The 44,736-nt window shown below is 61.4% G+C and carries 45 protein-coding genes, 1 tRNA gene and 4 pseudogenes (1 of these 50 running past the window's edge); 29 read left to right on the top strand and 21 right to left on the bottom strand.

The window, feature by feature from the left end; all coding sequences use genetic code 11:
• Positions 1-848 precede the first annotated feature (848 nt).
• The 5 genes and pseudogenes from AC0L2M_RS09465 to AC0L2M_RS09445 all read left to right on the top strand — a co-directional run bounded on the left by AC0L2M_RS09465 (position 849) and on the right by AC0L2M_RS09445 (position 4,376).
• Entirely contained in the window at positions 849-1,346 is a 498-nt protein-coding gene (locus AC0L2M_RS09465; protein WP_027153941.1) for a YciE/YciF ferroxidase family protein, read from the top strand.
• Between the two features lie 162 nt (positions 1,347-1,508).
• Positions 1,509-2,435 (top strand): annotated as a pseudogene (locus tag AC0L2M_RS09460) (hypothetical protein).
• A 150-nt stretch (positions 2,436-2,585) separates the two neighbouring features.
• Entirely contained in the window at positions 2,586-3,731 is a 1,146-nt protein-coding gene (locus AC0L2M_RS09455; protein ID WP_473534653.1) for an extracellular catalytic domain type 1 short-chain-length polyhydroxyalkanoate depolymerase, read from the top strand.
• A gap of 121 nt (positions 3,732-3,852) precedes the next feature.
• Complete coding sequence (locus tag AC0L2M_RS09450) at positions 3,853-4,116, top strand: hypothetical protein (protein WP_128170750.1); 264 nt, start codon at positions 3,853-3,855, stop codon at positions 4,114-4,116.
• Between the two features lie 53 nt (positions 4,117-4,169).
• Entirely contained in the window at positions 4,170-4,376 is a 207-nt protein-coding gene (locus AC0L2M_RS09445) for a KTSC domain-containing protein (protein WP_287066081.1), read from the top strand.
• A 24-nt stretch (positions 4,377-4,400) separates the two neighbouring features.
• Here the strand turns inward: AC0L2M_RS09445 and AC0L2M_RS09440 are convergent, their stop codons facing one another.
• The 5 genes from AC0L2M_RS09440 to katE form a co-directional block, all read right to left on the bottom strand.
• A complete protein-coding gene (locus AC0L2M_RS09440; RefSeq protein WP_128170748.1) occupies positions 4,401-5,039 on the bottom strand; it encodes a DUF6766 family protein in 639 nt (212 codons plus the stop codon).
• Between the two features lie 24 nt (positions 5,040-5,063).
• Positions 5,064-5,672 (bottom strand): cysteine hydrolase family protein, encoded by a 609-nt coding sequence (locus AC0L2M_RS09435; RefSeq protein WP_128170747.1) that lies wholly within the window; start codon positions 5,670-5,672, stop codon positions 5,064-5,066.
• 115 nt (positions 5,673-5,787) lie between these two features.
• Positions 5,788-6,087 (bottom strand): DUF6894 family protein, encoded by a 300-nt coding sequence (locus AC0L2M_RS09430; protein WP_287139132.1) that lies wholly within the window; start codon positions 6,085-6,087, stop codon positions 5,788-5,790.
• Between the two features lie 9 nt (positions 6,088-6,096).
• The gene (locus AC0L2M_RS09425) at positions 6,097-6,291 is read right to left on the bottom strand and encodes a hypothetical protein (RefSeq protein ID WP_128170745.1); all 195 of its coding nucleotides are present in this window, start codon (positions 6,289-6,291) and stop codon (positions 6,097-6,099) included.
• A 20-nt stretch (positions 6,292-6,311) separates the two neighbouring features.
• The gene (katE, locus tag AC0L2M_RS09420; RefSeq protein ID WP_287229628.1) at positions 6,312-8,423 is read right to left on the bottom strand and encodes a catalase; all 2,112 of its coding nucleotides are present in this window, start codon (positions 8,421-8,423) and stop codon (positions 6,312-6,314) included.
• Between the two features lie 879 nt (positions 8,424-9,302).
• Here katE and AC0L2M_RS09415 point away from each other — a divergent pair.
• The 5 genes from AC0L2M_RS09415 to AC0L2M_RS09395 all read left to right on the top strand — a co-directional run bounded on the left by AC0L2M_RS09415 (position 9,303) and on the right by AC0L2M_RS09395 (position 11,730).
• Complete coding sequence (locus AC0L2M_RS09415) at positions 9,303-9,647, top strand: hypothetical protein (RefSeq protein ID WP_287229630.1); 345 nt, start codon at positions 9,303-9,305, stop codon at positions 9,645-9,647.
• A 101-nt stretch (positions 9,648-9,748) separates the two neighbouring features.
• Entirely contained in the window at positions 9,749-9,988 is a 240-nt protein-coding gene (locus tag AC0L2M_RS09410) for a hypothetical protein (RefSeq protein WP_023803165.1), read from the top strand.
• A 341-nt stretch (positions 9,989-10,329) separates the two neighbouring features.
• The gene (locus AC0L2M_RS09405; protein ID WP_128170742.1) at positions 10,330-10,632 is read left to right on the top strand and encodes a hypothetical protein; all 303 of its coding nucleotides are present in this window, start codon (positions 10,330-10,332) and stop codon (positions 10,630-10,632) included.
• A 67-nt stretch (positions 10,633-10,699) separates the two neighbouring features.
• Positions 10,700-11,065 (top strand): low affinity iron permease family protein, encoded by a 366-nt coding sequence (locus tag AC0L2M_RS09400; RefSeq protein ID WP_023803164.1) that lies wholly within the window; start codon positions 10,700-10,702, stop codon positions 11,063-11,065.
• Between the two features lie 296 nt (positions 11,066-11,361).
• Positions 11,362-11,730, top strand: a complete 369-nt coding sequence (locus AC0L2M_RS09395) for a hypothetical protein (RefSeq protein ID WP_128170741.1) — start codon at positions 11,362-11,364, stop codon at positions 11,728-11,730.
• On the opposite strand, the gene AC0L2M_RS09390 is transcribed toward AC0L2M_RS09395, so the two are convergent.
• Positions 11,727-11,978 (bottom strand): hypothetical protein, encoded by a 252-nt coding sequence (locus tag AC0L2M_RS09390; protein WP_023803162.1) that lies wholly within the window; start codon positions 11,976-11,978, stop codon positions 11,727-11,729. The genes AC0L2M_RS09395 and AC0L2M_RS09390 overlap by 4 nt on opposite strands.
• A gap of 28 nt (positions 11,979-12,006) precedes the next feature.
• Between AC0L2M_RS09390 and AC0L2M_RS09385 the strand changes: the two genes are divergently transcribed.
• From AC0L2M_RS09385 to AC0L2M_RS09375, 3 genes are all read left to right on the top strand, one after another.
• Positions 12,007-13,326: a DUF982 domain-containing protein gene (locus tag AC0L2M_RS09385; RefSeq protein WP_473534652.1), complete on the top strand. Its 1,320-nt coding sequence runs from the start codon at positions 12,007-12,009 to the stop codon at positions 13,324-13,326.
• 500 nt (positions 13,327-13,826) lie between these two features.
• Positions 13,827-14,126 carry a DUF1236 domain-containing protein gene (locus AC0L2M_RS09380; RefSeq protein ID WP_023803161.1) on the top strand — a complete coding sequence of 100 codons (300 nt, stop codon included), beginning with the start codon at positions 13,827-13,829 and terminating at the stop codon, positions 14,124-14,126.
• A gap of 230 nt (positions 14,127-14,356) precedes the next feature.
• Positions 14,357-14,590: a hypothetical protein gene (locus AC0L2M_RS09375; RefSeq protein WP_023803160.1), complete on the top strand. Its 234-nt coding sequence runs from the start codon at positions 14,357-14,359 to the stop codon at positions 14,588-14,590.
• A gap of 99 nt (positions 14,591-14,689) precedes the next feature.
• Here the strand turns inward: AC0L2M_RS09375 and AC0L2M_RS09370 are convergent, their stop codons facing one another.
• Positions 14,690-15,040 carry a hypothetical protein gene (locus tag AC0L2M_RS09370; protein WP_473534651.1) on the bottom strand — a complete coding sequence of 117 codons (351 nt, stop codon included), beginning with the start codon at positions 15,038-15,040 and terminating at the stop codon, positions 14,690-14,692.
• 180 nt (positions 15,041-15,220) lie between these two features.
• Here AC0L2M_RS09370 and AC0L2M_RS09365 point away from each other — a divergent pair, with 180 nt between their 5' ends.
• The 4 genes and pseudogenes from AC0L2M_RS09365 (at position 15,221) to AC0L2M_RS09350 (ending at position 17,358) form a co-directional block, all read left to right on the top strand.
• Positions 15,221-15,406: a hypothetical protein gene (locus AC0L2M_RS09365; RefSeq protein ID WP_128170739.1), complete on the top strand. Its 186-nt coding sequence runs from the start codon at positions 15,221-15,223 to the stop codon at positions 15,404-15,406.
• An 87-nt stretch (positions 15,407-15,493) separates the two neighbouring features.
• Positions 15,494-15,712, top strand: a complete 219-nt coding sequence (locus AC0L2M_RS09360) for a KTSC domain-containing protein (protein WP_023803157.1) — start codon at positions 15,494-15,496, stop codon at positions 15,710-15,712.
• Positions 15,713-16,184: 472 nt separating this feature from the next.
• Positions 16,185-17,023 (top strand): annotated as a pseudogene (locus AC0L2M_RS09355) (ATP-dependent DNA ligase).
• A 140-nt stretch (positions 17,024-17,163) separates the two neighbouring features.
• Positions 17,164-17,358, top strand: a complete 195-nt coding sequence (locus tag AC0L2M_RS09350) for a hypothetical protein (protein ID WP_128170737.1) — start codon at positions 17,164-17,166, stop codon at positions 17,356-17,358.
• Between the two features lie 47 nt (positions 17,359-17,405).
• Here the strand turns inward: AC0L2M_RS09350 and AC0L2M_RS09345 are convergent, their stop codons facing one another.
• The gene (locus AC0L2M_RS09345) at positions 17,406-17,891 is read right to left on the bottom strand and encodes a hypothetical protein (RefSeq protein ID WP_128170736.1); all 486 of its coding nucleotides are present in this window, start codon (positions 17,889-17,891) and stop codon (positions 17,406-17,408) included.
• 234 nt (positions 17,892-18,125) lie between these two features.
• On the opposite strand from AC0L2M_RS09345, the gene AC0L2M_RS09340 reads away from it, so the two are divergent.
• Positions 18,126-18,404, top strand: coding sequence for a hypothetical protein (locus AC0L2M_RS09340; protein WP_128170735.1), 279 nt, complete (start codon positions 18,126-18,128; stop codon positions 18,402-18,404).
• A 549-nt stretch (positions 18,405-18,953) separates the two neighbouring features.
• Here the strand turns inward: AC0L2M_RS09340 and AC0L2M_RS09335 are convergent.
• Positions 18,954-19,085, bottom strand: a pseudogene (locus tag AC0L2M_RS09335) (XRE family transcriptional regulator); the annotation flags it as partial.
• Positions 19,086-19,312: 227 nt separating this feature from the next.
• Between AC0L2M_RS09335 and AC0L2M_RS09330 the strand changes: the two are divergent.
• Positions 19,313-19,663, top strand: a complete 351-nt coding sequence (locus AC0L2M_RS09330) for a hypothetical protein (RefSeq protein ID WP_023803151.1) — start codon at positions 19,313-19,315, stop codon at positions 19,661-19,663.
• A gap of 291 nt (positions 19,664-19,954) precedes the next feature.
• Here the strand turns inward: AC0L2M_RS09330 and AC0L2M_RS09325 are convergent, their stop codons facing one another.
• The gene (locus tag AC0L2M_RS09325) at positions 19,955-20,104 is read right to left on the bottom strand and encodes a hypothetical protein (RefSeq protein ID WP_023803149.1); all 150 of its coding nucleotides are present in this window, start codon (positions 20,102-20,104) and stop codon (positions 19,955-19,957) included.
• A gap of 193 nt (positions 20,105-20,297) precedes the next feature.
• Between AC0L2M_RS09325 and AC0L2M_RS09320 the strand changes: the two genes are divergently transcribed.
• The gene (locus AC0L2M_RS09320) at positions 20,298-20,504 is read left to right on the top strand and encodes a hypothetical protein (protein ID WP_128170734.1); all 207 of its coding nucleotides are present in this window, start codon (positions 20,298-20,300) and stop codon (positions 20,502-20,504) included.
• A gap of 13 nt (positions 20,505-20,517) precedes the next feature.
• On the opposite strand, the gene AC0L2M_RS09315 is transcribed toward AC0L2M_RS09320, so the two are convergent.
• Positions 20,518-20,591: transfer RNA gene (locus AC0L2M_RS09315), tRNA-Gln, on the bottom strand.
• A 140-nt stretch (positions 20,592-20,731) separates the two neighbouring features.
• Complete coding sequence (locus AC0L2M_RS09310) at positions 20,732-21,664, bottom strand: lysylphosphatidylglycerol synthase domain-containing protein (RefSeq protein ID WP_128170733.1); 933 nt, start codon at positions 21,662-21,664, stop codon at positions 20,732-20,734.
• A 514-nt stretch (positions 21,665-22,178) separates the two neighbouring features.
• Here AC0L2M_RS09310 and AC0L2M_RS09305 point away from each other — a divergent pair.
• Both AC0L2M_RS09305 and AC0L2M_RS09300 read left to right on the top strand, forming a co-directional pair.
• Positions 22,179-23,552, top strand: coding sequence for a Ppx/GppA phosphatase family protein (locus tag AC0L2M_RS09305; protein ID WP_128170732.1), 1,374 nt, complete (start codon positions 22,179-22,181; stop codon positions 23,550-23,552).
• A 136-nt stretch (positions 23,553-23,688) separates the two neighbouring features.
• Complete coding sequence (locus AC0L2M_RS09300) at positions 23,689-24,384, top strand: RlmE family RNA methyltransferase (protein WP_027154665.1); 696 nt, start codon at positions 23,689-23,691, stop codon at positions 24,382-24,384.
• 191 nt (positions 24,385-24,575) lie between these two features.
• Here the strand turns inward: AC0L2M_RS09300 and AC0L2M_RS09295 are convergent, their stop codons facing one another.
• Positions 24,576-25,994, bottom strand: coding sequence for an MFS transporter (locus AC0L2M_RS09295; protein WP_473534650.1), 1,419 nt, complete (start codon positions 25,992-25,994; stop codon positions 24,576-24,578).
• A gap of 377 nt (positions 25,995-26,371) precedes the next feature.
• Here AC0L2M_RS09295 and guaB point away from each other — a divergent pair, with 377 nt between their 5' ends.
• Both guaB and AC0L2M_RS09285 read left to right on the top strand, forming a co-directional pair.
• Positions 26,372-27,874, top strand: coding sequence for an IMP dehydrogenase (guaB, locus tag AC0L2M_RS09290; RefSeq protein ID WP_023798441.1), 1,503 nt, complete (start codon positions 26,372-26,374; stop codon positions 27,872-27,874).
• 25 nt (positions 27,875-27,899) lie between these two features.
• Positions 27,900-28,439 (top strand): hypothetical protein, encoded by a 540-nt coding sequence (locus AC0L2M_RS09285; protein ID WP_031254642.1) that lies wholly within the window; start codon positions 27,900-27,902, stop codon positions 28,437-28,439.
• A 374-nt stretch (positions 28,440-28,813) separates the two neighbouring features.
• Here the strand turns inward: AC0L2M_RS09285 and rnd are convergent, their stop codons facing one another.
• The 3 genes from rnd to AC0L2M_RS09270 all read right to left on the bottom strand — a co-directional run bounded on the left by rnd (position 28,814) and on the right by AC0L2M_RS09270 (position 31,972).
• Positions 28,814-29,965, bottom strand: a complete 1,152-nt coding sequence (rnd, locus tag AC0L2M_RS09280) for a ribonuclease D (RefSeq protein ID WP_473534649.1) — start codon at positions 29,963-29,965, stop codon at positions 28,814-28,816.
• 97 nt (positions 29,966-30,062) lie between these two features.
• Positions 30,063-31,307 (bottom strand): MFS transporter, encoded by a 1,245-nt coding sequence (locus AC0L2M_RS09275; RefSeq protein ID WP_473534648.1) that lies wholly within the window; start codon positions 31,305-31,307, stop codon positions 30,063-30,065.
• A 161-nt stretch (positions 31,308-31,468) separates the two neighbouring features.
• Positions 31,469-31,972, bottom strand: coding sequence for a DUF3280 domain-containing protein (locus AC0L2M_RS09270; protein WP_023798437.1), 504 nt, complete (start codon positions 31,970-31,972; stop codon positions 31,469-31,471).
• Between the two features lie 258 nt (positions 31,973-32,230).
• Here AC0L2M_RS09270 and aspS point away from each other — a divergent pair, with 258 nt between their 5' ends.
• On the top strand, positions 32,231-34,021 hold the full coding sequence (aspS, locus tag AC0L2M_RS09265; RefSeq protein WP_287176264.1) for an aspartate--tRNA ligase: 1,791 nt from the start codon (positions 32,231-32,233) through the stop codon (positions 34,019-34,021).
• A 242-nt stretch (positions 34,022-34,263) separates the two neighbouring features.
• Here aspS and AC0L2M_RS09260 read toward each other — a convergent pair whose 3' ends face one another.
• Positions 34,264-35,454, bottom strand: coding sequence for a hypothetical protein (locus AC0L2M_RS09260; protein ID WP_473534647.1), 1,191 nt, complete (start codon positions 35,452-35,454; stop codon positions 34,264-34,266).
• Positions 35,455-35,705: 251 nt separating this feature from the next.
• On the opposite strand from AC0L2M_RS09260, the gene parC reads away from it, so the two are divergent.
• Together parC and AC0L2M_RS09250 are read left to right on the top strand one after the other, a co-directional pair.
• Positions 35,706-37,958 (top strand): DNA topoisomerase IV subunit A, encoded by a 2,253-nt coding sequence (parC, locus tag AC0L2M_RS09255; RefSeq protein ID WP_287229646.1) that lies wholly within the window; start codon positions 35,706-35,708, stop codon positions 37,956-37,958.
• A gap of 259 nt (positions 37,959-38,217) precedes the next feature.
• The gene (locus AC0L2M_RS09250; protein ID WP_023798433.1) at positions 38,218-39,426 is read left to right on the top strand and encodes an AI-2E family transporter; all 1,209 of its coding nucleotides are present in this window, start codon (positions 38,218-38,220) and stop codon (positions 39,424-39,426) included.
• On the opposite strand, the gene AC0L2M_RS09245 is transcribed toward AC0L2M_RS09250, so the two are convergent.
• The 3 genes from AC0L2M_RS09245 to AC0L2M_RS09235 all read right to left on the bottom strand — a co-directional run bounded on the left by AC0L2M_RS09245 (position 39,414) and on the right by AC0L2M_RS09235 (position 41,805).
• Positions 39,414-40,310: a DMT family transporter gene (locus AC0L2M_RS09245; protein ID WP_128170674.1), complete on the bottom strand. Its 897-nt coding sequence runs from the start codon at positions 40,308-40,310 to the stop codon at positions 39,414-39,416. The genes AC0L2M_RS09250 and AC0L2M_RS09245 overlap by 13 nt on opposite strands.
• 128 nt (positions 40,311-40,438) lie before the next feature.
• Positions 40,439-41,203, bottom strand: a complete 765-nt coding sequence (locus AC0L2M_RS09240) for an arginyltransferase (protein ID WP_027154654.1) — start codon at positions 41,201-41,203, stop codon at positions 40,439-40,441.
• 137 nt (positions 41,204-41,340) lie between these two features.
• Positions 41,341-41,805 (bottom strand): RDD family protein, encoded by a 465-nt coding sequence (locus AC0L2M_RS09235; RefSeq protein ID WP_023798430.1) that lies wholly within the window; start codon positions 41,803-41,805, stop codon positions 41,341-41,343.
• Positions 41,806-42,026: 221 nt separating this feature from the next.
• Here AC0L2M_RS09235 and sthA point away from each other — a divergent pair, with 221 nt between their 5' ends.
• Positions 42,027-43,415: a Si-specific NAD(P)(+) transhydrogenase gene (gene sthA / locus AC0L2M_RS09230; protein ID WP_473534646.1), complete on the top strand. Its 1,389-nt coding sequence runs from the start codon at positions 42,027-42,029 to the stop codon at positions 43,413-43,415.
• Between the two features lie 13 nt (positions 43,416-43,428).
• Here the strand turns inward: sthA and AC0L2M_RS09225 are convergent, their stop codons facing one another.
• Positions 43,429-44,100 carry an alpha/beta hydrolase gene (locus tag AC0L2M_RS09225; RefSeq protein WP_023798428.1) on the bottom strand — a complete coding sequence of 224 codons (672 nt, stop codon included), beginning with the start codon at positions 44,098-44,100 and terminating at the stop codon, positions 43,429-43,431.
• Positions 44,101-44,303: 203 nt separating this feature from the next.
• Between AC0L2M_RS09225 and AC0L2M_RS09220 the strand changes: the two are divergent.
• Positions 44,304-44,736, top strand: a pseudogene (locus AC0L2M_RS09220) (OpgC family protein); it runs 784 nt beyond the window's last position.

Raw genomic sequence — 44,736 nt, 5'->3', positions numbered from 1 at the left:
CGGTCGGGAGCTGGTGCCTCTTGGCGTCCAGCCGCTCCAGCATGCAACCGACGATAGCCTGAAAGCCGGGCTCCATGGCCTCTTGGCAATCGATCTCCCGATCCGCGTATTCGCCCTGTCGTCTTGGCGGTCTGATCATTCAGGCTTCCTCATAGATATCCCTCGCCGTCGGACTCGCGTCCCCGGATCAAGCCAGGCGCCGCGCCCTCACTATCCAAAGCGAAGCCCATTCGCCTCCTGTGTCTTTCAACCAGCTCGCGGTCGCATTCGGGCACGCAGCGGTCGCTGCAACCGACATTCACAACTACCTGTGCGAAAGCGACGGCGAGCGCCCACCGCGCGGTTGACCCGCAGACATCACCGCTGGACGTTGTTCCTTGGTCTTCCCCAGCGCGCCAATTCGAAAAACGACCGGACGTCTATTTCGCCGTGGGCATTGTTGGCCGCCAGGAGCAACCGGATCGGAGGCCAGGCGGTGTCACGATTGGCGAGAGGCATCGTTCTCGCAGAGAGTTCTTTTAGGTGGAAGGGCTGGTCTCGCCGCCGGCGACTTTGGCGAGCAGCATCCCCAAGGTCAGGCGCGCTCGTTCATGGCTGCGCCGACAAAATATTCTCAAGAAGCTCGACAGATAGAGACGCCAAGTATCAGAGCATGATGCGATCCCTCGATAGCGAAATGCCTGGCGGAGCGGGAAGTGAATTGAACCAGGGGTTGACCCCACGAAGTCAGAGTGACGTGCAGCGAGACGTCTCAAGGGAACCTTTCCGGCGTTGTGCGCTTGTTGAGCATGCTTTTCACAACCCCGTGGGCGACAACAAAAAACGCTGGAACCAAAAGGAAATCCGCCATGGCGAAAGAAAAGACATTGGATGATCTCTTCCTCGATACGCTCAAAGATATCTATTACGCGGAAAAGAAGATCCTGAAGGCGCTTCCCAAGATGGCGCGCGCCGCCTCATCGGCCGATCTGAAGGCAGCCTTCGAGAAGCACAAGGACGAAACCGACGGTCATGTCGAGCGCCTGCAGCAGGTTTTCGAGCTCCTTGGCAAGCGGGCACAGGGCAAGACGTGTCCCGCGATCGACGGCATCATCGAGGAGGGCGAGGAGATTATGGAGGAGTTCAAGGGAACTCCCGCACTGGACGCCGGTCTGATCTCCGCTGCCCAGGCTGTCGAGCACTACGAGATCACCCGCTATGGCACGCTGAAACGCTGGGCCGAGGTTTTGGGCATGAGCGACGCCGCCAAGCTGATCGAACAGACGCTCGGCGAAGAGTCTATGACAGACGAGGCGCTCACCGGATTGGCGGACGCCTCGGCCAACGAAATGGCCAAGGCCGCCTGATCACACACCAGCCACCCCAACTGTGTTGGGGTGGCTATTTTAGTTCCAACATCCGTCTTTCGATAGGAGGCAATCATGGGTCGTGGCATTCTACTCTGGCTGCTCGGAGTTCCTATTCCGATCATCATCCTTCTCGCGCTGTTCATGCGGTAGGAGGAATCCATGGCATCAACCATCCTGGCGACCGACGGCGCCGCGCCGGTCGAGTCCTCGTCATCCGCAGTCAACTGGGACCGATCATCGCCGGCGCCTTCGCTGCCTCGACCCTGACGTTCATCCTGATGCTTCTCGGGTCCGGCCTCGGGCTCACGATGGTGTCTCCATGGTCCAACGAAAGCGCCAGCGTCACCACCTTCGCTGTGTCCACTGCGATCTGGCTGGTCATCGTGCAATGGTTGTCATCCGGGCTCGGGGGTTACCTGACCGGGCGCCTTCGCACCAAATGGGTCGGCATTCATACGGACGAGACGTTCTTCCGGGATACCGCGCACGGATTCATGGCCTGGGCGCTGGCGACGCTTCTGGTCGTGTTCGTGCTCGGTTCGGCGCTGTCCGCGGCAATCGGCACCGGCGTCAAGGCGGCCTCGACAGTGGCCTCGCGAGCAGCAATGGGTGCCTCGGCAGGGGGCGACCGCAAACGCCGGGAACGACGGAGGCAGCGGCGCGGCGTCGTATTTCGTCGATGCGCTGTTCCGTCCGAACGATTCTTCCAGGCTGGCGGCGCCGGGCGCGGAGGGCGATGCGACAGCAGCCGCACAAGCCTCCCGCATCCTCATTACGAAAGCGGCGGCCGGCGAAGTCTCGGCCGACGACAAGACTTATCTGGGCCAACTCGTGGCCGCTCGCACTGGCTTGTCGCAAGCGGATGCTACTGCCCGGGTTGATGCGGTGCTTGCTCAGGTCGAGGCGGCCAAAGTCCAAGCACAGGAAGCAGCCGACACAGCTAGAAAAGCCGGCGCCAGCTTCGCGCTGGTTGGCGCGCTTTCTCTCATGATCGGTGCGTTAATCGCCAGCGCAGCGGCAGCGTTAGGCGGCAAGCAGCGCGACGACGAAGAAGACGCGCTCCATCTCACAGCCAGTCGAAGCTGAAGACGTCTACTCCAGGCCGACCGAGAGGATCGGCCGGACTCCATTCTCCCGCCGCGCTCCCTTGTTTTTGTGCAACGCAGCAACGATATTGCTGCACGTGCGTTGCACGGATGGCCGTCCATTCCGGGCGTCACAACAGGGACGGCTCCATTGCGAAAAATCTCTGACACCATCGCCCGCCTTGCCGCGCTGCAGGCGCGACATGCCGCACATCCCGCCGACCTCGGTGCGTCAGACCACCTCCGGACGCTGGCCGACTTCGGTATCAATCCTGGCGGGTTGGAAGCGAAGTTCCACATTCCCAATGACCTATCCAAGGGCACCCCGCTCGTCGTCGTGCTGCATGGCTGCACCCAGAACGCGGCCGGCTATGACCATCATTCCGGCTGGTCCCAACTCGCCGACGAGGCTGGCTTCGCGCTGCTCTTTCCCGAACAGCAACGCGGCAACAATCCGAACCTCTGTTTCAACTGGTTCCAGCCTGGCGACACCAAGCGTGGTTCGGGCGAGGCGCTTTCGATTCGCCAGATGATCGAGACGATGGTCGTCACCCACGGTCTCGACCGAAGGCGAATCTTCATCACCGGCCTCTCGGCCGGAGGCGCAATGGCAGCGGCCATGCTGGCGACCTATCCGGAAGTGTTTGCCGGCGGTGCGTTAATTGCCGGCCTGCCCTACGGCAGCGCAACGACAATCCCGGAGGCCTTCGATCGCATGCGCGGCCACGGCGGTCCTTCGGAACAGGATCTGCAACGGGCCCTCCGCGGCGCATCGGATCATCGGGGACCGTGGCCGAGGATTTCGATTTGGCACGGTGCCGCTGACCACACGGTTTCGCCTTCCAACGCGGAAGCGATCGCAGGCCAGTGGCGGGGAGTCCACCGGCTTGAGAAAGCGCCGACGCGTCGGGAAGCTGCCGGACCGCACGCAAAGCAGGTCTGGCGTAACGGGGCGGGAGATGCCTTGATCGAAATCAACATGATCGCCGGGATGGGCCACGGCACGCCGCTCGGCAACGGCCTCGGCGCTCCGGGACCTTATATGCTTGATGTCGGCATCGCCTCCACACGCGAGATCGCGCAGTTTTGGGGGATCGCGGCAACCGAGGATAGCGCCTCCCGGAAATGGAGGCCGCAATTGCCCGCCAGCCAACGGCAACTACCCCAGTCACCGGCGCCAAGTATACAAAATGCGAAGACGAAGCCCCCGCAGCCGACTGCCATCCATCAATCGCGCCAGCCCGGCGTGAAGAAGATCATTGAAGATGCCCTGCGGGCGGCGGGCCTGATGCGCTAGGCGGACGGCGCGAATCGCTCGCCGACTGTCTCGCCGGCCCGCGAAGGTCAAGCGGCTCCGACCAGGCAAGGGAACGCGTCGTTCTTTGGAATCGGTGACCGCTTTTCATTGAGCGGTCGCCATGCACATCGTCCAGATCCTGCTTCCCCGCGCGGACAACACCGGTCGCCCATTTGGCCGGGAAGATTTCGACCGTGTGAAGGAAGACCTGGCCAGCCGTTTCGACGGCGTCACAGCCTACCTGCAGGCGCCCGCGGAAGGTCAGTGGCAGGATGGCGAGCAGTCCAGCACAGATGAAATCGTCAGCTTCGAAGTGATGGTGGATGATGTCGATCTGCCGGACTGGCGCAAACGGCGCGCCGAGCTAGAACGGCGGTTCCGGTAGGACACGGTGATCGCCCGCTACATCACAATGGCGCTCGTTAGAGCGCCGATATCATGCCATCAACGTCAATCCGCAAGACCGAGTACGATCCGGAGACAAGGGTTCTCTCGGTGTGGTTCGTCGCGAGCGGCACGCGTTATGACTACGAGGCTGTGCCGCCGGAGACCTATGCGGCGTTCCGAAACGCCTTCGTAAAGGGCCGGTTCTTCAACGACCACTTTCGCGACCGTTGCCGGCACCGCCCCATTGCCGAAGCATAGCGAGCGTTGCCTGCACGCGGAGACTCATGCGCCGGTTTCGGAGTTTGACGCGCCGGCTGGCTTTGATTCCGGGGAGCCCTTGTGGCGTAGGAAAATCGACAGCAGGACCAGGACGGCCGTCGACATGAATTCCGACTGCCAGTTCTGAAAGGACTCGAACCATAGCTGGGCGTCGAGAAGATAGTCTCCCAGGGATTGAACCTCGCCGCCGTGCCGAAGCGCCTCCTCGTTCGCGGCCGCCAGGCTCGCCCACCAATGCAAGGCAAATGAGATGATGAACAGCAGGGCCAGCGCCAAGCCCAGCGAGTATGAATAGAGCCACGACAGGATCGGGTTGCGCCTGCGGGTGGCGGTCGGAAGTTCGTCCTCGGGCCGGTTGGGATCATCGGGATCACGAGACTCGGCGGAACCGCGCTGGAACAGCATTGCAGTCAGCATGACATAGGCCGACATCTGCAGGAATTCGCTTTCCCAGTTCTCGAACAGCGCCGAGAGGAAGTCGCCGCTCGCAAGATAGGAGAGCAGCCCAATCGATGCCGAACCGTGGTTCTGAAGCTCTTCATTGTAGGCCGTATGACCCGACCAGATCATGCCAATTACACTGAACAAGAACATCGCCACCAGGGCGATCGTCAGTCCATTGTCCCGGAAAAAGCTTTTCATGGTCGTCTCCCTCGGCAGCTCCGGCTAACGCCAGTTCTCCAGAACCTCTTCGATCAGCACCGCCTCGACTTGCTCGCTGAAGCGAGAGCGGTAGAGCTCCAACAGTGCCTCATGCGTCTGGTCAACCGAACTGCAGATGGCATCGGTCGCAAGGACGACACGAAAACCACGGTCGATGGCGCCGAGGACCGTGGCAAGCACGCAGACGTCGGTTTCGCCGCCGGTGATGACCAGCGTGTCGATCCCTGACCCATTGAGCATCGCGTCGAGCCGGCCTTCAGTCCACGGCGAATAGACATGCTTGTCGAGCGTTCTTGCCGGCGGCACGAACCGCGCCAGAGAAGGCATCAGATCGACGAGGCCGGCATCGATGTTGGCAAGGGTGACCTCGGCCCAACGCTGATAATACCGCGCCCACATGCCCGGTCCTTCGCCAGGCCGAGCGGCCGGAACAAAACGTGTGAACAGCGTTTGCTGCGGATGTCTTGTGGTCAATTCCTCGATGACCGGCAGCACGTTTTGCGCCCACGGCACGGCCCAAGGCCCGCCCGGCGCGAACAGGCGCTGCATGTCAACGCAAAGATGTAGGGAATTCTCACCAAGCGGACCGTGTACCAGGCCTAGGGCGGCCATGATCAGCCGCGGCCGCGGTGGGGTGATGCATAGTCTCTATCTGAGCGCGGGCGTAGCCCGGGAGGTCCCGCCGTAGCCTCGCATCTCTGCCAATCCGCCTTTAGCCGTTGCCGGTTCATGGTCTTGTCAGGCGGGCCGCTTGCGCCTCCTGCACGTCGATGGCGTACAGCAGTTCGCCGTTCTCGTCGCGCAGGCGCACGAGCCAACCTGAAAGATCGTCCGTGCCCGGCTGAAGGTCGACCAGAAGATCGATAGCGCATCGAACCGCTTCCTCCCGCGCAGCCTCTAAACTTGGCATCCTGGAGGGAAGAACCTGACGGCCGCGTCCGCCGATACTCGAAGATATAGAGCCCGCCGTTTTCGTCATTCGCCGCTGTGACGGCGACTTCGTCAAAATTGCCATTGCTTCGGGCATCATAGTCGTTCACAGCCAATCGAAGGTCGCGATCTGGACCAGGACCGCCTTCGCTCGATTGATAGCGGCCTCGTTGTTTCCGCCGTCAACGCGTGCCAGGTCGACGGCAACGCAGTCGCCGCTTTCGCCGCAGAAGATCACGCGCAGGATGGGCTGTCCGGTCGGGGCGGTTGCCTGGGTAACTTCGGTTCGAATGATCTGCATGAGAAACTCCGTCACCATCGCTAGAGTTTGACGGCCATTTCCCGGCTCCAGAGACGCAGCTTGCGGCAGCCCTCGATAAAACCGGTAATCGCCTTGGGATCATCGAGACCAATCATGCCTTCATCGGCTTCCGGATCGACTCCGGCCTTCTGCAGCAGCGGGACGGCGCCCGACGTGAAGCCGATGAATTTGCAATGAGCAAAAGCGTCGGCAACGAAATCGCGCGCGGCGGCCTCGCCCGTCAGGCGCTCCGCTCCTTCCTCGGAGAGGATCAGCGCTACTGCGTCGAACAGGACCGATGGCCCGCCGTCGATCATGTGCTTTGCAGCGATGAGACTTCCATCCGCCGCCTCGACGCCGCCCACCTTGGGCGCTATGACCTCCATCACTGCGCCTTCCTTCTCGATCGCTGCCTGGAGGTTCTTCAGCAGCGCTGCATCGGCGCCGGGACTGACAAGCACACCGACCTTGCGGCCAGCAAAACTGTCAGGCCCGTTCCGGATAATGCTGAGCGCCGGCGATGGTTCGAGATCGTCCCTCGGCGCGACCGCCGCATCCGCGGGCTTGGGCAATTGCTTCATGCCAAGCTTGTCAGCGACAGTTTCTGCCAAGCCTTCATCAATGTTGAGGAGATGCGACACCATGCGCTCGCGGATAACCGTTGTCTCGACCTTGGAGAGCTCGAAGGACAGCGCCATGGCGATATGCTTCTGCTCAGGCGCGGTCTGACTGTTGAAGAACTGTCGCGCCTGGCTGTAGTGGTCGGCGAAGCTCTCTGCGCGCAGACGGACTTTCTGGCCTTCCTCGGCCTCGGCGAACGACCGGAAACCGTGCTGCGGCGATTCCCGCGGGCCTTCGCCGAATGAATTGGGCTGGTAGTTCACGCGGCCGACCGGATTGCGCATCGCCATGAGGCCATCCTGCTGGAAGTGGTGGAACGGGCATTTGGGTGCGTTGATCGGGATATGGGTGAAATTGGGGCTGCCGAGACGCTTCAGTTGCGTGTCCAGGTAGGAGAAGTTTCGACCCTGCAGCAGGGGATCGTTGGAAAAGTCGACGCCGGGCGGTACGTTCTGCGTCATGAACGCGACCTGCTCGGTTTCGGCGAAGAAATTGTCGGGCATACGATCGAGCACCAAGCGGCCGACCGGGACCGGCGCGAGGATTTCTTCCGGAATGATCTTGGTCGGATCCAGAACGTCGAAGTCAAAACTGTCCGCGAAGTCCTGATCGAAGAGCTGGAGGTTGAGCTCCCATTCCGGGAAATCACCAGACTGGATGGCATTCCAAAGGTCGCGTCGATGGAAATCGGGGTCAGCGCCGTTGATCTTGACCGCTTCGTTCCAAACGACCGACTGCATGCCGAGCTTCGGCTTCCAGATGAATTTGACGAAGGTGGATTCGTCCTTCGCATTGACCAGCCGGAACGTGTGAACGCCGAATCCCTGCATGAACCGGAAGGACCGAGGTATCGCCCGATCCGACATGACCCACATCACCATATGCATCGATTCGGGCGTCAGGCTGATGAAGTCCCAGAAATTGTCGTGTGCCGATTGCGCCTGCGGGAAGGCACGATCAGGCTCCGGCTTCACTGAATGAATGACGTCGGGAAACTTGATTGCGTCCTGAATAAAGAAAACTGGGATGTTGTTGCCGACGAGATCCCAATTGCCTTCGTTGGTGTAGAATTTGACGGCGAACCCACGCACGTCCCGCGCCAGGTCGAACGAGCCTTTCGAACCGGCCACCGTGGAGAACCGCACGAAGGCCGGCGTCTTCTCGCCGGCACGCTGGAAGATATCCGCGCGGGTGTAAGCCGCTAGCGATTCATAGGTCTCGAAGAAGCCGTGCGCGCCATAGCCGCGTGCATGCACGACGCGCTCGGGAATGCGCTCGTGATCGAAATGAAAAATCTTCTCACGGAAGTGGAAGTCTTCGATTAGTGACGGTCCGCGCTGGCCAATCCTTAAAGTATTCTGGTCATCGGCCACTGGGCCGCCTTGGGCGGTCGTCAGGATCTCGCTGTCGCCTTCGGCGATCTGGTGAAGCTCGCCTCCGTTCCCCCGCACGAGCTTTTGATCATGGATCGTCGCGGGCTTGCCCGACGACTGTCTGGTTGTCTTGGCCATGCTTGAATTCCTTGAAAGGAGGGGCGGCTTCAGGTCTCCCTCAATGCTGGGACACCCACTTAAGTTCCTGGTGGGTGTCACGTGGCCCGCATTTCGAAGAATAGCACTCGGCTGCCGGAACATCGGGCCCGCGCTCCGCCAGAGGCGCGGGCTTCGTGTCTGGGGGAACACGATCTCGCGACGATCGTTCGGGTCGCCAACAGAGCGCATACCGTCAGATCGAGGACAGGAAATGCGGGAAAGACAAGGGCTTAACCCATCAAGAAAAATACAATAGGCAGGAGCGCACGTCGGATGCTGCAAGGGCATTAACAGACATTGAGCGCGCAGCACGAGATGCAAAGACTGCTCGGCTGCGAGAGCAACGACTTAAGGCTGAAACCGCTCCTCCTGCTGCATTGGTAGCGAAACCGAAGAAAAACCGAGAAGGCAACAACTAGTAGTCACCCGGGATGCGGCGGATTTCGTGTTCCGTTGTGAGCGTCCTTTTTAAGCGTTCTCCGACATTGTCAAAGGTAAGCAGGTGGCCGTCGAGCGCAGGAAGGTGCGGGCATGAAGGTCTGCGCCGTTTCCCAAGCCGCCGAAGCCAGAACCCGCTCCAGGGGCCACGCCTGACATTTGCAACGGTGGTCAAGCTGGTGACGACTCGGCATGTCATCGACCTCGTGGCCCGCATGCATGGCTGCACATATGCCATACACGGCTGCACGTATGCCGAGATGAGAGGACCGTCGCGGCAGTATCGCATCGTGGCTGCGCGAGACGCGGCCGTGTGCGCCGTGATGGTGCTGAAGCCGAACTTGTCTAGGGGGCAGATAGGGTTGCTGTTCAATCGTGATCCGTCGACGGTGCAACATGCGCTCAGGAAGCGGGGATGCTTTGACCGACCCGCGCGTCCAAGCCCTATGTGATGAGCTCGGCATCAAGATTGTCGACCGGCATCGCTATCCGGAGCCGGGAGAGGCGCGCGCGGTCGAGACGCTGGCTCGCATCATACGCCGGCACGGGGAAGGGCACTTGTGCCTGGTGCTTTCGACCTTGGCCGAGACCGACAACAACAAGGGCCAACTAGACGAGGTTCTATTTTGGGTCGCATCCGACATGGTGCGGGCATGCCCTGAGATACTCGAGCGCCGCGCCGGCGACTGGCTGACGATGTGGGATGTTTGCCGCTCGGCGAGCTGCAGTTCATTGCCCAGGATCTGCGCGGCGTCGTGCCACTAATATTTTTGCATTTGTCGGTATGCTATACGAGCGGGTGGTCAAGGCATTTGGCCCGCGAGCATCCAGCCGGATTTGTTCGATGACCGCAGGAGAAATTCGGCATGAGTAACGTCGTATCGCTTCATGGCGACAAGCGCTGGAAAGCTGTTCTCGTCTACGACCACCAGAACGGCCCCATCACGATCGAGCACTTTTTGGAAGAAATTTCCGAGCTCCATAACGTCATTGAACACGGCCCGGACTGGAACACCCTGATTACGTGCACGGTGACAATCAACCGGACGGACGGCGGCGAGGAGCAGAACAGCCAGGAAAAAGAGGCGCGCCATGAACATCGGTGAAATCGCGGAGCGCTTCATCCGCGCGGCCGAGATCGAGCGCGCCAGCCATGAACATGTCGGGCCGGCCGGCCCAGCAGCTGCCCTATGTTCACACATACACCGATAAGCTGCAAAGAGGTGGGCGACAAGCTCGACCCTAAGGCAGACCCGCTAGCGTAGGAGCGAAGGGCGTTCTGGAACCGGATCGGCACCCTGCCGTCGGGACAAGAGATCAGCGAGCTCGAGGCGCTGCAACGAATGGCTGCTCGCCGTTGGCAATGAGAAGGAACGCCGAGCGTCCTCGCCGGGGGCCAGATCCAAGGTCGGCGGCAAGTCATTCCGCAGCTGGTGCTTCAAGGTGGATGGCATCCACCCGAACACCGGACGGGATAGAAAAAACCGGGCTTTGCAGCAAATCGCGATCATTCTCGCCGCAGGGCCTCAATAGCGAAAGCGCCGAAATCAGGCTGTTGCATCATGAAATCAGGGGTGTTTCGGCTACGATCACGGAAGATGCGGGCGAACGGGACAGCCTGAATTCGTGGATCGCCGACGGCGCGTTCGCCAAGATCCTTTCATCGGAACATGACGACTTCTCTTGGGCTGCCAAGCGCAATGAGCGCCGATGCCAGCAAGAGGCGAGGCGGCGCAATCAAGCTGTGTGATTTGCGCCATTGACGAGCACCCGAAATGCCGCCCCAATCGGGATTACGTGGTCTATTGGGGATTCGCATGAACCGATTTCTCTTTGTGATCGCCGACTTTCTGTCCCGTCCGCCCGGCTTCTATGTGCTGCTCGCCGCGATGATAGCCTGCACTGCGATGGTTCCGTTTGGGCTAACAAACGTAATCACCTATGCGCTTTCTGTAGCTGCGATAGTGATTACCGGGGTCGTACTGATCCAGGGTTACCGCGACACCGCTGCCATCCATGCGAAGCTCGACGAGATCATCGTTGCATTGAAGGAAACGAGGAACAATGTCGTCGGGCTGGAGCACGCCGAGCCTGAGGAGATCAAAGCCCATTTGGCGAGGCTTGAATTGGAAGCAGCGGCGGCTGATCAAGAAGCTAAGCACGAGGGAGTCCCTGGCGCCTAATTACGCCAGCGGCTGCCAAGCACTGGCCGCGGGAAGCGCAGAAGCGGAAGGCTGCATGACCCGAGCTGAGATCAAAGCCGAAGTAGAATGGCTGCTGGAGTACGAAAGCCTTAGCGCGTCAGAGTCCGCAAACACACCGCTTCGGCTCTGAAGGTATTGAGGGCATCGAGCGGGAGTTCTTTGACCCCGGCGACAGCGGCAACATTTTTGCCCCGGATGCGTCTCGACCATCATAGACGGCTGTTGGCGCCGCTGATCGGCGCGATGTATGGCCTGCCCGATATTCTGGTCGTCTGATGGCCCGGTTTTATGACGAGATGCATCAGGAGTTCGCGAGCGAGATGCTCGGCGAGTTCAAGCAGGGCGTTGTCATGCTAACCCGCACGGTCACAGCGCCGCCAGATCCGTCGACGCCATGGATACCGGGCGAGCCAGTGACGACGGTCTATCCACTCGATGCGGTGATGCGCCGCGTGTCTCAGAAATACGTCGACGGCACCCTCACTGTGGCGACCGACAACCAGATCACTTTCGCAGTACCCTCGATCGTCTCCGCCATGACGGACACACTCGTCATCGACGGCGTCGAGTTGGTCATGAAGGACCTACGGCCGATCCCGCCGGCCGGGACGCCGGTCGCGTATATCGCTTTCGTGGCGGGTTAGCCGCGGAGCGATATCCCAGAAAAGAGCGACGCCAGCGACGACCGCATGTGAGACTTGGCAACAGCGATGTCCCCTTCGAAACCGGAAAAATCGATCTCCATATGATCGAACGTGGACAGTGCCCGCTCTTCCATGTCAGCCAATGCCCGATCTGGGTCATCCGATTGCTCAGCAACCATTGATGCAATTGCCATGAGTGCGATGCGAAGCACCACAAGCTCCGTCGAATGATGGGCCAAGACATCCATACCAGTCTCCTTTTAAGGTCCGGAACGAATGCTCAAACGCCTATCCCCCCGTGATCGTTTCGAACAGCTTGTCTCGACCTATGAGCCGATGCTGCGGACCGCGTTTTTCGAGGCGATCGACGACATCCGCTCCAACATCGTTCTGCGCCGTGTGGTGGAGAGCTTGGAGCGCGGCGACGTCAAGGACGCTATTGCAGCCATGAACCTCGACGAGGCCGCGTTTCGGCCGCTGGAAGAAGCCATCCGGCAGGCCTACAACGGCGGCGGTGTCGCCACGGTCGAACAGATGCCGGCGCTGCGCGATCCGAGCGGCCTTCAGGTCGTTCTTCGTGGGGATGCGCGCAATCTTACGGCTGAGACCTGGTTGCGCGAGCACTCGGCGCAACTGGTCACCAACATTGTTGCTGATCAACAAGTTGCGATCCGTGCCGCTTTTTCTAAGGGCCTTGCCCGTGGCGCCAATCCAACGAGGGCCGCATTGGAGGTAGTAGGCCGCGTCAACAGGGTGACTGGCCGCGGAGGAGGTAGGGTGATCGGGCTCACCACAGTTCAGAGCGACTATGTTGCCCGAGCCCGCGATGAACTGCTTTCCGGCGAGCCCGACCAGTTGCGGGCCTATCTGAATCGGAAGCGACGCGACAAACGTTTCGACCGCACGATCACAGCTGCGATCCGAGATGGTAAACCAATCCCTACCAACTTGGTGGCGCGGATCATTGGCCGATATTCCGACAGCCTTTTGAAGCTCCGCGCCGACACGATTGGACTGCACGAGACGTTTGCCCCGCTTGGAGCTTCGAAAGACATCGCATTTCAGCAGGCGATCGCCAAGGGCGCGGTGAGGGCGGAAGCCATCACGAAGAGCTGGAAACACACGCCGCAGGATCATCCTCGCGTTCAGAGGGTGGTCGATGCCGATAATTCTCGCTTGGACCGGTTCATAGTCATCGTCTTCGTCCGCCATCGTCCCTCCGTATCGGACAGCGGCGCTCGGAATTCACAACGATGCAACCACTGCCTTGTCTTCGCGTTTAGCCGCCTTCAATCCTGGCGAGCGACAAAGATGCCGGCGTTTATTCCGATTACAATCTACCTGAATGACAGATCGATGCTGATTGCGTCGATCCCCGATGCTGAGACGGCGCTTCAGCAACCATGGCCATTCATGGACAAGCCATCCCGACTTGAAGCAATTCGAATGATCGAGGAATGCCTGGCTGGACACTGCACCCAACAAGCCGCGTTCGATGCCTTCAAGGCGGCCGCAAGTGAACAGGGGCTTCTTAAGCGAAAGCCTCCAAGCATAGGCCTCAGGAAATTCGACGGGGTTGCCGAAGACCTGCTGTGAGGTGATGCTGCCTCGCGACCTTAAACCGCTGACAGGCCTCCTGAGCGGACTTGGTCAGCCGCACGGACCACACCCGCCAAATCGAGGAATGGCGGGTGGTCCTTTATCAGCGCAGGAAGGGACTTAGCTGCGCAGATCTCAGTTCGTCGCTCCGTCCAATCGTCAAGTCCGGTCGTTCCTAGAACGATCCCTAACTAACGATTATTCCAATCGCAAGGAATGTGATCGAAACTGTGAAGACCGGAGCGAGTAACCAGCGAGCTTGGTGGACACTATTTTCCATGGGCTCCTTCCCGCGAACTTGCAGGGATCAACGACTATGCGCAGCGGCGGTTCCGGGTGGCGCTATGTCCGGCCTATTATGCCAAAACAGGCGAGACCTAGGTCCTGTCGTGCATCAGCCTGAGGGACTTTTGGGGAACAAATGCAGCTGGCTGGGGTTTGTTAAGTCTGGCGCGAAGACGCGTTCAGCGGAACAGAGCTACACAAAGGAGGCACTTATGAGAATGCATCTTTCCACTGCAGCCGCGGGATTTCTGCTGCTGGCAGGCCTCGGTGCCGCTGCCGCTCAGGACGTAGTCATCGAGCCTGAACAGGAGACGGTCATTAGGGAATACGTGAAAAAGCAGCCGCTCGCATCGGTGAAAATCCCTGGAGTGGAGCTCAATATCGGCTCAACCCTGCCCGAGACTGTCGAACTTCATGAAGTCCCCAACACCAAATACCGCACCGTTGTCGTCGACAACCGGACCGTTGTCGTTGACCCAGGCACACGCAAGATCATCAAGATCATCGAATGACGTAAGCGACTGGGAGGACCGCCCGCCGTGCCGAAAGGGTGCGGCGGGCTTTTCTCTTTCTGGAGGAACGCGATCTGGGGACAATGGTTCGGGTTGCCAACAAGGCGCCGTATCGCCGGATGAGGACAAGCCCGTGCCTTCGTTGTTGGTCCGATTGCCCCAGCGCTACGACACAGAGAAGACACCTTTAGATAAGACTAAGCCAGCAGGCCATTATTGAGGATGCTCTTATGAACCCGACCGAATTGCAGGCGATTAGCGATACGCTGATGCGGGTAGTGACGCCAGAGATGACACCAAAACAGCTCCTAAAGGCTGCAAAAAAGGAGCATCCGGACGCGTCAAAAAAGGACATCGCTCGCGCTGCGTTCTTCTCGATCATTGCGAACGCTGACCAAGCCATTGGCAAATCGAGGAACTTGCAGGCTTTTGCGTTGGCAGAGCGGACACAACAATCTGATTAAGATTGATGGTCGACATGCGTGGCCCTGTTGGTCAAAATTTAACGCTTGGTACCCGGAGTTCCGAAAGCGACCAGAAGCCGACATTTACTGTTCTGCCTCCTATAACCCTGCGAGGGCATGGGCAGAAGCCGAGACGGCGAAGACTGTCGAGATCAGCTTGGATTGCCAATGCCGCATATCGAAGAGCGCGAACTGTGCAGCCAGGCGAATGGCCCAGAAAGCGGCTCCGAAAAACAGAAGTGGCGGCCAAATTAGCCCCCGGTACAAAAGCCAAAGCAATGTTGCGCCGTAAGACACAAAGGTGAACGTCAGCATGACATTCAGAGTTTGAGTGATTGCTGCGTTTAGGTTGCCCGAACCCTTCAGCCGGGCCGGCCATCCGAAAAGCCGCCAAAATCCTAGATGGAAGGCGGCGAAGGCAAGATCGAGCACAGCAGCGAGCATCAGCATGCGGAAACAATACCGCTAGAAACGTCCGCTCTCCACCCCGACACAGGGACACTCTGGCAATCGCCGGTATGGGTACCAAGCGTTGGATTTTGACCACTAGGTCCCAAACATTCCTGACCCTTGACGGAACCATTCCGTGACCTGCGAGTTGCGGCTCGGGCGGGGTTGGGACATGCAGACATGGCAAAGCGTGACGCAGCGGGCCATAAGACCCTTGCCGATGCCGTTCGCGAATTGATCGGCACCGAAGACAATCGTCGTAACGTACATAAGCTGCTTGGGCTGGAGGTCGAACCAGAACTGCCGCCAACTCTAGCTTCATTGCTTGAGGCGATTGGTAAGGCTGGTCGGGACGAAACCCCCTAGCTGCATGGGTCATCTGGCCGACCTTTAAATTGCCGTGCTGGGAACCAACGGGGCCACAATTCCGCGCCGAACCAAGGCGTGAACGTCATGCCGTCCACCTCGATAAGCAAAACGGAATACGATCCGGATCGTAGGACCCTCTCGGTGTGGTTCGTGGCCAGCGGCAAATGCTACCAGTTTGAGGATGTGCCGCCGGAGACCTTCGCCGAGTTCCGAGCCGCATTCGCCAAGGGCCGCTTCTTCAACGAGCGCATCCGCAATCGATTCCGGTACCGCCTGGTCGGGACCGCCAACAATTCTGGATGACCCCAGCCGTATGCGAAAGCCAACTCACCTATCCATCGAGCTTCAACGGCTCATGGTCGGGGAGATAATGATGCAGCACCTCGCCAAGGTTTCGCTTGTCGAACGTTTGGCCACACACGGGGCAGAACTCGAAATGCTCTGCTTCGTCCTTCGCAGGCGGCCCGTGGCGCTTGCCCTTGATCCGGTTGCGGGGTTGTTGGTTCTATCTCGGCCCACGTTGATCGTCCCGAACTGTGATAGGGACGGCCCGACAGCCGCTGCGGGGTAGGCAACCGACCGTCGGGCCTAACCGGCGGGGGTATGGGCCGTGTCCGCCGGCTGGGACGAATAATATGCCGTTTCATGCATCATTACTAATTTAGTAAAATGGTCACGTTCCGTTCCCCTAGCCGCCAGATCGGACGGACCTAAACTCGAATTCGTGCGTAAACCAGTGAGTGCCGGGCCCGGCCGGCTTGAGTTCATTCCTCCGATGATGCCTACCTTGGTCGCCAAGCCGCCCCAAGGCGACGACTGGATGCATGAAGCCAAATTCGATGGCTACCGCTCCCAAATCATCATCGACGCCGGCGGCGCTCGGATCTTCACCCGCCGCGGCCTAGACTGGACATCGAAGTACCGCGACCTGGTCGAGGCAGCCAAAGGTCTCAACGTACAGAACGCCATCATCGACGGCGAAGTCGTCGTCTTAAATGACGCTGGCCTTTCGGATTTTGCCGCTGCGCAAGGCAATCACGAGGCGCCAGCACGACCTCTATTTCGTCGCGTTCGATCTGCTGCATCTTAACGGCCACGACTTGCGCGACATGGCACTTGAGGATCGGCGGGAAATCCTGGCCGGGCTTATAGGGTCTGACAGCCGCATCCAGTTCAGCGAGACGATGCCAGGCGAAGTCAACGCGATCTATCATCTGATCGACGCGGCCGGCCTGGAGGGGATGGTATCGAAGCGCCGAGACAGCAAATATCGCAGCGGCCCGACCACCAATTGGCTGAAGACAAAATCCTTCACCGAAAGCGAGTTTGAACTCCTCGGCGTCGAACGCGAGAGGGGCAAGCCGGCGTTTGCTCTGATGGCTGAGCCAGGCACCCGGAAATATGTCGGCAGTGCGTTCGTGAGCGTCAACCGCGAGATGCGGGAGCGGTTGTGGAAGCGCGTGCAGGAACATGCCGGGCCACCGCCCAAGGATATGCCAAAGCGGCCGGCAACGCACTGGGTCAAGCCGGGGCATCAAGGCCCGCGTGAAGCATCTAAGGTGCGAGGAGGATCTTCGGCACGCATCGCTGCAGGATTTCCGGGAAGAGGATTGAAGGCCGCGCCAGATTGAGCGAGGCCGGACTCGCGAAATTCGCAATAAAGCGTACAATCCCAACGTCGTCCGTACCGAATAGAGGCATTGCGGACGCTTGGGAGATGGCAGTGCTTCCGCCCAAGAGGCAGGAGGGCTGAGATGGCGAAACCCCAGGCAGGCGCCCAGGTATCGGTTTTTGACTGCGATATCCTGCGCAGCGCCTTCATAAAAACCGTGATCGAAGAGAAGATCCCTGAAGACAAATGGCGGTCGGTTGCCGCGCTTTTGATCAGCGACTTTACCGGGAGCGATGACGTCGATCCTGACTTGCTGGAATGGATCGTGCGCAAGTAGCCAGAGCTACCCAGCCGTTAGTCTTTTGTCGCCTGCCACGCTCGTTGCTATGCCTTTTTGGGTACTAGAAAGCCAAAGGCAAAGTGAGACGCCTCTACCTGGATTTTCGCGAGGTCGCTAGCAGCCACCCGGATTTCATCGGCAGTCACCTCAAAGAATTGGTGTGTTGCATTTTGCCGGTTGACTGAGAGTTTCTGCCAAGCCTTCTTTTCTCCGAGGTATACGCTCCACGGACCATGAACGACACGATTGCGAAACGTGTTGAGTTCGCGCATCTGCTGGACGAGGCGATCGCGCTCGGCAAGGTCATTCGGTTCGGTGGTGTGTTGGTCGATGATCTGACCATACAGAGTGATTTTGTTATTCAAGTTGTTCGCTTTCCGCAGCTTCGGTTGGTCGGCGCCAAGCGCGGACAGCCAACGATCGATATGGAATTCCAGAAATCCAAACTGCATTATCAAGCGCCCTATCGGCTCGTAAAAATCGCTGTCGTAGCGCTCGATCATCTCCGATACGGATTTTGGACGTTCCATTATCGTGCTCACACTGACGAAAAACGCAACGAGCCGATGAAGCGGATACTTCAAGACGCCGCGCCGTTGCCGCACACGATAGCGAGAAGGTCGCAAAGAGTCCGGCCGAAAGAAATGAGGCCCCTGAGCTAATATCAACCCAATGTCAAAGAGTGGGCGTCCCCTATTGCCGACGCCCTCGTTTTCAGGATTATATTCCTCCCCGTTGCGGCGAGCCCTTCAACGGAGATCGCCATGCCCAAAAAGACCCTCGCCGACACCCTGGCCGCCCGCGAAACCATCTATGTCAATTGCGGACACCCGATGTGCTGCAAATCGATGAAGCTGGATATCCAGGCGCTGATTGACAGGCTCGGCCGTGACCACGGCTCGATGCATGACGACCTGGTCGGGCTCTTTATCTGCTCAAATTGCAAGGCTGCCGGTGGTGATCGACGGCAGGTGTTCTTCTACGAAGGCCAGCAGCGGGCGCGCAATCGCGACTGGAAGCCAACTTTCGAACGAGGGGGCTGAAAGTGGCCGGCGCCACTTGGGGGGGCGTTGGGGTAGATTGCCTTGTCGGGCGCCGGCCTAGCGGATTGGCGTCCGCCGCCTTGATACTACCGAGCTTGGGGAGATCCGAGTAATCCCGTGATCGCGGAAGTCATTGTGGAGGAACTCAGTCCAAATGGTCGCGTTATGCTACCTAAGGATTTTTTCCGATGGCTGACGATAGGGACAGAACACCCAGCGGAGCCCCTGACGACTCTGTCGTTCAGCGCTTGGTTAAAGAGGCGAATATAACCGAAGAGCAGGCTCGCGAGCTTATCGCTCTTCTGGGGTCCGACTGGCCGTCACTTATGCGGGAAGCCCGATTTCTAACTCGAAAACGCTAGTCGCCTCGAAAACGCTAGTCGCAGTGAGTTACGGCAATGGACCCGTGGCAAATCGATAACGTGGACGTAGAGAGGTCGCGGTTGCAGGTTGATGCCACGCGGGCCACGATTGCGGAGATGCGATCCGTCATGGAGGAGAGCCGGCGCATTCTCGCTCGATCCCAAAATCTTTTGCGCCGCCTGGTCTTCATTTCCGCAACCTCACACCGGCGCCGCCGCCGTTCTCGGGGATGAACTCGACGCCGGCCCATTCGAGCGCTGCCTGAAGGTCAAGCAGAGTGCGGTCATACGGCGCCCGCTTCCCAGCTTCAAAATTGTCAAGATCGCCGCCCGCCATTCTTCGCGGATGCAATGCGCGGTCAATGCCGATCGACAAGGTGGTTGAGAACTTCATGGAGTTTCTCGAAGCACCGGCAGAGCGTCACTGACGGGCGGCAAACTCTGCCGCTGCTAGCCCGCTGCCTTCAAGGTGGCGGGCTTTTTGTCGCTGAGGAACCATACGCGGCGGCGGCCGTTGAGCCCCCACCCAAAAGGGAGATCATCACAATGGCCGACGACCCAAACGAAGACGCAAAGCCGACGGAGACGCAGCGCGAAGCGCAGGAGGCCTTGGAGAAGCAAGTTGCGCAACTGAAACGCGAGATCAACAAGATCAATCGGACGCTCGCGGAGCACGCTGAAGAGGTGGTCGAGGAAGCTACTGGTTGGTATGAGGGCGCGGCCGATAGCGTGTCTCGGACAACGCAAGCACTTCGCAAAAGGGCGTCTACTGCTTCCGGTGTCGTTCAAGAAAATCCTGGCACGCTATCGTCCGCCTTCATGCTGGGCGCGGCTGTAGGCTTGCTGTTGGGCCTTGTTCTTGTGGCCGGCGACCAGCGCCGGGAGCGCTGGTTCTAACACGCCCAAATGAGCCCAGAGACTCCGCTGCCCTCACGGTGGCGGTCTATGGGCGGGATCAAATTCCGAATATTGCAGCTAGATAGTCCCCATGCAGGATCAAAGCCGCGCCCGCCGCAATGGATAGGGCAGAAAGCAAACCGCAAGCGATGCTGCCCCAGTTCGTGATGTCCAACGCCCTTTGGAAGGGTGGAGGATCGATCCACTTCTCAGCGTCCATAGCATATCGTATCGTGCCGAGGACGCGTAATTGAACGAGTGCATCGACCAGTTGATCCAAGCGAAGAAACCCTATGCCAGCGCCAGCAGAAGGCCAGCCACGAAGCACCAGACCGGGGCTTTGAGTGCTTCCAGCGTCGCAGGTTGGCTGGCTGGATTGTTCAGCAACGAAAACATGCCGAACAGCGCACCAGAATGGACTAGCACCAGCGACGCGGTCAACCAACGACCTCACTCGGCGGCAACCTGGAAAGTCGCGCGCTGAGACGTTTTGAGATCGTGGTAAACTAATGCAGCCGCGCTATCGCTGTCCATCATCGGCGTTTTAGAGTGCTCAGTTTCGTCATGTAAGAAATCCCGCGTTGATTCCCCGGCGGGATTGTCGCACGGACCTGCCGACAGTCGCAGGAAAAAAATGGGCACCGCAATTGGCACCGGCGAAGGCGCGCTCTCTAGGAACATGGCGGGAACAAATTGGCTGATCCGTGTTGCAATCGTGTTGCATGGACAGAAAGGGACGGGGCGGGACATGCCCGGAATGCAAGGGTTTGCGCGCTACAGGGCAGGAAAACCCATGCAACACGTTTCGGTCGCGATTGTTCTGCATAAGGGGCTGATTTAATTGCGGAAACTGTTGGCTGGGGAACCTGGATTCGAACCAGGACTAACGGAGTCAGAGTCCGTGGGTCTACCGTTAACCTATTCCCCAGCAGGCGCGGCTGTTGAAAACCACGCGGCAGGGCGACGATGGCGCCGCGCGTGCCTTGTAGCCGCCGTCGGAAAATAGTCAAGCCTGCCGAAGGCATTTCAATCGGCACGTTTCATAAGGGCGTGGTTCAAAGCCGCCCCTCAATTCTCCCTTCGCCCGAGCTGCGAGTGCTCGAAATACAGCACGACGCCGAGCGCCATCACCAGCGGGATGATCAGGTAGAACAGCCGGAACACCAGCAGTGCTGCCAGCACGCCGACCGGGTCCATATGCGACAGGCCGGTCAGGAAGACGACCTCGAACACGCCGAGCCCGCCCGGCGCATGCGAGATCTGGGCGACCGAGAACGACATCAGGAAGACGCCGAGCACGACGAGGTATCCGGGATTGCCAGCTTCGGGCAGGGCGAAGAAGATGATCGCCGCCGCCGCCAGCAGCTCGATCGGGCCGATCAGCAATTGCCGCGCGACGATCGGCAGAGCCGGATAATGGACCTGGAACCTTCCGATCTTCAGCGGCCTGAGATGCAGCCAGCTGCCGAAGACATAGGCCGCCACCACGAGCAGCATCGCGAGCCCCGCCGCCTGCGAAAGCCGATGATGCGGCGTGCCGGAAAAACGGTCGACGATCTCCGGTGCGAGCACCAGCACGATGCCTGAAACCAACACCGTCGACAGCACGAAGGTGATCCAGCAGATCGCCACCAGAATGCCGACGTCCTGTCCGGTCAGCCCCCTGGTTCCGTAAGCGCGGTAGCGGATCACCGCGCCTGAAAAAACCGAGCCGCCGATATTGTGCGACAGCGCGTAGGTGGTGAAGGAGCACAGGGTGACGAACAGCCACGACACTTTCTTGCCGATATGCAGGAGCGCGATATGATCGTAGCCGGCCAGCGACGCATAGGCGATGACTGAGCTCAAAGCGGCGAGCACCCAGCCGCGGGCAGGGATGGCGACGATGCCGTCCCAGACGTCGTCGAGCGAGATGCCACGCAGTTCGTGCAGCAGCAGCCATAGCGAGAAGACGACCGCCGCAACGCCGACGACCGGCCAGAAATAACGCCTCCAGTTCATGGCGTGACGATCATGCGTTGCAGCCCCGTTGCCCGTTCGGTTCGCGTCAGGAACTCTGCCCGCGATTTCGAATGTTTCATCCCCGCCATTTCAGAAATGCCTTATCGAAGCCGGCTATTCAACTGCGAAGGCGCGTTGCTGCGGGAGAAGGAAAGGCTGGCGATCCTTCGCGCCCCCCTCTGTCCTGCCGGACATCTCCCCCACAAGGAGGGAGATTGGCAGTTTTGGCGCTCCGCCCGTTTCTGCGACGGTAGGGATTGGCGAAAGCGGCGGTGACGGCCGATCTCCCCCAAGTGGGGGGAGATGCCAAGTTTTGGCAAAGAGGGCAGGACAGAGGGGGGCGCTGTCCCGCCATCATCGGGACGAGCGGAGCGGCGAGACAATGCCAGCGACAAATTCGACCCCTGCGCTCTTGGTGATCCGGCCCGGCGCTGCTAGTCTGGCGGCAACTTAGAACACGTGAAAGCGCCTGCTGCGTCCGGTCTCCGGTTCGCGCGGCGCGGAAGGAACTGAAGTGGAAGACCACGACACCGGCGCCGGCGCGCCGGAAGTGGGCGTGTCCAGGGCTTCGCCGCCGCCTTCGGGTCAGGCAAGCCCACCCGCCGGCCGGCACAATGGCCGCCCGGTGCAGCCTTGGTCCGGTCACGGACAGGCAGGCGACGCGTCCCAGCATCAGAATGGCCAGAAGGCCAAGACCAGGAAGCGGCGCAAACGCCGGCGCGGCCGCAAGGTTTTTGCGCGCGACGACGCTCGCCTCGCTGCGGCCGGAGTGGCGTCTGCTGCTGTCAGCGCTCCGGCCAGCCGCCCGCCCGCGGCGATCGTCGCGGCCTTGCCGTCGGTTGCGCCAGGCCGGCCGGAGCCGGCTGCTCGCCGCCCGCCGCTGCAGGAACTGCCGGTGTTTGCGGCACTCGATCTCGGCACCAACAATTGCCGGCTGCTGGTGGCGGTGCCGACGCGCCACGGCCAGTTCCGCGTCATCGACGCTTTCTCGCGCATCGTCAGGCTGGGCGAGGGCCTCACCGCCAATGGCCGGCTCGGGCAGCCGGCGATGGACCGTGCGGTCGAGGCGCTGAAGATCTGCGGTGACAAATTGCGCAACCGCAAGATCAGGAAGGCCCGGCTGATCGCCACCGAAGCCTGCCGCACGGCCGCCAACGGCGCCGAGTTCCTCGACCGCGTCGAGCGCGAGGCGGGGTTGAAACTCGAGATCATCGACCGCCAGACCGAGGCGCGGCTGGCGGTGTCGGGCTGCGGCTCGCTGGTCGACCGCGACACGCAAGGCGTCGTCCTGTTCGATATCGGCGGCGGCTCCTCGGAAATCGCGCTGATCGATCTCACCGGCCACCGCTCGCCGAGGCTCGCCAACCACATCGTCTCCTGGACGTCGCTGCCGGTCGGCGTCGTCTCGCTGGCCGAGCGCTTCGGCGGCCGCGCCGTCACCCGTGAGATCTTTGCCGCCATGGTCGAGGATGTGGCTGTGCGCCTGCACGCCTTCGACGGGCGCGACCGGCTGAGCCATGTGCTCGCCAGCCCGAAATTCCACTTGCTCGGCACCTCGGGCACGGTGACGACGCTGGCCGGCGTCCACCTCGACCTGGACCGGTACGACCGCCGCCGCGTCGACGGGCTGTGGATGGATCGCGACAGCGTCGACCGCATGGTCGAAAAACTGGTCGGCTGGGATTTTCAGCAGCGCGTCGCCAATCCTTGCATCGGCGCCGATCGCGCCGATCTGGTGCTGGCCGGCTGCGCCATCCTGGAAGCGATCCGCGCGGTGTGGCCGTCGGAGCGGCTGCGCGTCGCCGACCGCGGCCTGCGCGAGGGCATATTGAGCGAATTGATGGCCGACGACGGTGTCTGGCGCAACAATGGGCGGGGCAGAGCATGATCCCGAAAAGTGGCAGCCGGTTTTCGGAAAAGATCATGCTCAGACCAGAATGCATGATCCCGAACCGCAGAACCGCGTCAGCGAAAAGTGGCAACCGGTTTTCGGAAAATATCATGCTCAAACAAGAAGTCAGGCAATGACCAGGAAACCGGAAAAACCAGGCTCTGCCGGCATTCGCGTGCTGAAGACGCGGATCAAGAAGAAAAGCGGCCTGAAGGAATCGTCGCGCCGCTGGCTGCAGCGCCACATCAACGACCCCTATGTCCAGCGTTCCAAGGCCGACGGCTACCGCTCGCGCGCGGCCTACAAGCTGATCGAGATCGACGACAAGCACCATCTGCTCAAGCCCGGCATGAAAGTCATCGACCTTGGCGCGGCACCCGGCGGCTGGTGCCAGGTCGCCGCCGCGCGCACGAAATCGACGGCCGAACACCCGCATGTCGTCGGCATCGACTATCTGGAAATGGACGCGGTGCCCGGCGCGCCGGTGCTGTTGATGGATTTTCTCGACCCGCAGGCGCCGCAAAAGCTCGCCGAAACGCTCGGCGGCCAACCGGACATCGTTTTGTCCGACATGGCCGCACCCACCACCGGCCATCGCCGGACCGATCACATCCGCACCATGTATCTGTGCGAGGTGGCCGCCGATTTCGCCCTCTCGGTGCTGAAGCCGGGCGGCCATTTCCTCGCCAAGACTTTCCAGGGCGGCGCCGAGAACGAATTGCTCGCCAGGCTCAAGCAGAATTTCCGCTCGGTCCACCACGTCAAACCGCCGGCCTCGCGCGACGAGTCGGTGGAGCTTTATCTGCTGGCGAAGGATTTTAAGGGTTAGCGTCCTTTCCTTCTCCCCTTGTGGGAGAAGGTGGCCGAGCGAAGCTCGGTGGGATGAGGGGTGCTCCAGCTTGACGCAAACTCTCGTATACATCGGCAAAATCACCAACGCCTCATTCCGTCCAACATCCTCAACCGTCTCGGCGCTGCGCGCCGATCCACCATCTCCCACAAGGGGAGAAGGGAGAGAGCCTACGATCCCGGTGGACCCACTCCCATCGTCGTGGGCGCCGTCAGCCCGCCATGTCCCGATACGGCGTTGCCGGCATCGGGCGCCAGCCGCATGAATGACAGCGATGCGGCGGCCGACACCGCCGCGACGATGAAGAACGCGATGTGGAAGTCGCTCAGCGTCAGCGCCCCGCCATGGATTGTCGCCAAGACTTCCAGAATGCCGCCGGCCAGCGCCACGCCGAGCGCGATCGACAGTTGCTGGAACACTGCGGCGATCGGCGTCGCCCTGCTGGTGTCGGCGGTCGAAATCTCGGCATAGGCTAGCGCGTTGATGCCGGTGAAGAACATCGAGCGGATGAAGCCGCCGGCGAGCAAGGCGGCGAGGATCAGCAGATATGGCGTCTCGGGCGTCAGCAGGCCGTTGATGGCAATCGACGCCGCCGCGATCAGCGAGCCGAAGATCAGCACGCGGCGGAAGCCGGCGACCCGGAAGATCAGCGCGGTGACGAATTTCATGCCGATGGCGCCGATCGCCGCCACGAAGGTGATCATTCCCGACTGGAACGGCGTCAGCCCGAAGCCGATCTGGAACATCAGCGGCAAAAGGAAGGGTACGGCGCCGATGCCGATGCGGAACAGCCCGCCGCCGAGGACCGAGGCGCGGAACACCTGGTTGCGGAACAGTTCGAGCGCCAGCAGCGGATTTTTGGCGCGGCGCGCATGCAGGAGGTAAAGCACGGCAGAAACCAGCCCGACAGCCACGGTGAGGAAGCCGGCAATCGGCGGCAAGGCCGGCAGGCTGACCACCGACAGGCCGAAAACGATGCCCGATGCCGCCAGGCCGCTCAGCACGAAGCCGATGAAATCGAGCGGCGGCGTTGGCGCCGCTTCGGTCTCCGGCAGGAAGCGCGTGGCCAGCCAGATGCCGATCAGCCCGATCGGCACATTGATCAGGAAGATCCAGTGCCAGCTGAAATAGGTGGTGATGAAACCGCCGACCGGCGGCCCGACGAGCGGCCCGACCAATGCCGGAACGGTCAGCCACGACATCGCGGCGACGAGCTCGCTCTTCGGCGTGGCGCGCACCAGCACCAGCCGTCCCACCGGCGTCATCATGGCGCCGCCAATGCCTTGCAGGAAGCGTGAGACGACGAAGGCCGGCAGCGAATTCGACACCGCGCAAGCGACCGATCCGACGATGAACACGGCAATCGCGGCGCGAAACACGGTCTTGGCGCCAAAATGATCGGCCATCCAGCCGCTGATCGGAATGAACACCGCCAGCGACACCAGATAGGCGGTCAGCGCCAGCTTGAGCGCCACCGGGCTGGTCTGGAGGTCGACGGCGATCGCCGGCAGCGACGTTGCGATAACGGTCGAATCCATGTTTTCCATGAAAAGGGCGACCGCCAGGATAAGCGGAATGGTGCGGTTCATGGAGCGCGTCCGGATTCGATTGTTGCCGACCGGGCAAGCCGACAGGCAGGGCGGTTACCACGGGTTGCGTTGGATGTCGCCTTAACTTGCTGTCACATTTGAGCGACCTGGCAGCGGGCATGCCCAACAAAACTCCGGAGCAGCGCCGTCGGCGAGGCGGCCGCTTCGGCTTTCGCCAATCACCAGCAGTGAATGCCGGTCGCCATCCGTCACCGCGAAAGGCATTAAGCTGAGTTCGCGGCCCCGTCGTGCACAAGCAATCGGCTTTTCAACGGCGACGGGACGTGTTACGAGCCAGCGCCAATCCTGAAAGGGAAGAAGACGAGTCGGCGCTGTCCATCCGGTCCAGCGCTTTTCATGCATTCCGAGGGCTGGCCATGGCAAAGATTATCGAAACGTCCACGGGCGCATTGGCGCTGACCTTTGACGATGTGCTGCTGCAGCCGGGTCATTCCGAGGTCATGCCCGGCGAAACCGATATCGGCACCCGCATTGCCGGCGACATCGACCTCAACGTGCCGATCCTGTCCGCCGCCATGGATACCGTCACCGAGGCGCGTCTTGCCATCGCCATGGCCCAGGCCGGCGGCATCGGCGTCATCCACCGCAATTTCTCGCCTGCCGAACAGGCCGAGCAGGTGCGGCAAGTCAAAAAATTCGAATCCGGCATGGTGGTGAACCCCGTCACCATCGGCCCCGATGCGACGCTCGCCGACGCCCTGGGGCTGATGCGCAACTACAGCATCTCGGGCATTCCGGTGGTCGAGAATGGCGGCGCTGGCGGGCACACGGTCGGACGGCTGGTCGGCATACTGACCAACCGCGACGTGCGCTTCGCTTCCGACCCGGGCCAGAAAGTCTACGAGTTGATGACCCGTGAGAACCTGATCACGGTCAAGGAAAATGTCGATCAGGACGAGGCCAAGCGGCTCCTGCACCAGCACCGCATCGAAAAGCTGGTCGTGGTCGATAGCGGCGGCAATTGCGTCGGATTGATCACCGTCAAGGACATCGAGAAGTCGCAGCTCAACCCGCACGCCACCAAGGACGTGCAGGGGCGCTTGCGCGCGGCGGCCGCCACCAGCGTCGGCGATGACGGTTTTGAGCGCGCCGAGCGGCTCATCGATGCCGGCGTCGACCTTTTGGTGATCGACACCGCGCATGGTCACTCGCAACGCGTGCTCGATGCGGTGACGCGGGCCAAGAAACTGTCCAATTCGGTCCGCATCCTGGCCGGCAACGTCGCCACTTCAGAAGGCACGCTGGCGCTGATCGATGCCGGCGCCGATGCCGTCAAGGTCGGCATCGGGCCGGGTTCCATCTGCACCACCCGCATCGTTGCCGGCGTCGGCATGCCGCAGCTTTCCGCGATCATGTCGGCGGTCGAGACGGCGCAGAAATCGGGCGTCTCGGTCATCGCCGATGGCGGCATCAAATATTCCGGCGATCTCGCCAAGGCGCTCGCCGCCGGCGCCAGTGCCGCCATGATCGGGTCGCTGCTGGCCGGCACCGACGAGAGCCCGGGCGAAGTCTATCTGCATCAGGGCCGCTCGTTCAAAGCCTATCGCGGCATGGGCTCGGTCGGCGCCATGGCGCGTGGCTCCGCCGACCGCTATTTCCAGGCCGAGGTTCGCGACACGCTGAAACTGGTGCCGGAAGGCATCGAAGGCCAGGTGCCTTACAAAGGACCTGTGTCCGGCGTGCTGCACCAGCTTGCCGGCGGCCTGAAAGCCGCTATGGGTTATGTCGGCGGGCGCGACCTTGCCGATTTCCGCGACCGCGCCACGTTTGTACGCATATCCAACGCCGGACTTCGTGAAAGCCACGCCCATGACGTCACGATCACCCGCGAAAGCCCGAATTACCCCGGCGGAGCCTAACCAGTTCGCACGAAGCCTGACGGCAATGATGCTGCGGCTGTCGCGCCACGCTGCCGCGCTCTGTTTTGTCTGCGCGGGGGTTTTCGTCGCCATGACGGCGATGGAGTTCCTCTATTTCCGCCAGCTGAGCGGCGGCCTGCCGTCGCTCGATTTGCGCTTTGCCGGGTTCACCCCGGACGAGGGCATGGCCTGGCTGACGGCACTCGGGCGTCGCGGCAGCGAGATCATCCTGGTCTGGCATTACCTGACCTTCGACCTGCTATTTCCGGCGCTGCTGTCGCTGACATTGGTCAGCCTGATCCTTGCCGCCGGGCGGCGGCTGAAGAACTTCCGGGCTCTGTCGGCCCAGCTTCAGTCGCTGTTCGCGCTTGTCCTGGTGCTGCCCTACACGCTTGCCGATTATGCGCAGAACATCGCGGTGGCCCGCATGCTCTCCGATTTCCTGTCGGCCAATCCGGACTCGCTGTCCTTCGCCTCGGCGCTGATCGTCATCAAATTCGCGCTTCTGGCGATACCCGTGATCGTCATCGCGGTATTTCACCTGGCCGCTCAGAAACAGCGCTGACTGCCCTTCTCCCCTTTGTGGGAGAAGGTGGCCGAGCCCACGGGTCATGCCTTTGGCAAGCCCGAGGACAGGCTCAACTCGGTCGGATGAGACACATCGCCCGGCGCCGGGCGCCATCGTAGATGAAAGGTACGCGGGCGCTTTCTCTGATATATCGGCTTTGAAATCGAGCCCCTGGCCCAAGCCGCTATCCGATTGAAATGAAACAGAGTTTGAAGTTACTTTCATGGCAGGGGTGTTGGAAGGATCGCGGCCATTAAATCTTTAAAATCATTCAATATCTTAACGCGGCGTTTCTTCCAGAACCCCTCATCCGTCTCGGCGCTAACGCGCCGATCCACCTTCTCCGCAAGGGGAGAAGGACGTCGCAGACGCTACAAATCGAACAGCGCGATCTTGCGCTTGTCGAACTTGATGGCGAGCTCGCCGCGCACCAGTTTGAGCGCCGCCTCGCCGAACACGGCGCGTCGCCAGCCTTGCAAGGCCGGCACGTCGGCGTCCTCGCCCTCGGCGGCGATGCGGTCGATGTCGTCGCTCGAGGCCAGCACCTTCGAAGCGACGCCCTCCTTTTCGGCGACGATCCGCAACAGCACTTTCAGCAGTTCCGCGGCGGCATTGGAGCCTTCGGGCGGCTGAAAACTCTTCGGCAGCTTCGGCATCTCTTCCCTGGGCAAGGCAAGCGCGCTGTTGACCGCGCCAAGCAGCGCCGTTGCCGTCGCCGAGCGTTCCCAGCCTTTCGGCGTGGTGCGCAGCTTGCCGAGTGCTGCCGCATCGCGCGGCGCCTGCTGCGCCACCTCATAGATGGCGTCGTCCTTGAGCACCCGGCCGCGCGGCACGTCGCGTTCGCGCGCCTCACGCTCGCGCCATGCCGCCACCGCTTGCACGATCGCCAGTTCCTGCGGCTTGCGCAGCCGCATCTTCAGCCGCTTCCAGGCGTCCTCCGGATGCGGATCGTAGGTTTCGCGGGCGGTCAGCACGTCCATCTCCTCGTTCAGCCAGTGGGCGCGGTTTTCCCGCACCAGCTCGGCGCTGAGGTGCTGGTAGACCTCGATCAGATGGGTGACGTCGGCAAGCGCGTAGTCGAGCTGTTTTTCGGAAAGCGGCCGGTGGCGCCAGTCGGTGAAACGTGAGGACTTGTCGAGCCGGGCGCCGGTGACCTTCTGGACGAGTTGGTCATAGGAGACGCTGTCGCCGAAGCCGCAAACCATCGCCGCCACCTGGGTGTCGAACACAGGATGCGGCACCAGATCGCCGAGATGAACGATGATTTCGATGTCCTGGCGCGCCGCATGGAAGACTTTGACGACCGCCTCGTTGGCCATCAGCCTGAAGAACGGCTTCAGGTCGATATCGGATGACAGCGGGTCGATCAGCGCCGTCACCCCGGGTGCTGCCATCTGGATCAGGCAGAGAATCGGCCAAAAGGTCGTCTCCCGAATGAATTCGGTGTCGACGGTGACGAAATCCGACTTTTCGAACGCGGCGAGAGCGGTCTCGAGTTCTTTTTGGGTGGTGATGACGTGCATCAAATCGCTTTTGGCAAAGTGTAAGGTCTCCTTCAATTTCAGCCGCGCGGGCTTTCGTCAAGCCGCTGTCCGGGTTTCAAGACCTGGCGGGCCGTCATCATTGCCTGGCAGGCCCGTCGGAATCATCGTTGCGCTTGGCCAGCCGGGCGAACACCGTCGATGTGCGCAAAAGTCCGATGAAACGGCTGCGATGGCCGGCCGGCACGCTCGATCGCACCTGCATCCGGTACAGGATGACCACGACGAAGATGGCGTAGACGGTGGCGGTGAACACGAACAGCGCGCTTGGCCCGAAATACTGCATCGCCGTTGAGGCGGCGAACGGCCCGCCAATGGCGCCGAAGGAATAGAACAGCATCAGCGCCGCGTTGATCAGCACGAACTCGCCCTTGTCGGCGCGGTCGTTGGAGTGCGCCGCCGACAGCGAATAGAGCGGCATGGCGAAGCAGCCGAAGATGAAGACGATCACGAAGTTGAGGGACGGATCGCTGCGCGCCCAGAACACCAGCGCCAGCGACGCCAGCAGCGCGCAGCACGTCGTTATCAGCAGCACCGAACGCCGGTCCCAGCGGTCGGACAGATAGCCGAGCGGATACTGGATGATGGCGCCGCCGAATATTCCGACGCTGACGAAGGTGACGACGTCGGTGACCGACATGCCGATCTGTTCGGCATAGACCGGCGACAATGTGCGAAAAGCGCTGTTGGTGACGCCGACGGCAATGCAGCCGAAGCAGCCGAGCGGCGAGATCCGCCAGACGCGGGCGAGATCGAGCTTGACGTCTTCGGGCGGGGTCGGGTTGGAGCGATCGCCAAGCGACACCGGTACCAGCGAGAGCGTGATCATGATCGACATGACGGCGAAGATGGCAAAACCGCTGGCGCCGACGATCGGGATTAGGAACTGTGCGCCGGTGACCGAACCGATGTCGACCATCCGGTAGATGGCCAGCACCCGCGCGCGGTCCTTGTTGGCGGCTCCGGAATTGAGCCAGGCTTCCATGATGGTGAACAGGCCGGCGAAGCAGAAGCCGCCGGCGAGACGCAACGCGCACCACATGACCGGGTCGACGACCAGCACCAAAAGCAATGTCCCGGCCGAAGCGATCGCCGCCAGCGCGGAAAACGCGCGGACATGGCCGACGGCCTTCATGATGTGGGTGACGGCGAGGCAGCCGAGCAGGAACCCGGCGAAATAGAACGTCCCCATCAGGCCGATGGTCGAGGCCGAAAACCCCTCCTGCGCCCCGCGCAATGCGATCAAGGTGCTCTGCAGGCCGTTGCCGCCGAGCAGGATGCCGGCGGCAATAAGGAGCGGGATCAGCGGGCGCATGGAGGACATGAAGGAGGGCCTGTCGTTGGTCCTTCTTGAACCATCGCCCACGCCAATGCCAGCGGCAATTGCCGGCGGTTAGCAGGCCAGCGCCGGCTATCAACGTATCAGTTTGATTTTAGCTGGGAATCTTTCGCGCTGCCGATGGCGCACTCGGGTGGCTTGCCACCCTACCGAAGAATTCTGTTTTTCATCAGCCATTTGACGGAGCGGGGCCACGCGTAATTCGCACCCATGCGCAGGTCGGTAAACCCCTGCGAAACAGGTTGCCCGGTATCAGCGTCGAGGATGCGAATGAACATCGTATGCTCTGTTCGGCTGACGCGCGTTACGACGCCCAGCAAGGCAAGAGACGCGCCGTGCTCTTTGGCGATCTTGCTTTCACAGCCGCCGCAATTGCGCAATCCGTGCGGCGCCACCGCCTGCTCATCCCCGGCTGGCACATCAAGCACTGTAAAGCGCCCTGACTGGGAGAGCATGTCCTTCGCCATTTGTGCCGACTCGGACAGATAGCGCCTATCATGTTCATCCGGCGGAATTATGCCTGCGCCAGCGCTCTTGTCTTCCAATTCGAAAGGAAACACCTCGATGGACATCGGCTTTGTCTGTGCGTGTGCAAATGCGCAGGTGCCGACAAGCAGCATCACCAGGACAGTCAATGTGCGAATGCGCATGGTAGTCCTCCCGCCAATGTGACGGCCATTGTACACGGCTCGGCCACGCTGATCACGATCAGGCGGAGGAAATTCTACACTTTGACTGTGGTGCGGAGTTTTCACACAGCCACGGACGAATGCCGAAGTTCGAATCAAGATGCTGCCCGGGCGACGCCTGCCTTGACAAAGGCGGCCTCTCATGTGCTTTTCGCGCAAATTTTCGGGCCGGGCCATCATGCCTTGGCCGCAATCAGACATCCGGACTTATCCATGACAATGCATCGTTACCGCAGCCATACCTGTGCCCAGTTGAGGAAAAGCGACGTCGGCTCTTCCGTTCGCCTTTCGGGCTGGGTGCATCGCGTACGCGATCATGGCGGCCTGCTGTTCATTGATTTGCGCGACCACTATGGCCTGACGCAGATCGTCGCCGACCCGGATTCGCCGGCTTTCAAGATTGCCGAGACCGTGCGCGGCGAATGGGTCGTCCGCGTCGACGGCGAGGTCAAGGCTCGTCTGGCCGAGACCGCGAACGCCAATTTGCCGACCGGCGAAATCGAGGTTTTCGCGCGCGAGATCGAAGTGCTGTCGGCGGCCAAGGAACTGCCGCTGCCGGTGTTCGGCGAGCCGGACTATCCCGAGGACATCCGTCTCAAATACCGCTTCCTCGATTTGCGCCGCGACACGCTGCACAAGAACATCGTGGCGCGCACGAAGATCATTGCCGAGATGCGCAAGCGCATGGGCGAGGTCGGCTTCACCGAATTCTCGACGCCGATCCTGACCGCTTCGTCGCCCGAAGGCGCGCGTGATTTCCTGGTGCCGTCACGTATCCATCCCGGCACCTTTTACGCGCTGCCGCAGGCGCCGCAGATATACAAGCAATTGATCATGGTGTCGGGCTTCGACCGTTACTTCCAGATAGCGCCTTGCTTCCGCGACGAGGACCCGCGCGCCGACCGGCTGCCGGGCGAATTCTACCAACTCGACCTGGAAATGAGCTTCGTCGAGCAGGACGACATTCTGGCGACCATGGAGCCGGTGATGCGGGGCGTGTTCGAGTCCTTTGCCGCCGGCAAGCCGGTGACGCAGGAGTTTCCGCGCATCGCCTATGACGTCGCCATGCGCAAATACGGCACCGACAAGCCGGACCTGCGCAACCCGATCGAGATGCAGGCGGTCTCCGAACATTTCCGCGAGTCCGGCTTCAAGGTGTTCGCCAACATCCTTGCCAACGACCCGAAGGCCGAGGTCTGGGCCATTCCGGCCAGGACCGGCGGTTCACGCGCTTTCTGCGACCGGATGAATTCCTGGGCGCAAGGCGAAGGCCAGCCGGGCCTCGGCTACATCTTCTGGCGCAAGGAGGGCGAGAAGCTCGAAGGCGCCGGTCCGCTCGCCAAGAACATCGGCGAGGAGCGCACCGAGTCAATCCGCCTCCAACTCGGGCTTGCCGATGGTGACGCCGCCTTCTTCGTCGCCGGCGACCCGAAAAAGTTCGTCTCGTTCGCGGGCGCGGCACGCACCCGCGCCGGCGAGGAGCTGAACCTGGTCGATCGCGACCGTTTCGAACTATGCTGGATCGTCGACTTTCCCTTCTTCGAATGGAACGAAGACGAGAAAAAAATCGATTTCGCCCACAACCCGTTCTCGATGCCGCAGGGCGGCATCGATGCGCTCAACGGTGAGGATCTGCTCGGCATCAAAGCGTTCCAGTATGACATGGTCTGCAATGGTTTCGAGATCGCTAGCGGAGGCATCCGCAACCATCTGCCGGAAACCATGGTCAAGGCATTCGAGACTGTCGGGCTCAATCGCGAGACGGTCGAGGAGCGCTTCGGCGGCCTCTACCGCGCCTTCCAGTACGGCGCACCGCCGCATGGCGGCATGGCGGCCGGCATCGACCGCGTCGTCATGCTGCTGGTCGGTGCCAGGAACCTTCGTGAAGTGACGATGTTCCCGATGAACCAGCAGGCCTATGATCTGTTGATGAGCGCGCCGTCGGAAGCCAGCCCGCAACAGCTTCGCGAATTGTCGCTGCGCGTCGCAGTGACCAAGAAAGAGGGTTAAAAACCTCCCGCAACCGACTCTAAACGCTGTCGTTTTGCGCTGCCCTCATCCGCCTGACGGCACCTTCTCCCCGTATAGTGACGGGGAGAAGGACAGATGGCCGCGACGTTGGCACCCGTCTTGCAACGCTGCCAGTTGGCGAAATCATTTGTGACGGTGTCTTTTTCCCCGTCACTATCCGGGGAGAAATGCCCGGCAGGGCAGTGAGGGGCGGCGCTGACGCTCCGAGGCCCCCGCCCCAATCAGTCTTCGTTCGCCTTGACCGTCACGCCAAGCGTCTTCGTCAGGTCCGCCGGGTTGGACATGGCGCCTGCCATGATCAGCGCGAACGGCACCGCTGCCGGCGGCTCGGCCAGGATCTCAATGCTCTGCGGATCGTCGAGATATTTGCCGACCGCAGCCGACACCTGCGCCGTCAATTCCGGATTGTTGAGCTGCGCCATGCCGAAAGGCACGACCGCCTTGGCCTGGTTGGCGACGTCCTTGCCGGACATGCCTTGCTGCTTGCCGACATAGTCCAGCACCTTGTTGGTCAGAGAATCGTCGTCAAAGCGGATCGAAGCGCTGTTGAACGAAAGCTGCTGCAAAACGCCAAGCATGGCCATGCCTTGCGCCGAATTGTCGGCGCCTTCGGGCTGCGCCGCCATCTTCTTCTGCATCTCCTGTAACGACTTGATGACGTCGAGCGTGTAGCCGCCGAAACCGAAGGTCATGCCGAGCGTTCCGGCATTGTCGACGGAGATGTCGTATTTCGACAGCTCCATCTTGCCGTCCGCAGGCTGCCAGGTGCCCTCCATGGCAAGGTTTCCGGTGATGTTCTGGTAGCCGAGCGCGTTGATCACGTCCTTGGACTTCGGGTCCTCGACCAGCGTCAGGTCGGCATTGAACTTTTCCGTGGTGCCGGAAAACGCCATCGCCTTGCCGTCGGCTGGCGGGGTGATTTCGATGGCGAGCCCGTCCATCGAGAAGGCGGTCTTGTCGGCGACCTTGACCGTCATGTTGTCGAGCTCGGCCGATTCATACATCATCATTGAACCGAGCGGGCCTGTGGCGCCGTCGGCCGGAACCGTCATGTCGTGGATGATGAAGGGGCTGAGGTCGAGCGTGACGCCGTTTTCGCTGTGCTGGAATGCCGAAGTCGAGACGGTTTCGATTTCATAACCGCCATTGGCTTCGGTCACGCCTTCGAGCTTGATGTCGCCGATCTTGAGCGCTTCCTTTTCGGCCGCCGGTTTGAGGGCCACGCCCTGCAGCACCATGCTGGAGGCATCGCCCCTCACCCCGGTCCAGGAGATGTCGACGCCCTGCGCGGCGAGAGCCGCCTTCAGCCGGTCGGCGACCGCCGCATCTTGCGCGAGGGCCGCATTCAGCGGCAGCGTCAGCAGCAAGGTCGAAAAAGCGAGTTTGTTGAGTGTCGAGCGTCTGATCGTCATCGCGGTTCCCTGAGAGTGTGCTGAAGATTTTTCAATTTGTTGCGCCGTCACCCTTCCGTGACGAACTGGACGGGAAAAAGGCGTTCCGCCGCACAATGGTGGAAAACCACGGCGAAAGGCAAATCCGATCCATTGTCATAGAAGCGGGATGTAACCGAGTGATGTTGCTGGCATCCGGTTCGTATTGCGCAAGAGGCTGCCCCATTCAGGCGCCTCTTGCCGCGAATCACCCGCTCGGCTAGTCCCAACCTATGGGAAAAAGGCTTTTGCCGCCTGGCGATGGCGGTGGCGACAACATCGAGCCGGTCGATCTGAAGAAAGCGCTGGAAGAGCGCTATCTCGCCTATGCGCTGTCGACCATCATGCACCGGGCGCTGCCGGATGTGCGCGACGGGCTGAAGCCGGTCCATCGCCGCATCATGCATGCCATGCGGTTGCTCAGGCTCAACCCCGACCAGGGCTTCGCCAAATGCGCCCGCATCGTCGGCGAGGTGATGGGCAAGTTCCATCCGCATGGCGACCAGTCGATCTACGACGCGCTGGTGCGGCTGGCGCAGGATTTTTCGATGCGCTATCCCCTGGTCGACGGCCAGGGCAATTTCGGCAATATCGATGGCGATAACGCTGCCGCCATGCGCTACACCGAAGCGCGCATGACCGACGTGGCGACCGAGCTGCTGTCCGGCATCACCGAGAATGCGGTCGACTACCGGCCGACCTACAATGAGGAGGACGAGGAGCCGGTCGTGCTGCCCGGCGCCTTCCCCAACCTGCTCGCCAACGGCTCGTCCGGCATTGCCGTCGGCATGGCGACCTCGATCCCGCCGCACAATGCCGCCGAGCTTTGCGACGCCGCCCTGCATCTGATCGAGCAACCCGATGCGCCGGTGACGACGTTGATGGATTTCGTCCAAGGCCCGGATTTCCCGACCGGCGGCATCATCATCGACAGCCGCGCCTCGATCCTCGAAGCCTACGAGACCGGTCGCGGTGGTTTCCGCGTCAGGGCGAAATGGAGCCAGGAGGACCAGGGCAGGGGCACCTGGAGCATCGTCGTCACCGAAATCCCCTATGGAGTCCAGAAGGCGCGGCTGATCGAAAAGATCGCCGAGCTGCTGATGGCGCGCAAATTGCCGCTGCTCGAGGACATCCGCGACGAGAGCGCCGAAGACGTCCGCGTAGTGCTGGTGCCGAAGAGCCGTTCGGTCGATCCCGGCATCCTGATGGAATCGCTGTTCAAGCTGACCGAGCTCGAAAGCCGCTTTCCGCTCAACATGAACGTCCTGTCGCGCGGCAAGATACCCAACGTGCTGTCGCTGAAAGGCGTGCTCAAGGAATGGCTGGAGCACCGCCGCGAGGTGCTGATCCGCCGCTCCAGGCATCGCCTCGGCGAGATCGAAAGGCGGCTGGAGATCCTCGCCGGCTATCTGATCGCCTATCTCAACATCGACGAGGTGATCAGGATCATCCGCGAGGAGGACGAGCCCAAGCAAGTGATGATGGCGCGCTGGTCGCTCACCGACAATCAGGCCGAAGCCATCCTCAACATGCGGCTGCGTGCCCTGCGCAAGCTCGAGGAATTCGAGATCCGCAAGGAATTCGACGGTCTCACCACCGAGAAGAAGCAGATCGAGGCGCTGCTCGCGTCCGACGCCCGGCAGTGGTCGATGATCAAGTGGGAGGTCTCCAGCATCCGCGAGAAATTCGGACCGGAAACCGCGCTCGGCAAGCGCCGCACCCAGTTCGCCGACGCCCCCGAACATGACCTGACCGACATTGCCCATGCCATGATCGAGCGCGAGCCGGTCACCGTGGTCGTTTCGGAAAAGGGCTGGCTCAGGGCGATGAAAGGTCATCTGACCGACCATTCGTTGCTGACCTTCAAGGAGGGCGACAGCCTCAAGCTCGCCTTCCACGCCCAGACCACCGACAAAGTGCTGGTCTTCACCACCGGCGGCAAGTTCTACACGATCGGCGCCGACCGGCTGCCGGGCGGGCGCGGCCATGGCGAACCGATCCGCATCATCGTCGACATGGACAACGACCAGGACATCGTCACCGCCTTTGTCCATGATCCCAAGCGCAAGCTGCTGTTGGTGTCGCACGACGGTAACGGCTTCATCGTGCCGGAAGAGGAAGTCGTCGCCAACACCCGCAAGGGCAAGCAGGTGATGAATGTCAAGGCGCCCGACGAGGCCCAACGCTGTATGCCGGTCGCCGGTGACCATCTCGCCATCGTCGGCGAGAACCGCAAGATGCTGATCTTCCCGCTCGCCGAAATCCCCGAGATGGGGCGCGGCAAGGGCGTTCGCCTGCAGAAATACAAGGATGGCGGCGTCCTCGACCTCAAGACCTTCACGCTCGCAAGCGGTCTCTCCTGGCAGGATTCTGCCGACCGCACCTTCACCAAATCACGTGAAGAGCTGGTCGAATGGATCGGCGCCCGAGCCTCGGCTGGACGCATGGTGCCGAAGGGATTCCCGAGGACGGGGAAATTCGGGTAGTTGCTAATCTCCCCCCTAGAGGGGGAGATGTCGCCGAAGGCGACAGAGTGGGTCGTCGCGCGTGAAGCTCCAGCCTCCTCTGTTAGGGTCGCGTCTGAACGTTCCGACCCCCTCTGGCCTGCCGGCCATCTCCCCCTCAAGGGAGGAGATTAGCAGCTCCATCCAAACATTTGGAATGTCGTCACGATTGCTGCACTATGTCGGTGCATAAGCATCGCTACATTAGGCGCGGACACACGCGTTTGGGAGAAATGGGCATTTGAAAGAAGCCAGGGTTCGGAAACCGGAAGGGCAGCAACGCCTGTTCGGCCTGTCGACGCCGGTCAGATCCGCAGTCATTCCGCCGCTGTCCGCGGCGCGGTGGCTGCTGGTGCTGATCGTTGCCGCCGGGGTCTATTTCTTTCATGGTTTCCTGGTCCCGGTGCTGGCTGCTCTGGTCATCGCCTTTGCCAGCTGGCCGCTCTATCGGCGGTTGCTTGCTGCCGTCGGCGGCAACCGCACGGTCGCCGCGACATTGGCGATCCTGTTCATCCTCGCCTTCCTGGTGGTGCCGATCGCGCTCGCCGGCGCCTACGCCAGCAACGAAGTCCGCGAATGGGTTGGCTGGGCGATCGAGACCAACCGCCATGGTGCGGTGACGCCGCACTGGATCGCCACGCTGCCGGTGGTCGGCGACTGGCTGAACGAGCAGTGGACGCGCAATCTCGGCCATCCCGGCGGCATCGGCGAGCTGATCCAGCTGATCAGCGGCGCCAACATCGGCAGCATCTACCGCGGCGTGCTGGCCGCCGGCGGCAGCGCCTTCGGCCTTCTGCTGGCGCTGCTGTTCATGATGATCGCGCTGTTCTTTGCCTATCGCGACGGCGAGCATTTCGCCGGGCAGGTCGACCGTCTCGGCGAACGCATCCTGCCGACCAGGTGGGAGCGGATTTCACGCGTCGTGCCGGCGACGATTTCCTCGACGGTGACCGGCATGACCATTATCGCCATCGGCGAGGGGGTGGTGCTGGGCGTGGCCTACTGGCTGGCCGGCGTGCCGTCGCCGGTGACGCTCGGCGCCCTGACCGGCATCATGGCGCTGATCCCCGGCGGCGCACCGCTGTCCTTCACGCTTGTTTCGATCTATCTCGCCGCCAGCGGCTCGCCGATGGCCGGTTTGGCGCTGTTCATCTGGGGAAGCGTCGAACTGTTCATCGTCGACAAGACATTGCGGCCGAAGCTGGTCGGCGGCCCGATAAAGCTGCCGTTCCTGCCGACCTTTTTCGGCCTGGTCGGCGGCGTCAAGACGATGGGCTTTCTTGGCCTGTTCATCGGTCCGGTGCTGATGGCGTTGCTGGTCGCGATCTGGCGCGAATGGCTGCGCGAGGTGGAATTGGCCGACGAGCTTGCCCCCGCAGCGCCGGCGGAACTCGAAGGGGCGCCGCCGCAAATCGAAATCGTTGCCGAGAAGAAGTCTCAGGCCGGGTGACGGACTGCAAGGCTGGCGCGGCGTTTTCGCCCCTCACGCAGCTGCCATAGCGAATGGGCGACCAGCGTGACGATCAGGATCGCACCGCCGATCAGGCTGTTGCGCGACGGCATCTCGGCAAAGATCATCCACATCCAGACCGGCGCCAGCACGGTTTCGAGCAGATAGAACATCGCCACTTCCGGTCCCGAAATATATTTCGGTCCGTTGGCGAGGCAGAAGAACGAGATCGGCATGATGACGGCGCCGTTGAAGATGATCCACCACGGCGCGTTCACCTGGAACCCTTCGCCCGAAACCATGAACACCGCGACGGCCAGGGGCAGGATCACGCCGATCAGCGAAGTGAACCCCATGTCCTTGCCGCTGGCGCGCGAGATGGTGATGGCCAGCGCAATGAAGAAAGCCGAGCACAACGCCATGAGATCACCGAACAGGTGGCCGGTGCCGATCGAATCGCCGACGATGATCGCGACGCCGACGATCATGACCAGCATCGCCATCACGGTGACCAGTCGCGGCTGCTCCTTCAGGAACAGCCAGGACAGCAGCGCCGCGAACACGGCGTTGAAGGCCAGGATGAAGACCAGATTGGCGGTCGTGGTGTGATAGATACTGATGACGAAGGTAACCGAGGTCAGGCCGTAGCACAGGGCGACGACGAGCCCTGACCAGCCGGGGATGAGCTGCGGCGCGTTACGGCTCAGCGAGCGCCACACGGCCCAGATGATCAGCGCCGCGACCAGGGTGGTGCCGGTGCGCAGCAGGAGGATCGTCCATGCGCCGCCGTCGGCGAGCCGGATCAATGGAATGTCGATGGTCAGCGTCAGCCCGCCGATGGCGGTGATGAGAAGGCCTTTTTGATGATCGTTGTGGGACGACATGGCAGTTCCCGCAATGAATTTGGAGGCAGGCGCAAAATTGGCCCAGCGTCTGGCGTTTCAGCCACGCAGCCGAAAACCAGAAGCATCCTCCCTTGAAGCAGTTTAAGGATGGTTGGCGAAAGAGCGGATCAGCGCGAAACCGCTTCGTGGTCGTAGCGTTCCCAGCCTTTCGGGCCGAGATGCTCCTGCGGCATGAAGCGCATCTTATAGTTCATCTTGCGCGAGCCGTTGACCCAGTAGCCAAGATAGACATGGGGCAAGCCCATCGCCCTGGCGCGAGCGATGTGGTCGAGGATCATGAAGGTGCCGAGCGAGCGGTCCTCGAAGTCCGGGTTGAAGTAGGAATAGACCATCGACAGGCCATCGGCCATCTTGTCGGTGAGGGCGACTGCGATCAGCTCGCCCTGGCCCTTGCCGGTAATAAAGCTGTCGGGGCCGCGGCGCCGGTATTCGATGACCTTGGTGTCGACATGCGTGTCCTCGACCATCATGGCGTAGTCGAGCACCGTCATGTCGGACATGCCGCCGCGGCGATGGCGGGCATCGAGATAGCTGCGGAAAAGCGAATACTGCTCGGTCGACGGTTGCGCGTCGTGCATCGCGCCGATGAGGTCTGAATTGTGCTGTATCACCCGCTTCATATTGCGGCTGGCAGTGAATTCCTGCGCCAGGATGCGCACCGAAACGCAGGCGCGGCAGGTCTCGCAGGCCGGCCGGTAAGCGATGTTCTGCGATCGCCGGAAGCCGCCTTGCGTCAACAGGTCGTTCATCTCCGATGCCTTGTCGCCGACCAGATGCGTGAACACCTTGCGCTCGAACTGGCCCTCAAGATACGGGCATGGCGACGGCGCGGTCAGGAAGAACTGCGGCGACTGGGTTGGATGCTGCGTCATCGACCCTTGGAAACACTCCTGCGAATCATCATACCTTTGGCGCGCACGGCGAAAAATTCAACAGGATTGTGAAAGCGTGGCTACCGGACGCCTTCACTTTGCACATAAATGCTCGCTGGGGCTGGTGAAAAGCTGTTTCAGCGGTCACTGCGGCTGACCACCGTTCCGAGCAGCAGGTCGTGCAGCGTGCGCTTGCGGTCGGCAAACAGCGACACCAGAAGGACCAGCGGCGTCAGGATGACGTTGCCGGCCCAGAACAGAACCGAATGCACCACCGCCGTCAGCCCGTCGATGCGGGTGCCGTCCAGACGGTCGAGCCGGATCCCCATCATCTTCATGCCCGTCGTGGCCTGGTCGGCGCTGCCGAGCGTGTTCCAGATGTAAAGGATGGCGACGGCCGGCACGAGGATGGAAAACAGCATCCAGCCAAGGCCAAGCGTCAAAATCCCGAGGAAGAACACCAGGATCGCGAACGGAATGGTGAGCAGCGCGACGATGCAATAATCGATGATGAAGGCGAGGACACGCCGCGTGCGCACGCCATCATAGGCCCTGACATCATCGAGCCTGCTGATTTCGCCGTCGAGAACGCGCGCGTTCATGTCATTTCCTCGCAATCAGGCCCGGCATAGGGTGCGGGCCGCCTGGTGTTGAAATGGTGAAGTCCTGCGGCGGAATCAAGATCGAGCCTTTTTTCGGCCCTGCTACCGGAGGCAACGCCGAATGTAGACTGGATCGGTTGAATTTGCAGCACGGATGACGTTAGTTTGCTGCAGCGCAACAAATACGGCAAATGCGCCAAGGGGCGAGGGACAGGGCCAATATGGACTACGACATGCTGGTCATCGGCAGCGGGCCCTCAGGGCGCCGCGCCGCGGTGCAGTCGGCCAAGCTCGGCAAATCCGTGCTGGTGGCCGACAGGGGCCGGCGCCTTGGCGGCGTGTCCGTGCATACCGGCACCATTCCGTCGAAGACCTTGCGGGAAACCGTGCTCAACCTCTCGGGCTGGCGCGAGCGCGGCTTCTACGGGCGCGGCTACCGGGTCAAGCAGGATATATCGGTCGGTGATCTGATCGAACGCCTGCACAAAACGCTCGATCACGAGGTCGAGGTGCTGCAGCACCAGTTCATGCGCAACACGGTCAAGAGCGCGCGCGCCACAGTCAAGTTTCTCGGTCCCAACAGAGCCAGCCTGACGACGGATACCGGCGACTACAGCGAGGTCGGTTTTGCGCATGCGCTGATCGCGGTCGGCACCCGCCCGCACCGGCCGCGCGACGTGCCCTTCGACAAGATCCGTGTCTTCGACAGCGACGAAATGCTGGAACTCGAGCGCCTGCCGCGGACGCTGACGGTGATCGGCGCCGGCGTCATCGGCGTCGAATACGCGACGATCTTTTCGGCGCTGGACGTGCCGGTGACGCTGGTCGAGCCGCGCGACAGCATCCTCGATTTCGTCGACCGTGAGATCGTCGACGATTTCATCCATCAGATGCGCGACCGCGGCATGACGATCCGGCTCGGCAGTGCGATCAAGGAGATCGCCTCGAAACCAGACTATGCCGAGGTGACGCTTGCCGACGGCCGCAGCATACGCTCGGAGATGGTGCTTTATGCGGCGGGGCGCACCGGCAATGTCGGCGCGCTCGGCCTCGATGTGGGCGGCATCGAGGCCGACTCCCGGGGCCGCATCAAGGTCGACCCGCAGAGCTTCCGGACCAGTGCGCCGAACATCTATGCCGCCGGTGACGTCATCGGCTTTCCGAGCCTCGCCTCGACCTCGATGGAGCAGGGCAGGGTGGCCGCCTGCCATGCCTTCGGCGTGCCGTTGCCACCGCCGCCGGAAACCTTTCCCTACGGCATCTACGCCGTGCCGGAAATCTCGACCGTCGGCCAGTCCGAGGAGCAGGTGCGCGAGGGCGGCGGCGCCTATGAGGTCGGCGTGGCGCGCTTCCGCGAAACGTCGCGCGGCCATATTATGGGCGTCAACACCGGCTTCCTGAAGCTTCTGTTCTCGATCGAAACGCGCCGGCTGCTCGGCGCGCATATCGTCGGCGAGGGCGCAACCGAACTGATCCACATCGGCCAGGCGGTGATCAATCTCGGTGGCACCGTCGATTTTTTCGTAAACAACACCTTCAACTATCCGACGCTGGCCGAAGCCTACAAGATCGCCGGGCTGGATGCCTGGAACCGGATGGGGCGGGGATAGGGCGACGGGCTCATCAATTCGCCAGCGCGATGGCGGCTGCCGGGCCCGCCAGCCACTGCCTGACGATTTCAGCATCCCGGTCGCCGATTTCATGGCCGGAGGCGATGGTGTGGGCCTCGACCGCGGCGCCATGCGATTCGAGCAATGCGACCAACGCCGGGGCGAAGGGCGCGTAGGTCAGGTCATCTGCGCCGGCGATGATCAGCACGCGCGCTTTGGACAGATCGGCCGGGGGCACGTCGTCGAGCACCGGCATCGGGCGCAGCAACGCTGCCCGTTCGATGCGGCCGGAATGCAGCAGCATCACGCTCGAAACCAGATTGGCGCCGTTTGAATAGCCGAGGAAACTCGTCCGGGCGAGATCGAGACCGTGGCGCTTCGCGGCCGCGGTGATGAAGCCGGCGAAAGCGTCCGCCTCGGTGCGGATGCTCTCCTGTTCGAAGCGCGTCGGCGTGATCCGCGCGAACCAGCGGAAACCGTCCTCCTGGGCGATACGGCCGCGCACCGCCACCAGCACGGCGCGCGGTGCGATTTGCCGCGCCAGCGCCACCAGCGTCGTCTCGTCGACGCCGGACCCGTGCAGCAGGAAAAGGCATTCGCCGCTCGCATCCACGGGCCGGTAAAGGCGGTAGAAAAACGGCAGGTCGCGCCGCAAAAAGCCGTCTTCCGGAGGTTTTTCGGCCATATAGCATCCTATTGATTTCGTGTGGTTTTTATTCATTTGCCGGCTTCAAAACGGAATATTTTCGAGCTCCTTCAAAGTTGATTGAACCGGGCGCATTTCAGTCCGTTTGTTTGCCGATATGCTCCTGCGGGAGGAATCGAAGCGGTGCGTCCGGCGGTCGCATCGATCGCGGCATGAACAACCAGCTTTGAGGCCTTTTATCGATGACCATGCCAATTTCACCGGATCGCGGGCCGCGTATCCCGGATCGCGGGCCGCGTATCCCGGATCGCGATACGCGCATCGATGTGTTCCGCGCTCTCGCTCTGCTGATCATATTCGTCGACCATGTCCCGGGCACGGTTTTCGAGATTCTGACCTACAAGAATTTCGGCTTTTCGGATGCCGCCGAGGCCTTCGTGCTGATCTCCGGGATGTCCGTCGCGCTCGCCTACGGCTCAAAATTCCAGTCCGGAGACCGGCTCCTGGCGACACTGAAATTGTGGCGCCGCGCCGGAGTGCTCTATGTTGCCCACATCGTCACGACGATGGCGGTGCTGGCCATCTTCTGCGCGGCGGCGATGTCGCGAAGCGGCCGGACATGCTGACGCTGATCAACATCGAGCCGTTGATCTGGGACCCGCAACATGTGCTGAT

The organism is Mesorhizobium sp. WSM4806, from assembly GCF_055811635.1.
Note: the sequence above shows the minus strand (reverse complement) of the source record. Positions and strands in the feature narration are given on the sequence as shown.

Coding starts and splice junctions, on each gene's coding strand:
- AC0L2M_RS09370 (WP_473534651.1), bottom strand. CDS start 15,040: ATGCTGATGCTCGCTGCTGTGCTCGATCTTGCCTTCGCCGCCTTCCAT.
- AC0L2M_RS09385 (WP_473534652.1), top strand. CDS start 12,007: ATGCTCAAACGCCTATCCCCCCGTGATCGTTTCGAACAGCTTGTCTCG.
- AC0L2M_RS09285 (WP_031254642.1), top strand. CDS start 27,900: ATGATGCTGCGGCTGTCGCGCCACGCTGCCGCGCTCTGTTTTGTCTGC.
- AC0L2M_RS09450 (WP_128170750.1), top strand. CDS start 3,853: ATGCACATCGTCCAGATCCTGCTTCCCCGCGCGGACAACACCGGTCGC.
- AC0L2M_RS09445 (WP_287066081.1), top strand. CDS start 4,170: ATGCCATCAACGTCAATCCGCAAGACCGAGTACGATCCGGAGACAAGG.
- aspS (WP_287176264.1), top strand. CDS start 32,231: ATGCATCGTTACCGCAGCCATACCTGTGCCCAGTTGAGGAAAAGCGAC.
- AC0L2M_RS09390 (WP_023803162.1), bottom strand. CDS start 11,978: ATGGATGTCTTGGCCCATCATTCGACGGAGCTTGTGGTGCTTCGCATC.
- AC0L2M_RS09225 (WP_023798428.1), bottom strand. CDS start 44,100: ATGGCCGAAAAACCTCCGGAAGACGGCTTTTTGCGGCGCGACCTGCCG.
- katE (WP_287229628.1), bottom strand. CDS start 8,423: ATGGCCAAGACAACCAGACAGTCGTCGGGCAAGCCCGCGACGATCCAT.
- AC0L2M_RS09430 (WP_287139132.1), bottom strand. CDS start 6,087: ATGCCCGAAGCAATGGCAATTTTGACGAAGTCGCCGTCACAGCGGCGA.
- AC0L2M_RS09375 (WP_023803160.1), top strand. CDS start 14,357: ATGAACCCGACCGAATTGCAGGCGATTAGCGATACGCTGATGCGGGTA.
- AC0L2M_RS09405 (WP_128170742.1), top strand. CDS start 10,330: ATGGCATCCACCCGAACACCGGACGGGATAGAAAAAACCGGGCTTTGC.
- AC0L2M_RS09240 (WP_027154654.1), bottom strand. CDS start 41,203: ATGACGCAGCATCCAACCCAGTCGCCGCAGTTCTTCCTGACCGCGCCG.
- AC0L2M_RS09350 (WP_128170737.1), top strand. CDS start 17,164: ATGGCGAAACCCCAGGCAGGCGCCCAGGTATCGGTTTTTGACTGCGAT.
- parC (WP_287229646.1), top strand. CDS start 35,706: ATGGGAAAAAGGCTTTTGCCGCCTGGCGATGGCGGTGGCGACAACATC.
- AC0L2M_RS09310 (WP_128170733.1), bottom strand. CDS start 21,664: ATGAACTGGAGGCGTTATTTCTGGCCGGTCGTCGGCGTTGCGGCGGTC.
- AC0L2M_RS09320 (WP_128170734.1), top strand. CDS start 20,298: ATGGGCACCGCAATTGGCACCGGCGAAGGCGCGCTCTCTAGGAACATG.
- AC0L2M_RS09380 (WP_023803161.1), top strand. CDS start 13,827: ATGAGAATGCATCTTTCCACTGCAGCCGCGGGATTTCTGCTGCTGGCA.
- AC0L2M_RS09465 (WP_027153941.1), top strand. CDS start 849: ATGGCGAAAGAAAAGACATTGGATGATCTCTTCCTCGATACGCTCAAA.
- sthA (WP_473534646.1), top strand. CDS start 42,027: ATGGACTACGACATGCTGGTCATCGGCAGCGGGCCCTCAGGGCGCCGC.
- AC0L2M_RS09295 (WP_473534650.1), bottom strand. CDS start 25,994: ATGAACCGCACCATTCCGCTTATCCTGGCGGTCGCCCTTTTCATGGAA.
- AC0L2M_RS09360 (WP_023803157.1), top strand. CDS start 15,494: ATGCCGTCCACCTCGATAAGCAAAACGGAATACGATCCGGATCGTAGG.
- AC0L2M_RS09275 (WP_473534648.1), bottom strand. CDS start 31,307: ATGTCCTCCATGCGCCCGCTGATCCCGCTCCTTATTGCCGCCGGCATC.
- AC0L2M_RS09300 (WP_027154665.1), top strand. CDS start 23,689: ATGACCAGGAAACCGGAAAAACCAGGCTCTGCCGGCATTCGCGTGCTG.
- AC0L2M_RS09435 (WP_128170747.1), bottom strand. CDS start 5,672: ATGGCCGCCCTAGGCCTGGTACACGGTCCGCTTGGTGAGAATTCCCTA.
- AC0L2M_RS09345 (WP_128170736.1), bottom strand. CDS start 17,891: ATGGAACGTCCAAAATCCGTATCGGAGATGATCGAGCGCTACGACAGC.
- guaB (WP_023798441.1), top strand. CDS start 26,372: ATGGCAAAGATTATCGAAACGTCCACGGGCGCATTGGCGCTGACCTTT.
- AC0L2M_RS09330 (WP_023803151.1), top strand. CDS start 19,313: ATGGCCGACGACCCAAACGAAGACGCAAAGCCGACGGAGACGCAGCGC.
- AC0L2M_RS09425 (WP_128170745.1), bottom strand. CDS start 6,291: ATGCAGATCATTCGAACCGAAGTTACCCAGGCAACCGCCCCGACCGGA.
- AC0L2M_RS09235 (WP_023798430.1), bottom strand. CDS start 41,805: ATGAACGCGCGCGTTCTCGACGGCGAAATCAGCAGGCTCGATGATGTC.
- AC0L2M_RS09400 (WP_023803164.1), top strand. CDS start 10,700: ATGAACCGATTTCTCTTTGTGATCGCCGACTTTCTGTCCCGTCCGCCC.
- AC0L2M_RS09340 (WP_128170735.1), top strand. CDS start 18,126: ATGCCCAAAAAGACCCTCGCCGACACCCTGGCCGCCCGCGAAACCATC.
- AC0L2M_RS09440 (WP_128170748.1), bottom strand. CDS start 5,039: ATGAAAAGCTTTTTCCGGGACAATGGACTGACGATCGCCCTGGTGGCG.
- AC0L2M_RS09365 (WP_128170739.1), top strand. CDS start 15,221: ATGGCAAAGCGTGACGCAGCGGGCCATAAGACCCTTGCCGATGCCGTT.
- AC0L2M_RS09260 (WP_473534647.1), bottom strand. CDS start 35,454: ATGACGATCAGACGCTCGACACTCAACAAACTCGCTTTTTCGACCTTG.
- AC0L2M_RS09245 (WP_128170674.1), bottom strand. CDS start 40,310: ATGTCGTCCCACAACGATCATCAAAAAGGCCTTCTCATCACCGCCATC.
- rnd (WP_473534649.1), bottom strand. CDS start 29,965: ATGCACGTCATCACCACCCAAAAAGAACTCGAGACCGCTCTCGCCGCG.
- AC0L2M_RS09270 (WP_023798437.1), bottom strand. CDS start 31,972: ATGCGCATTCGCACATTGACTGTCCTGGTGATGCTGCTTGTCGGCACC.
- AC0L2M_RS09395 (WP_128170741.1), top strand. CDS start 11,362: ATGGCCCGGTTTTATGACGAGATGCATCAGGAGTTCGCGAGCGAGATG.
- AC0L2M_RS09410 (WP_023803165.1), top strand. CDS start 9,749: ATGAGTAACGTCGTATCGCTTCATGGCGACAAGCGCTGGAAAGCTGTT.